This is a genomic window from Arcticibacterium sp., from assembly GCF_055134445.1.
The window spans coordinates 1-57,671 of the sequence record NZ_JBSRVI010000132.1; the positions used below are offsets into that span (position 1 = coordinate 1).

Genomic DNA, 57,671 nt, shown 5'->3' on the forward strand with positions numbered 1-57,671 from the left:
CTCCATGCTTAAATCACCTGAAAGAAAACCAGGAGCAGCGTTGAATTTCAGAATCAGGTAATAGGAAACCAACAGTCCCATAAACCAGTGTAAAAGCCACTTTTCTTTGACATATAAATAAATGATATTAGACAAAGTATAAGCAATGCCAATACGGCCTAATACACTCATAAACCGTATATCTGAAACTGGTCTTAATTCCAATCCATTATTATAAATCAATCCTAACAAAAACAAAATCAAGCCCCTTTTTAAAACTTTTATCAAAAGCGTTCGCCTACTTTTTCCGGCTTTTAAGGCTTTCGCAATAGAAAATGGGGTGGAAACCCCAGCCAAAAAAATAAACAAAGGGAAAATCAAATCGTAGGCAGTAAAACCATTCCAATAAGGATGCCCAAACTGAGCAGATAATGGTGTCCAAATGGACCCGTGGTTAATTTTTGCCATGACATGAATCAACTCTTCTCCACCAATTATCCAAAACATATCGAAGCCACGCAAAGCATCTAAGGAAAGTAGTCTGTTCTGGATAAAAACTTCTTTTTTAGCTGACATGTATTTTAAATCTTTGGCTCCCAACCTGGTTCGTAAGTACGTGACCAAAACTTTAAGGCATGCTCGTCATTCATAATATGCCCATTGCTAGCGTCAATATTCAAGGTACGGCCGGTTCGCTGAGATATATTTCCTAATTGAACTAGAAGTGTGCTTTTATACCCACCATTAATGTCTGATATTACTGGGGTACCTTTTCTAATACCATCAAAAAAGTTTTGAATGTGCAAAGCATCTAATTGTTGAGAGGGATTTTGCAAATTTCTAGGGTCAATCTCAAAATCGTTTTTTACTTCCTTTACTAGTCTATCTTGAAGATCAAATATCTTATAAGCATTTCCACTCCCAATAAGCATAGAACCATTATCTCCATAAAACATCACGCCCACACTGTTGCCTTCATCCAATTTCCCGTTACAGCTTCGACCTTCCCAGGTTATCATACTTTTATTCGCAAACTCTATAGAAATCATCTGAGTGTCTGGCGTTTCCCAATCATCTTGAAATCTAAATCGACCGCCAGAAGAATTAACTTTCACAGGAAAATCTACGCCCAAACCCCAACGTGCTAGGTCTACCATATGAGTGCCATTATTAAGAGCTTCGCCTGTTCCCCAATGCCAAAACCAATGCCAGTTATAGTGTATTAAATTATCCTTAAACGGTTTTCGTGGTGCAGGACCCTGCCAGAAATCATAATTTAGCCAGGAAGGAATTGCCGTATTTTTCCCAATACCAATGGTATCACGGTTATTTGTATACCATGTTTTAGCATAATATGGCCTACCGATAATACCATTATGTAGTTCCTTAATGGCCATGGCTACATTTGGCCAAGATCTACGCTGATTTCCCATTTGTAAAACCCGCTTGTACTTTTTGCCTGATTCCAAAAGCATTTCGCCTTCTTTTGGATTGTGACTGCATGGTTTTTCTAAGTAAACATGTTTGCCCGCCGAACATGCCAATAAGGTAGCTGGTGCATGCCAATGGTCTGGTGCGGTAACTATCAATACATCAACGTCTTTATCCTCTAAGGCTCTTCTGAAATCAGGTGTATTATGAGGTCTTTTCCCCTGCACTTTCTCCACCGCTTCGATACATATTTCGGATGCTCTAGCATCCACATCACAAATATGAATCACTTCACAATTATCCTGATTGGCGAAGTTTTTAGCCACTGCTAATCCGCGACTATTCACGCCCATACTGGCAGCTAATATCCTGTCATTAGCACCAAGAATATTAGCGTAAGTTTTTGCAGAAAAACCTGGCAAAATTCCACCTAAAGAAAGTAAGAAGGCACCTCCTGTACCTTCTTTCAAAAAGTCTCTACGCGATTTTTTCATTTTAAATCTATCTAGGGTAAATTATTTGTTCAAGATAGTCATTAAAATCAAAATAATTGCTGGGTCTCTTACTCGTACTGGCTAAAGGGTTTTTATAGGTATCTCCATGATAAATTCACTTCCTTGTCCAACCACAGAATCTACTTTCAAATCCCCACCATGAGCCTTCACAATATCGTAAGCTAAACTCAGCCCTAAACCAGTACCTTGCCCAGAAGGCTTGGTGGTGAAGAAGGGCTGGAAGATTTTGTCTTTGATGGAATCTGGGATGCCTGGGCCGTTGTCTTTGATGGCTATGAGCATTGAGCCATCAGCTTTGTGCTCTGTTTTTAAGGAGACCGTTGGTTTATAGCCTTCAATCCTTTTTTGAGCTTGTTCATCTACCGCCTGAAAAGAATTATTAATTAAATTCAACAGCACTCTTCCAATATCCTGCGGGATTACCTCAATCTTAGGCAGTTTTGGATCAAAGTCTGTGACCATTTCTGCATTAAATCGAGGCGTCGAACCGTTCTTGTCTTTGGCTCTTATGCCATGGTAGGACAGCCTCAAATATTCATCTGCCAAGGCATTGATATCTGTAAGCTCATTTTCGCCAGAACTGGTTCTGGAATGCTCCAACATGCCTTTTACAATGCTACTGGCACGGTTGCCGTGGTGGTAGATTTTAGAGAGATTTTCTTTTATGTCTCCTAATATTTCTTCTTCAAGATTCTCATCCCGTTCACCTTTAACCTTTAACCTTTCACCCAGAACCTCATCTATCAATTCCTCACTTACTTCCGAGAAGTTATTTACAAAGTTGAGTGGATTCTGAATCTCATGGGCTATGCCTGCCGTCAGTTCTCCTAAGCTCGCCATTTTTTCGGACTGTATCAGTTGGGCTTGGGTGGATTTGAGGTTTTCTAAGGACAGGTTTAAATCTCTTGTCCGTTCGCTTACTTGTTTTTCAAGAATTATATTTTGACTTTCTAAAAGTTCCTTTTTTTCTTCTGTAACCAGTAATAATTTATCGGCATTTTGACGGACTTCGATGATTATTTCTTTGAAACGCAGTGCAACATAAACTAACAAGGAAATAGGAAAAGAAAGAAATAAAGCCGTTACTAAAATAGACTCCGTTATTATATCTCTTTCCTGATTTGACCCAATAAGGAGGGCAATAAAAATCACCCAGATTATCATAAGCAAAAAACCTATAATTATTGCCCAATGGGTTACTTTTAATGATTTCCACGAAGAAATAATATAGTATAAAATAGTGGCAAGCGTAAACAATACAATCAGGATATCAATTACTTCATTTGACTGATAAAAAAGAGCAGAAAGATTGTAGACTATAAACGAAAGAAAAATAATGTTTAAGGTTTTTGTGATTTTCCTGTTAAAAACAATAACAAACAGAAGGATGCTTATTGCTTCAAAAAAAACTGATATAAATTGCATTAAAAATTTTGAAATAATCAAGCTATCGTATGATGCAAAAGGATTATGAATCATAAATCTACCAACTGAAAATATTGCCAACATGGTGGAATAAGCCGCAATGATTTTGAAGCTTTTTTCTTTTGGATTTAGAAATGCCAATAGCCAGAATAGCAAACTCAAAAATATACCAACTACGATTCTTAGTGTTGTGTAAATAGGTTCTTCGGTAATGTGTTTATCCCAAATTGCGTTTTCAGTCTCATTCATAAATCCTAAGGTTGAACTTCCTTTAAAAGCACTTTTGGGTAAAGCAGAAAGTTCATCCACATAATGAATTGCCAAGACATGTTCTGCTCCAGGAAGAACGCTAAGTACTATAGGGCGTTTATGATTTACCAGATTTTCTTTGAATGGTGTCCCATCACTGCCTGTGTTTCCGTAACGATGAATCAATTTTCCATCCATATACAAATCCATGGCAGCCCAGCCTAGAGTGAAAAAGTTGATGTGGTTATTGAGTAGGCTAGAATCTATCTTTATTTTTGTTCGGAACCAACCCTCAAATCGTCCATTGGAATCAGCAAAAGACTCCTTGATATCTGCAGGTTTTAATTTTTCCCAGCTGTCGGTATTCAGGTTGGGCTCAGCATAAAGACTGTCGTGGCCTTTTTTGAAAAACCAGACATTCATATCGGACAGATTAATTTTCTTTACTTCATTTAGTACAGATTGTGTAATTGTTAACACTTCCAATCGTGGCATATGGTCTTTCCAGGCCCTGATGTTATTTTGTATTAGGGTATCTTTTGTAATGGTAACAGATCGGCTCCAGCCCCCTATATCATTCTGTTCATACCCATAAAAGCTTGCTTCTTTTTTATCCTCGCTACCTCTGTAAAAGCAATACTGATAGGTTCCCGCTTTTAAGTTCAGCGTGATTGATTTTTTATTAGAGCCAATAGGTTTTAATCTGTAATCTTTGTTGGCAGAATAATCCCAATCGTTGAAATCCCCAGCAAGATAAATACTATCTTTATCAAGCCTGATTTCTTCATTAATATCAAACTTAACATTAAACTGTGCCTGTAAAACAGAGGGTACGAAAAGCAGTAAAATGAAGAATTGGATTATTTTCATATATTTTTTATTTACCATTTTCAATTTTAAACTAAGATTATCTTATCCATCTAAAACTATAATAAACACACTTCCACTCCCATCTTCTGTTTCCACTTTCAACTCCCCACCATGTGCCTTCACAATATCATAAGCCAAACTCAACCCTAAACCGGTGCCCTTTCCTGTAGGCTTGGTAGTGAAAAAAGGTTGGAAAATTTTGTCTTTGATGGCGTCTGGGATGCCTGGGCCGTTGTCTTTTATGGCAATGAGCAGTTGGCCGTGAGCCGTGAGCTCTGTTTTGATGGAGACTATTGGCTTATAGCTGTCCGAATTCCCCTCATTTCCGTTTAAATTTAACTTTCGCTTTAAGGCTTCTTCGGACACCGCCTGAAAAGCATTATTTATCAAATTTAACAACACACGGCCTATATCCTGAGGAATCACTTCAATCTTAGGTAGGGTAGGGTCGAAGTTTGTCAACATCTCGGCATTAAAGGTTTTGTCCTTCGCACGCAGTCCATGATACGAAAGCCTCAAATATTCATCGGCCAAAGCATTAATGTCTGTCAATTCCTTTTGACCAGTGCTGGTTCTGCTGTGCTCTAGCATGCCTTTTACTATGCTACTGGCACGGTTTCCGTGATGGTGAATTTTCGTAAGATTCTCTTTTATATCCTTTAAAATTTCCTCTTCCAAAGCTTCATCTCTTTCACCTTTAACCTTTAACCTTTCACCCAGAACCTCATCTATCAATTCCTCACTTACTTCAGAAAAGTTATTAACAAAGTTGAGAGGATTCTGAATCTCATGGGCTATTCCAGCTGTCAATTCACCAAGGCTGGCCATTTTTTCGGATTGGATGAGTTGGGCTTGGGTGGATTTTAAATCTTTTAGAGATTGTTCTAAGGCCACATTAGTTTCTTCTATTGCCTTTCTTTTTTGTTCGAGTTCTTCAATTGTTTCTTCGAGAAGGATTGAAGTGGTTCGTTTTACTTTCTCCGTTCGTTCTAATTTGAATTCGGCAATTTCTAAATCACTTTTTACCCTTTTGGCTGCTTTTATAAGTTCCTCTTTTATTTCTATCGATACATTATCGATTTGGTTTAAGTATTCTATTATGAATTGTAAGGATTGGTTCATTTTACATTTCTTTTAATGTAACCCAGCAACACATACCAGAATGAAAATTTTGTTTCCCCCCTTTTATTCTTCCAAACTCCCCATACGTATAAAAACCAGCCATAGGCACCTGCCAAACTTCTGCTAAACCTTCATTTTCATTAACGGTTAAGGGCCCTAAAACGGGTGGTCTGCCAGCACAAGAAAAAATAAGTAATGCATCAGCCTTGTTTTCTGTGTTGATTTTTAAAGCTTTAGCCTCTGAAATAATTTCTTCCGAAATCTCGAAATCGGGCGGAGTGGTAAAGTGAAATTCATCACCCTCCTCCATTTCTTTGTCCATTATTAGTGCATTGGATTTTGCATCTATTGATCGAGGTGATTTAAGAATTGTTTCTCCATTTTTACGTTTTGCAATAAATGGAAAATCGACGGATATGTCCCTGAAAACATCAAATTTTTCGTCAATACTTTTTTCAGACATTCCCAAATATTTTAAATACATTTCTACCGCGGGTTTACCATCAATACTATATACTTTATTCCCCGAACTTTTTGTCACTCGTCTGGTAATTCCTAATGGTTTCCATCCGTGAATGGCCATCCCTTTTAAAGAAATTTTATCGCCGTCAAAAACCAATGAAACTATGCCATTATGAGATTCTTTTTGATGTGTAAATACAAAGCTGTTTTGTAAGGCCCAATCATCACCGGCCGTACCACCAAAAAAGACGATATCCTCTCCTAATTCTATTACCATTGTTTTTACAAACTTGTCGCCATCAAAGAATTGTCCATCTGAAAATACACCACAACTAGATAATAACATTGTTGGGTTTTTAAAATGTGATAATGCATTTTTTGCTACTAATGAAGCTGCACTATCAATATTGTTATTTTCAACATCTTCAATACTTATTGCATAATATTCTCTTTTAACATCAAGTAAAAGAATAACAATTTCTCCATCACTATGATAACCATTAATAAACTCACCACAAGAAGTAGCACCAAACACATCTATTCCTTTTGTTTTTAATAACGCGACAACTGCTTTTCTGTCTTGCTTTATAGAAAGAAAAACGATAGCCAAAGTAGGCTTAAATCCATCATCCATTGACTTTTCTAAATTTGTTTGAATTTCTTCTGCCGATTTCCCTGTTATAGATTTTGCTTTCATTTCTTATTTCTCTTTTATAGCTACACAACAAGAAGTTAAATTATGCATTTCCAAGTTTCCTCCTGTGGCTCTGCCCAATTCTGCATTGCTAAACATACCCGCCATAGGTACATTCCATACATTTTTTACACCCTCTAACTCATGTGTCATTAACGGCCCTAAAGATATGATCCTGCCTAAACAACTAAATACAACTAATGCATCAGCTTGGGGCATTTCAGTTGCTTTTAAATTTTCTAAAGCTTTTACAACTTTGTCCACTACATCAAAATCAGGCGGTAATGAAAACCGTACTTTTGAACCTTGAGGGACGGAGCCACTGGTATAAAAAGAATGATCTGACCAATCAACTTGTAAACCTGGTCGCATGACGGGATCCCCTTTTTCACGTTGTAATTGCAATGGAAAGTTAGCTGCAATATCTAAAAGTAAATTAGTATTTCCTGGTGTTAAATTCTCTATTCCGCCATATTTAGCGGTAATATCTAAAACAGGAATATTATCTACTGTATATACATGATTGCCTTCGCTTTTGGTCACAATTTTATCTGTTCCTACTGCTTTCCATCCACAGGTAGCAATTCCTTTGATCTCAATTTTAGTTTCGTCTAAAGCAATACATACCATTGCATTGCCGCTATCTTGGCCATTGGTAAAAACAAAAGTCCCAGAAAAAGACTGATCATCTCCTGCGGCACCGCCAAAAGCATTTACATCCATACCAATTACATCTTCCAAGCCATGAAGAATTTCTTCGCCATCAACAGCGACATTGCTAATACCGAGTAAAAAAGCGGGTTTGGCAAATTTATTTTTGGCTTTTTGTGCAATATTTGTAGCAATCTCTCTATAATTTTTATTGGGATATTCTTCGAAATAGATTTCAAAATAATCTCTATTCATGTCGAGTAAAAGAATGGCGGCAGAAGACTTTTCGGTTTCTTCATCGGTAAATTCGCCATTGGTTGTACATCCAAAAACAGTAATATTTTCAGCATCCAAAATGGCAGTAATGGCTGTTCTATCGAGAGCAACCGATATAAAACAGATCGCTAGGGTTGGTTTAAAACCATCTACCATACTTTTTTCTAAAGCTAATTTAATTTCTTCTGTAGATTTTCCTTTAATTGATTTTCCTTTCATTTTTTTTAGTTTGGTAGGGAAATAATAAATTTTGTACTAATATTTTTTTGACCAGTTCGTCTGGCAGGCTGGCTCTCCACTTTCAACTCCCCATCGTGTGCCCTCACAATACCAGTCTGAACCACGCCTGTCCCGAAATATTCGGAGGATTTCAATAGATTATTGGATTTCACTGATTTTGATTTCATGCTATTGGTAGTTTTATAATGAACTCAGTACCTTCATTTTCTTTCGACTCCAATTCAATCTCCCCACCATGAGCCTTCACAATATCATAAGCCAAACTGAGCCCTAATCCAGTTCCTTTTCCTGTATCTTTAGTAGTGAAGAAAGGTTGGAAAATTTTGTCTTTGATGGCGTCTGGGATTCCTGGGCCGTTGTCTTTTATGGCTATGAGCAATGAGCTTTGGGCTATGAGCTCTGTAGAAACTGAAACTAATGGTTTATAATCTATATCATTTTGATCCTTTCTCTTTTCTGCTTCTTCCGAAACGGCTTGAAAAGCATTATTTATCAAATTCAGAAACACTCGTCCAATATCTTGCGGAATGACCTCTATTTTCGGCAAATCTGGGTCAAAGTTTGTGACCAATTCTGCATTAAAGCTTTTATCCTTTGCTCTTAATCCATGATAGGACAGTCTTAAATACTCCTCTGCAAGTGCATTAATATCTGTCAATTCTTTTTCACCAGTACTGGTTCTGGAATGCTCCAACATACCTTTTACAATGCTGCTGGCTCGGTTTCCGTGGTGGTGGATTTTTTGAAGGTTTTGAATCACATCATCAGAAATGGCTTTTGCTTCATTAATGTCTCCTTTATCTAATTCATCTTTTAATTCATGAACTAATTCAGAACTTACTTCTGAGAAGTTGTTTACAAAATTCAAGGGATTCTGTATCTCATGGGCAATGCCAGCAGTTAACTCTCCAAGGCTTGCCATTTTTTCTGATTGAATGAGTTGGGCTTGGGTGGACTCGAGTTGTTGCAAAGTTGTTTGAATCTCTTCTTTTTGTTCCCGAAGGAGTTTATTTGCTTTTTGCTTGTTTTTATTATTTCGGTATAGGATAAGAGCAAGTATTACTGCAGATAGCAAAGCACCGGCTATGCTAAAAATCCATACACGCTGAACTTTGCTTTCCTGAATCTTTTGTAATCTCTCTTTTTCCAGTTGGTCAATTTGTTTTTCACTTTTGTTGATAATGGATCGTATCTGAGCTTCAGCAACCCGGTTGGCATTTTCAGCTTTATTTGACTCCTTAATTATCTCCTGATACATTTTGATGTAATCAAAAGCTTTTTCAGGTTGCCCCATTTCAATATAGATCTCTGAGATTAAAAAGCTGATTTTATTTTTTATGATTGTTCTATTACTATTTAATTGATTTTCTCTTTCTAGACATTCTAAAGCATTTTTTAGGGCGTTTTTAAAGTCCCCTATTTTATAATAGGATTCGGATAGGTATAAGAGTGTAAAGGGTAATGTATACCTTGCCTCATTATTATTATCAATCTTTGAATACGTTTTGTAGGTCTTTTGCAGGTAAGAGATGGCTTCGTCATATGCTCTCTGGTCTAATGAAATTTGTCCTTCCAGGCTATTGCTTTTTGCCTCGAGTAAAGTCCTGACTTGTCCATTTGTACCCTTTAGGGCTAGGGCCATATAGTTTCTGGCTTCATCGTATCTTTTTAATTCATACAGGGGAAAAACAGGGCGGGTATAGACAGTATAAAGTCTGGTGTTTATATTCAGCTCTTTTGTTAATGAAATTAGCTTTTCATAAACTTCAAAAGCTTTATCCTGCATTTCAAGGGTTTCATAACCAAAGCCCAATTGATAGTAGATTTGTAGCAACATATTAAGGTCACCTACAGATTCATATGCATCGATACTTTTTAAATAATAATCAATTGCAATGGCATACTGACCCAAGATGCTATAATTATTACCCTGTATAAAGTTCAGAAGTGCTGTTCCATTATTATCCTTACTAATTAATAATAAATCAATTATCTCTTGTTCTATTTTTTCAGCCTCTTCAGTATTTCCTTCTGAATCGAATAATATTTTCAGATTCGAATAGGCCACAAATGAGGGGTAATATAGCCTTAGTTCTCGACTTAGATCAGCAAGTTTCCTAAGATTTATTTTCACTTCATCTGTCCTGCCCAACAAATAATAACTCACTATTATTGGAGACATAAGGGTGAGTTGTATTTCCTTATCGTCAAGGTCTTCAAAATATTGAAGTAAGGGGGTTAGTTTACGCAAAAGGAATTCATCATAATCTGGTGGGTATCCAATTGGAATATATAACTCAGTCGTTAACTCGGAAAATTGATTATTTGCTTTAGAATCCAGATTCCTGGCTTGATATAAATAAAAGCTGTACAGCTCACCGCTTCCTTGAAATGCTGAAAGCGTCATATTAAACATAATTTCTCCTCCCTTATAATCCAGTTTTTTTGATATTTCAAATGCCTCTCTCGCCGAAACAAGTCCTAGTTTAAATTCCTGGTTAAAAAAACAGAGCCGAGCGTATTCATTGAGGAGACGTACTTTTTCTTCATCGTTATTTTTTCGGTTGACGATCAATTGGTGTAGACTATCAATTTTAGTCGGGCTAATAAGCAATGTTTCTTGTGCCATGGTCACGCCTTGAAACAGGATAACAACTACGAGACAGGATAATATATCTTTTATTTTCATAACTAAATTGATAAGACTATAATAAACTCCGACCCTTCTCCTTCTTCCGTATCGACCTTCAATTCGCCACCATGAGCCTTCACTATATCATATGCCAAACTTAACCCTAAACCTGTTCCTTTTCCTGTGTCTTTAGTAGTGAAGAAAGGTTGGAAAATTTTATCTTTGATGGCGTCTGGGATGCCTGGGCCGTTGTCCTTTATAGCAATGAGCAGTTGGCCTTGGGCATTGAGCTCAGTGCTGACTGTAACTATTGGTTTATAAACTTCCGACTTCGTGGCATTCTCTTGGGTGGATAACGGCACTTCGACAAGCTCAGTGTTTGCATCAGAGCTTCGCTCGATACAAGCTTGAAACGCATTGTTAATCAAGTTCAAAAGCACCCTGCCAATATCCTGCGAAACGACTTCAATTTTTGGCAGATTAGGGTCAAATTCTGTCACCATTTCTGCATTGAAATCTTTATTCTTTGCCCTTAAACCATGAAAAGAAAGTCTTAAATATTCATCTGCCAAAGCATTAATATCTGTTAATTCCTTTTCACCTGAGCTAGTTCTGCTATGCTCTAGCATTCCTTTTACGATGCTGCTGGCTCTGGCTCCATGATGGTGTATTTTAGTTTGATTCTCAGCAATGTTTAACGCTAATTCAGCTATTAAATCTTTATCCATTTCTGCTTTTTTTGATTCCTCTTTCAGTTCTTCGGCTAGCTCTTTGGACACTTCTGAAAAATTATTAACAAAGTTTAGCGGATTTTGAATCTCATGGGCAATGCCTGCCGTTAACTCACCCAGGCTTGCCATTTTTTCGGATTGTATTAATTGGGCTTGGGTGGATTTGAGGTTTTCGAGAGACTGATTCAGTTCGGTGGTGCGTTCTTTTACCTTTTTTTCGAGGGTTTCATTTTGTAAATATAAAATGGACTCTTTTTCTTTTGAGAGTTTTTTAACCTTGTCTAGGTTAAGGCTTAATTCCTGACTTCGCTTGCCCAAGGCGTAACCTAAGTAAATAGCTAAAACAACGGGATTGAGCATTTGGGCAAAAGGAATATAGTCTCGTATATAAAAATCTGTTATACCAATATCGTTTTGTGTTAGACCAATTTCGGTTAAAATAATTATCGCCCAGAATAATATTGAAATAATACTAGAACTCAGTAATAAGATACTTGCCACTCTATTTTTGTTCCAGGATTTTACAGCTATTCGTATAATGGCCACCAATAAAAAAAGTCCCCAAGCGGTGATTAATATAAGAGGGGCGTATAAAAAGGAACAACCAATGGTTACAAGGCCTAAAAACATTACTGCTTTATACCCAAAATCTATGGGCTGCTCCATAATGCTGTACAGGCAAAACAGTAAGATTGAAAAGGAAAATACAGTATTGTTTGCCATTAGGAAGGAAATCCAAAACTGATCTCCAGTATAACCATTCGACCAGATTACTCCAGCGTAAAACAGACTCAACAAAAGATTAGAAATGGCGAAGTATCCATTGATTTTTTCACTGGGGAAAACCAAGTAAAAGGATATGAATATGATAAACATCAAGATCGCAATGCCTAAAGCGATGTGATAGTTTTTATCATACTGTTGAAAGCCAGCGATTCGTCTATTTTTTAATACATCGGTGGAGGTGGCATTGTTAAGGGTTGAAACCGAAAGTCTAATGTCCCCATTGGTATTCGTATATATGGGAAATTTATATTGTGCATTGACATAACGCACGGCCAACACCTGTACCTTTCCTCTTTCCAGGGGAAATTGAAGAATTTGTCCGTAAGGATGAAAATAAATGATTTCATCTTTATTTGTACTCACTTTTCCCAGTTGGAGAATCAGCTTACCATCTAAATAAATCTCTGAGGCTCCTAGCTGCCGGATATTTAAAACGATAGTCTGTGTTAAGCTGCTATCCGCTTTAATACGTTTTCTGAACCAAACAATTTCACCGCGGTCGGCGATGGCATTCTCACCATCGGGCATGTTTAAATTGACACTCGAGAATTGCGTCCAGGAAGCATCATCAAATTCCGGATTGGCCCAAGCCGCATCATCTCCTTTTTGATAATGCCAGTCATATGTTAAATCTTTCCAACCCTCTGAAAAAGTAGTGTCTGAGATTACAAAAACTTTTTCTGACTGACCAAAAAGTGTTAATGGCAGTAAGAGCCCAATGATGTAAAAAATAGTCTTCATACCTTATTTGTTTAATGTAAAGTAAATAACAAATTCACTTCCTTCCCCTTCTTTGCTTTCCATCATCAACTCCCCTCCATGGGCCTTCACAATATCATAAGCCAAACTCAGCCCTAAGCCAGTTCCTTTTCCAGTGTCTTTTGTTGTAAAAAAGGGTTGGAATATTTTGTCTTTGATGGCGTGGGGGATTCCTGGGCCGTTATCTTTTATTTTTATGGCTATTTGCTTTTGGCCTTTAGCCGTTAGCTCTTGACTAGTCGAAATGCTTACTGTTGGTTTGTAGCTGTCCGAATTCTTTTGGGTGGATAATGGCTCTTCGGCAAGCTCAGTGATTGTATCAGAGCTTCGCTCGATACAAGCCTGAAATGCATTGTTTATCAAATTCAAAAGTACTCTTCCTATGTCTTGTGAGATCACCTCTATTTTGGGGAGATTTGCGTCGAAATGGGTTTCGAAGTCGGCATTGAAGTCTCTGTCTTTCGCTCTTAGTCCGTGGTAAGCTAACCTTAAATATTCGTCGGCTAAGGCATTTATATCGGTCAGTTCCTTTTTGCCAGAACTGGTTCTGCTGTGCTCTAGCATTCCTTTTACGATGCTACTTGCTCGGTTTCCGTGGTGGTGGATTTTTTGAAGGTTTTGAATCACATCATCAGAAATGGCTTTTGCTTCATTAATGTCTCCTTTATCTAATTCCTCTTTTAATTCATGAACTAATTCAGAACTGACTTCTGAAAAGTTATTTACAAAGTTTAAGGGATTCTGAATTTCGTGGGCAATGCCAGCGGTTAGTTCTCCTAAGCTTGCCATTTTTTCGGATTGTATGAGTTGGGCTTGGGTGGATTTGAGGTTTTCGAGGGAATTATTTAATGCAAAAGTTCGCTCGGTTACTTGTTTTTCAAGCGTTTCGTTTTGGGTGGTGAGAATTTGTTGTTTTTCTTTTTCTTGATTAACCGCTTGTTCTTTTAAAATTTCATTTTCCGACAATTTTTCGGTCAATTCCTTATTGTTATCGCTTGATTTGAGGCCCATATAAATTGAAAGCCCAATCGGAAAAGCCATATAGCCAATATTATAAATTAAATCAAGCTGGTAAACTGAAATTTTGAGAACTTGCAAATAGTAGAACCCAATAGAAATAAAGGCTAACAAATTAAGAATTACGCCAACACTCAGAAACTTAAATCCTCTGATTTTTTTCTTTAATCCAATAATTGCTATTCTAAGCAGAAAAAATAAACAAAAGACACTAGCTAATAAAGCCCCCAAATTTCCATAGTTATAGCTTAAACTTGCTAAAAATGTCGCCATAAATGCAACTGCTATCATTACCCAATACAGAAAATCAATTTTGACTTTTGCGAAATAATACAAAACTGCGATTTGGAGACCAGAAGCAAGAAAAAATAAAAATTGTCCAAGATTTGCAAACCAAAACCAAACAGGAACGTTTGGATAGTAACGAAAGAAAATAAATAACAAACATACCAGAGCTGAGCTTAAAAAAGTGAATGCCAATAAAAGATGTGCCCTGTCATTTTTTTGATTAAAATAGAAAGCTGCGTGCAGTATAAAAAGTATCAAGAAGATTCCAAATTTGAATATATCTAAACCAATATTGTAAGATTTATTATTTAGTACTGAATTGAGTGCTGGCACTAATGGTACTAGGCTGGCTTTAAAAAAATTATTACGATAAATAAATAGTTTAGTATAATGAATGTTTGGTTGCAAAACGTACCTAATCGCTAAGGTATATTTTCCTGCCGAATCAACTGGTAAATAAAAAGGAATAGATAAGGGGGTATCAGCTATCACTTTGTTTAAATCCACATCAAAATGCCCGATTTGCTTTACCAAAAGGCCATTCAAATAAATTTCAGAAGCACCACTTTGATTGATTGATAAACCAATTGGCTCAGTAAATTTGTTTTTCACCACAAAATCAAGTCTTAGCCACTTTATTTTTGAATCAAAAATTTGCGGCAAATCCATAATATCTTGCGTAGGGTCAATACCCTCCCAAGCCGAATCATCAAAATCAGCTTTGGCGTATTTAGGATTATCTCCCACGTGCCATTTCCAGCCTTTATCTAATAAAATGCCTTTTTGAGGCAAGGAGTCTATTTTTATGACTTCGCTTTGCTGAGAAAAAATGGCTAAAGGTAAAAAAAATAGAAGTGTGCTTAAATACTTTTTCATCTTAATTGATTGGTAATAGAATTTGAAATTTACTTCCTTTTCCTTCTTCTGACTCTACTTTTAGTTCCCCTCCATGAGCCTTCACAATATCATAAGCCAAACTCAATCCTAAGCCTGTTCCTTTTCCAGTGTCTTTAGTGGTGAAAAATGGTTGGAAGATTTTGTTTTTGATGGCGTCTGGGATTCCTGGGCCGTTGTCGGATATTTTTATAGCTATTTGCTTTTGGCTATTAGCTGTTAGCTCTGTTTTTACTGAAACTTTGGGCTTATAGCCTTCAATCCCTTTCTTAGATTGCTCGTCAACGGCTTGAAAGGCGTTATTAATCAAATTCAAAAGCACCCGTCCGATATCCTGAGGAATGACATCTATTTTCGGCAAGTTTGGGTCAAAGTTTGTGACCAATTCAGCATTAAAGTCTTTATCCTTAGCTCTCAGTCCATGATACGATAATCTTAAATATTCATCTGCCAAAGCATTTATATCTGTCAATTCCTTTTTACCAGAACTGGTTCTGGAATGTTCTAGCATACCTTTTACGATGGAACTTGCCCGCTGACCATGGTGGTGTATTTTCTTTTGATTTTCAGCAATATCTGTCGCTATTTCAGCTATTAGACCTTTGTCAAAGTTTTCTTTATTTGCTTCTTCTTTTAACTCTTCTGCGAGTTCTTTTGAAACCTCTGAAAAATTATTAACAAAGTTTAGCGGATTCTGAATCTCATGAGCAATTCCTGCAGTAAGTTCGCCCAAAGAAGCCATTTTTTCTGATTGGATGAGTTGTTTTTGCGAAGCTCTTAAGTCGGAAGTTCTTTCTGCTACTTGCCTTTCCAGTGTCTCATTCTGTTTACTAAGTATTTGTTGTTTTTCTGTTGAGAGTTTCTCTAGCTCGACTAATTTTAATTGTAAAGTCCTATTAAAATAGGAGGACTCTCCAGCCAGAAAAATAGCAAAAGAAATAGGAATACTTATAGCACTCAGATTAAATGCGAGGTCCTTATAAATGTCATTCGGACCTGAAGGGAGTACTCCAGAAATCATAATAAAGAAAAGTATCAACAACAGAATAAAACTAAGACATCCCGCAAAAACGATTTTAGAACCACGTCGGCTGTCTTTTAAGGCGATAAAAGCCTGGCGTATCGCTTCTAAATTAACCAGTAAGGCAATTAATTGCATATTAATTAGATATGCGAAGTGGTAATCGAAAGCAGTTAATATTAATGGAACTATTGCCAGGACTGTAATTAGCCAAAATGTAATAGGCAATGATTTGTGAAAAGTCTTATAAAGTGCAACTAAGCAAAACAATAATCCTATAACTCCAAAAAAAAGGTAGAAATAACTTACGAACTCCTTATTATGTGCCACGTGGAGTTGGAATTTCGCAAGGCCTTCTCCAAGAGCGGCTAAAGCAATAAAAAAATTAAAAAGAAAGAAGTATAGATTTGCTTTCTGAGAGGTAGCATAAAAAAACAAAGCAAGATGAAAGATAGAAAGAAGAAGAAATACACCAAATCTGGCAAAAATGTAATAAGGAAGAACATTATTCTGTAACAAAGAGCTAACTGCATTAGCATCTATAATTTTTAAATTTAAAGCGTCATTACGAAGACCCATAAATGTTGTTTTGCCATAATATGGGATGTTTTTTTGAAGAGCAAACCTTACTGCCAGCGTTTGTTCCCCTGTTTCTTTTATAGGCAAAGCTAAATAGCTGCCAATTAAAGGTTCCTCGGCAATTATGTTTTCTGGATTTTTATTGAATTCACCAAACCCACCATTAGCCTCTCCATTTAGAAAGTATTCTGCCGCTCCAGTCTGCCTTACCAATAATACCAATGGCTTATATTGTAGCGAACGATCCACATTAAACTTTATACGAAACCAGCCAATATCCGAAGCCCAAAGTTGAGGTATATCTAATATGTTTTTCGTAGGGTCAATGCTCTCCCAAGATGCATCATCAAAGTCAGTTTTTACAAAATCAGGGTTATCGCCTGTGTGCCATTTCCAGCCTTTATCTAATAAAATGCCTTTTTGAGGCAAGGAGTCTATTTTTATGACTTCGCTTTGTTGAGCAAAAATGGCTAAAGGCAAAAAAAATAGAAGTGTGCTTAAATACTTTTTCATCTTAATTGATTGGTAATAGAATTTGAAATTTACTTCCTTTTCCTTCTTCTGACTCTACTTTTAATTCTCCACCATGTGCCTTAACTATATCATAAGCCAAACTTAGACCCAAACCTGTACCTTTTCCTGTTTCCTTCGTAGTGAAAAAGGGTTGAAAAATTTTGTCTTTGATTTCGTCTGGTATTCCTGAGCCGTTGTCTTTTATGGTTATGGCTATTTGCTTTTGGCTTTTAGCCGTTAGCTCTTGGCTCGTAGATATTGTTACAGTTGGTTTATATGGGGAGGTGACTGAGGAGTCCACTGAGCTAAGTCGAAGTGCTCTCGAAGTCACATTATCATTCTCTGAGGTAGATAACGGCACTTCGACAGGCTCAGTGCGTGTATCAGAGCTTCGCTCGATACAAGCTTGAAAAGCATTATTAATCAAATTCAAAAGTACACGCCCAATATCTTGTGGAACGACTTCAATCTTTGGCAAGTTTGGGTCAAAGTTTGTAAGCATTTCTGCATTGAAGTCATTATCTTTTGCACGGAGACCGTGATATGCCAATCTTAGATATTCATCCGCCAAAGCATTAATATCTGTCAATTCCTTTATGCCAGAACTACTTCTGGAATGCTCCAACATACCTTTTACGATGCTGCTGGCTCGGTTTCCGTGGTGGTGGATTTTCTTTAGGTTTTCTTTGATGTCAGAAATCAATTCTTTCTCTAATCCTTTATCCCTTTCTCCGTTCTCCTTGTTCCCTTCTTCTTCTAATTCCTCCACTAGTTCTTCTGTTACTTCTGAGAAGTTATTCACAAAATTTAATGGATTCTGTATTTCATGGGCTATTCCTGCAGTAAGCTCTCCGAGGCTTGCCATTTTTTCTGATTGGATGAGTTGGGCTTGGGTGGATTTTAGTTGATCATATGCTATTACAATTTTTTGTTTGGCTTTTTGCTTTTGTCTGTTATTTCTATATAAAAAGAAGGCGATCAGCATTAAGATTAAAGAGCTACCAAGAAATATATTTTGCCGCAATTTATTATTGTAATCAGCTTTGGCCGATTCCAGTTCGTATTGTCTTTCTTGATCATCATAGTCAACAAAAGCTTCCAACGCAGTCTTGGTTCTCAGCTTATCAAGAATTTCTTTCGCAGCAAATGCACTTTTATTATATTCTAATGCTTTTTTTAAATCTTTTTTCTCGAACAATTCAGAGAGTATTCTATACGAATTTATAATGTGCGAACTCAGCCCATTTTCTTTGGCTAATTCTAGTGAATTTTGAGCGTATAAAATAGAGGAATCAACCAAGCCCGTTTTTTGGAATACTTTAGCAATAGCATAATTAGCATTGCATTTACCATCATCACTTTTCGCTAAACCAAGCGACATGCGATAATTGGAAAGTGCTTGATTCAAATCACCTTTTTTGACATAAATTTCTCCCAAAGCAAGTTCTGAAAATGCAACTTCCCATTCTTCTGCTTTTCTATTTCCCGATTTTCCATAGTACAAAGCGGAGTCTAGCTGGTTGATTATAGAAAAGGTTCTTGCCAATCGAATTTCTGCAATAGTTGAAAATCTATCCGACCCACTTTTATCAAAGAGTTCTTTAGATTCTCGTAAAAATTTTATGGAACTCTGATAATCTTCTGAATTGCTCTTAATCGTGGCCAAATCCAATAATAGCCTTCCTTTATCATACAGAAAGGATTCACGGTCGGCAATTTTAATTCCATGAAGAGTCATTTGAAGTGCCCTAGAGTCATTACCAACCGTTATATAGGCTATACTTATATTATGCAGAATAACTACTTCATCCATTTTAGAGTTGATTTTTTCGGCCAATTCTAGGCCCATCTTCCCGTAAAAAATGGAAGAATCTGGTTTATTAAATTTATATCGATTGCATAATTCGCTTATTATTTTAATACGCGTAGTGTCTTTTTTTGATGATATTAACAGTCCCTTAAGGCTCTCTGTTGATACATCTGTAATGTTTTGAGCAGCAGAAATTCCGTAAAAAACCAACAATGAAAAGAGGATTACTACTTTGGTTTTCATGACTTAATATTAATTGGTAATGAAATAATAAACTCCGTTTCTTTTCCTACTTCACTTTCTACAGTCAATTCCCCACCATGGGCCTTCACAATATCAAAAGCCAAACTCAATCCCAAGCCAGTTCCTTTGCCTGTAGGTTTAGTAGTGAAAAATGGTTGGAATATTTTGTCTTTGATAGCGTCGGGAATGCCGGGGCCGTTGTCGGTGATGGCTATGAGCATTGAGCCATTAGCTTTGAGCTCTGTTTTTAAGGAGACGGTAGGTTTATAGCCTTCAATTCCCTTTTTTGCTTGTTCATCTACGGCTTGAAATGCGTTATTAATCAAGTTTAAAAGCACTCGTCCAATATCCTGAGGTATGACATCAATCTTCGGCAGGGTAGGGTCAAAGTTTGTGACCATTTCTGCATTAAAGTTCCTATCCTTCGCACGGAGACCCTGCCTGCCGGACAGGCTGGCATGATAAGAAAGCCTTAAATATTCATCCGCCAAAGCATTGATATCAGTCAGTTCCTTTTTGCCAGAGCTAGTTCGGCTGTGTTCTAACATACCTTTTACAATGCTACTGGCTCTGTTTCCGTGATGGTGAATTTTCGTAAGATTCTCTTTTATATCCTTTAAAATTTCCTCTTCCAAAGCTTCATCTCTTTCACCTTTCACCTTTAACCTTTCTCCCAAAACTTCCTCAATCATTTCCTCACTCACCTCACTAAAATTATTGACAAAGTTCAATGGATTCTGAATCTCATGGGCTATGCCTGCGGTTAGCTCTCCGAGGCTTGCCATTTTTTCGGATTGTATGAGCTGAGCTTGGGTGGATTTAAGGTTTGAAAGTGATTGGCTAAGTTCTGAAGTTCGCTCTGTAACCTGCTTTTCTAATTCTTCATTTTGAGAAGTTAGTATGTCTTCCTTTTCCAATGAAAGCTTTTCCACCTCGCCTATTTTTACTTTAAGGGATTTACTTTTTCTAGATGCCTCTAGAGCGAGGTAGAGTGAAATTCCAATTGGCAAACAAATTAATCCAAGATTAAAATAGAAATGACCGAACATAAAGTTATGCCCAGAGTTAAGAATACCATAAACACAAAGATAGAAGGCAAGGAAACTTAACAATAACACCAAACCAGATATTAGAATAATTAAGGCTCCTGAATGTTTGGCTTTATAGGCTTGCGAAGAAGTTCTAATAATATCCAAACTGACAATAATTGAGAGGATAAAAGCCGCGGAATTGCCAGTTTCATAAATAACAAAAGGTACAATGATTGTACCTAGAGTGAATAAAGAAATCATCCAGAATATTACAGTCTTTCTTTGACTATACACATCGTATATAGCGAGTAGAAGGACTAAATAGGCCAGATTTTGGAAAGGAAGTGCATAAGAAAGATGAAACAATTTTGTTTCTAATTCAGGAATGTACCAATATGCCATCCCGTCAATGAAATTACTGATTATCAATAGAAGTGAGAAAAGCGAGAAATAAAGATTTGATTTTTGGGTTTTGTCATGAAAATATAACCCTAAGTGGAGGATGGTCAAAATTAAAAAAATCCCAACTCTTAGAAAATGATAATACATTATGTTCCTGCTTGCAATCACACTATCGATGTTCGACACATCAATTATAGTAGCATTAAAAAGGGTATTTGGCCTTCCTGCAAATTGGGTATAATGAAAATCTTTTTGTAAAGAAAATCGAACCGTGAGTACATTTTCACCAGTGTTTTTTAAAGGAAATCCGATAAAGCTAGCTCGCAAGGGGGATACCGCGATGACCTTATTATCTCCATTTTTTACAGATCCATACTTCCCAATGAACTCACCATTTAAATAGATTTCAGAAGCAATACTTTGGTCAATTTTTAAAACTAATGACTTACTCAGCAAGCTACTGTCGGGTATAAAATGAAGCCTAATCCAACAAATATCCGATTGCCATACTTCTGAGACCAATTTAACATCCTGAGAAGGGTCAATAGTTTTCCAATTACTATCATTAAAACCCAATTGGCTCCAATTTACATTATCGCCATTCCGGAATTTCCATTCACCAGATAATTTCACACCTTCAATTGGAACATCTTTTATTGTGGCTATCCCGTCTTGAGCGTGTCCTTTTGTAAAAAGAAACAGCACAGAAAAGGCTATTAGGGCTTTAAGTGCAATGGTTTTCATAGCTTAATTTGAGTTAAAGGTAGGTGACAATAAAATTTGTAGCATCATTTTCTTTGCTTTTTACTGTTAACTCCCCACCATGAGCCTTCACTATATCATAAGCCAAACTCAGTCCTAAGCCAGTACCTTTTCCAGTGTCCTTAGTGGTAAAGAAAGGTTGGAAGACTTTGTCTTTGATGGAGTCTGGGATGCCTGGTCCGTTATCGGTAATGGCTATGAGCATTGAGGCATTAGCTTTGAGCTCCGTTTTTAAGGAGACGGTTGGTTTATAGCCTTTAATTCCCCTTTTCGCCTGTTCATCAACCGCTTGAAATGCGTTATTAATCAAGTTTAAAAGTACTCTTCCGATATCATGTGGAATAATTTCAATCTTGGGTAGGGTGGAGTCAAAGTTGGTTTCGAAATCTGCGTTGAAGCTTTTATCCTTCGCACGGAGACCATGATACGCAAGTCTTAAATATTCGTCTGCCAAGGCATTGATATCAGTCAGTTCTTTTTTACCTGAGCTCGTTCTGGAATGCTCTAACATACCTTTTACAATGCTACTGGCTCGATTTCCGTGGTGGTTTATCTTTTCTAAGTTTTGTTTTAAATCAGCGGAAATAGCTTTGGCTTCTTCTATTTCTCCTTTATTTAGCTCTTCATCCATTTCGTCCAGCATTTCAGAACTTACTTCGGAAAAATTATTAACAAAATTCAAAGGATTCTGAATCTCATGGGCAATGCCAGCAGTAAGCTCTCCAAGGCTTGCCATTTTTTCTGATTGGATGAGTTGGGCTTGCGTGGCTTTTAATTGGTCATAAGCAAGTTCTATATTCTTTTTCGCCTTTTGCTTCAATCTACTATTTCTAAAAAGGAAAAAAGCAATAACGCGTAAAGTGAAAATGCTTCCCAGCATTGCATAGGATCGAATACGATTAAGGTTTTCCTGTTTTGCAGCTTCAAATTCTTTTTGCCTTTCTTCTTCCCGGGTTATCATTGTTTGAACTGCCTGTATATTTCCCGCACCAAACAAATTGTCTTTTATGCTTGTAGCCATCTTATAATATCGGAGTGATTCTTTGGAATCTAAGGGTTCATAGAATTTTGAAAGCAGCGTGGCAGACTCCAGCATAGCTCCTTTTGTACTGTGTAATTTTGCTGTTTGAAGCCCTTTCTTTGCATAAAAAATGCTTGAGTCGGGTTTATTGGTCTCCTGATAATAAATGGAAAGCCTGTTATATAAATCGGCTGTCCAACTTGTTTCATTTCTTGTAAGAGAATTTTGTAGGCCTTTTTGAAAATAAGAGAATGCAAGGGGAAAATTTCCCTTTTTTAAGGCTATATCGCCTAAAATTCTAAATATTTCAGCGTCATCTTCCATGCCAAAATTATGAAGTGCCAGATCAGCATAATAAGATGCAGAGTCCAGCTGGTTCATGTCCAGAAACAGTGACCCAAGATGTGAACAAGCGTAGCCCTTGGACATTTCTACGGCAAGTTGTACCTGAAAATAATGTAAGGCTTTTGGGTAATCTTTTAATAACTGGTAAATAGTTCCTATGTTTCTTAATGCCGGACCAGTGAATGACTTCAAATCTTTATCTTTTGCTATTTGTAAAGCCCTGAATGATACTTCAAGAGCTTTTGACAGATCACCATAATTAACAAAAGCGAAAGCCTCAAAACCAAGAGCTACTACTTGTCCTTTGTAGAAATTAATGTCGGTAGCTAATGAATAGGCTTTTTCCCCATAATAAATGGCCGAGTCAATGTTTGAGTAGCGAAAGCTGGCACATAATTGTTGTAAAACTATTACCCTAATGGTATCATGTTTGGCATTGGCCAATTCAATCTTCAGGCTATCCACTTTTTCCACGGATTGGGCAATAGTAGCATTACAGATAAATGTCATTAGAATAAATAATGCAAAGGTTTTTATCATGGCTTTTATTTTTTATGCCTTTAAAAGGAGATTAATAATAAATGCTGAACCCTCTCTTTCAAATGATTCCACCTTCAACTCCCCACCATGAGCCTTCACAATATCATAGGCCAAACTCAGTCCTAAACCTGTTCCTTTTCCCGTGTCTTTGGTAGTGAAAAATGGTTGGAAGATTTTGTCTTTTATCGAGTCAGGGATTCCTGTGCCGTTGTCTTTTATGACTATGAGCATTTGGCTTTGAGCTGTGAGCCCCGTTTTTACGGTGACGGTGGGTTTATAGCCTTCAATGCCTTTTTTTGCTTGTTCATCTACGGCTTGAAATGCGTTATTAATCAAGTTTAAAAGTACTCGTCCAATATCTTGCGGAATGACTTCAATCTTTGGTAGGGTAGGGTCAAAGTTTGTTACCATCTCAGCATTAAAGTCTTTATCCTTCGCTCGGAGTCCATGATACGAAAGTCTCAGATATTCATCTGCCAAAGCATTAATATCGGTCAGTTCCTTTTTGCCAGAACTAGTTCTAGAATGCTCTAACATGCCTTTTACGATGCTGCTGGCACGGTTTCCGTGGTGGTGGATTTTAGAGAGATTTTCTTTTATGTCTCCTAATATTTCTTCTTCAAGATTCTCATCCCGTTCACCTTTAACCTTTAACCTTTCTCCCAAAACTTCCTCAATCATTTCTTCACTCACCTCACTAAAATTATTTACAAAATTCAAAGGATTCTGAATCTCATGGGCAATACCTGCAGTTAGTTCTCCTAGGCTCGCCATTTTTTCGGATTGGATAAGCTGGTCTTGGGTGGATTTTAATTGGTCAAAGGCACTTTCTATTTTAAGTTTTGCCTTCTGTTTCGTTAGATTATTCCTATATAAAAAGATGGCCGTAACTAGTAATAGTATGGCAAAGCTTAAAATCCCACCTATTATTAGGCGATTTTTACTAGCCTTTTCAGTAGCTTCTATTTCTGCTTGTTTTTTATCATTTTTTTCAATTATATCTCTCATTACCTGCATATTACCTGCACCATAAAATGAATTTCGAGTTTCATTGGCTAGTTTAATATAAGATAAGGCTTGAGCAGGATTTTTAGTGTCGTAATATTCCGCTAGAAATTCAGATGCCCTAATAATTTCAGGCTTAATCGTATTTTCCTGAGCCTCTAATAATCCCTTTTTAGCAAAAAATACCGCAGAATCAAGTTGATTATTTCCTTTATAAAAGAATGCAATATCATTGTAGCTTCCAGAAGAGAAAAAGTGTTCATTATTACGCAAGGTCATATTTAAAGTGTAGAAATAATCTGCCAGTGCCAGCTTTGGTTTTCCTTCTTTTAAATAAATTCTTGCTCTTAAGTTATACCATAGAGGATAAGCATCATAAACCTTTGGATAAAAGCTATAATTTAAAGCCCCAAAAACCTCATAGGATTCTTTCAAATAATGCTTCGCTAAATCCAGTTTGTTCTGCTTTTCATAAAGCGTGGCCAGATTAAAATAGCCAAAAGCTACTCCCACTAAGTCATTTTCACCGAGGGCAATTAATTTATTTAGGTATTTAAAGGCTCTATCATAATCTCCTATTTGTACATAAATTGTCCCAAGAATTGAATACGCAGGTCCAACACCTCCCCCAATGCGACCTGGAATATGCTTACCCAGCTCAATAGATTCCAATGCAATCTCCACGGCTTTGGGTAAATTTCCATCATAAAAATATGCAGTTGATATAAAACCCAATGCCCCCGCTTGAACAGGAATATTATTAATTTTTTTAGCTAAGTCATACGCTTGTTTACTAAAATAAATCGAGGTATCTGGGTTATAAATCTGGGTTAGCTCTGAAAGCTGTAATAAATACTCCGACTTTAGACTATCATTTTTAGTATTTTGAATTTCAAATATTAAACTATCAACCACTAGGCCCAAATCCTTTTTTATTTGCTGAGCAAAAACGGAGAAATTAAAAAAGCCAATACATAGTGTATAAAGTAGTATTCTCATGCTATTTTGACTTTAAAGGAATTTTAACAGTAAAACTGGAACCGCTACCTATGATTGATTGAACATTTAACTCCCCACCATGAGCCTTAACAATATCATAAGCTAAACTCAGCCCTAAACCCGTACCCTTTCCAGTGTCTTTAGTGGTGAAGAAGGGCTGGAAGATTTTGTCTTTGATGGAATCTGGGATGCCTGGGCCGTTGTCTTTTATGGCTATGAGCAGTTGGCCTTGGGCTGTGAGCTCTGTTTTGATGGAGACTGTTGGCTTATAGCTGTCCGCATTTTCATACGACTTTAACTTTCGTTTTAAGGCTTCTTCGGACACGGCCTGAAAGGCATTATTAATCAAATTCAAAAGCACTCGCCCAATATCTTGTGGAATGACTTCAATTTTGGGAAGGGTAGGGTCAAAGTTTGTGACCATTTCTGCATTAAAGTCTTTATCCTTCGCACGGAGACCATGATACGAAAGCCTTAAACATTCATCTGCCAAGACATTGATATCAGTTAGTTCCTTTTTACCAGAACTTGTTCTGGAATGCTCTAACATACCTTTTACAATGCTGCTGGCTCGGTTTCCGTGATGGTTAATCTTTTCTAAGTTTTCCTTAATATCGTGTATCAGTTCTTTCTCTAATTCCTTGTCCCTTTCTCCGTTCCCCTTTTCTCCCTCTTCTTCTAATTCTTCAGCTAGCTCTTTGGTCACTTCTGAAAAGTTATTGACAAAGTTTAGTGGATTCTGAATCTCATGAGCAATGCCAGCGGTGAGTTCACCTAGACTAGCCATTTTTTCGGATTGAATGAGTTGTTTTTGAGTGGATTTTAACTCTGAAAGCGTTATTTCAATACTTTCTTTGGCCTTTTCTAGCTGTATAAAATCGTCATACCTGGCATAGGCTATGGCAAATGAATCAGCTAAAGATTTCACTAGGTCTATTTCATTTTTTCCTAAAGCATCAACAGAACCAACATAAAGCATCCCTTGAGTAAAAGGAATAAAATGAAGGTCTAGAGATTCAGGAGCATTCTCCATGCCCTGGTATGTTTTCTTACTTTTGACTTGCCCAGCTTTTATCATCAATTTTGTCCAATTAAGAAACTCTTCTTGATTCCAGTGTTGATGATAAACTTCATCTAATCGCCAGCTCCGAATTGCTTTTGTAGTAAGTTCGTTGGATTCAAATGCTAGGTCTAAAACACCAAGTGCTTGTCCTTCTGAAGACGATAAATGAACTACCACATGCTCCATTTGTTCATTTACAATAAAAACCCCACATCGTATAAACGGCACACCGAGAGTTTTCAGCTCGTTCCAAATCAAAGGCGTTATTCTCTCCAAATCTGTAGTAGATCGCATACTTGCTATTTCTCCTCTAACTCTTTCTAAGGATGCCTGTTTTGTAGCCTCTTTTGCTTGTGCTTCCGCTTTTTGAAGATCTAGGAAACGAGTGTAAGTCTGCTCGAATACTTTAGCAAATCGTTTAAAAATATCGTGAGCTTCAGGCACCGGCTCTATTGTTATAAACAATAAATAACCATATTTGAAATAGGCCACATGGTCAATCTGATATTCTGGATAGGACCCATTTGATACTTTTAATTGTTTAAGAACTTCTCCTATAATGGGAAGGTTACTCATAAATTCATAATGAGCCACACATTCTTTACCAGCTATTTCTTGTACATAAAATGAATTTTCTTTTTTACCATGGTCATAATATTTCTTAAAAATACCTACCCGTGGTACAATGTATTTAGGTAATACGCCCGCTTCATTACCAAACCATTCCATGGAATCATTTTCTTGATAAATATTAAATGCACATCCCCAAGTTTTGATGCCTAATGCTCTTACTTGGCTGTCTAATAAAAAGGAGGTTTCGGACAGTTCCTCACTTTTCTGCATGGCCATAGTACGGCTTCGCACTCTTTCAAGTGCCGCTTCTATCTGTGCTTCTCTCGCCTGAGCTTCGGCTTTTTGAAGGTCAAGAAAACGAGTATATGTTTGTTCGAATACTTTTGCAAAACGTATTAATATTTCAATTCGAGCCTCCAATAATGGTTCAGCTCCTACAATTAATAAGTACCCTTGTTTAAAGTTGAATGTCTGAAGGGCTAACCTTTTAGGAGTGGCTGCAATTAATTCCTCAGCTGTTAGATTAAAATTAATGGTGCGTTCAGCAATAAAAGTTTGATGGGTTATGGTTTCCTTTTCATTCAGCTGGATGAGACAAAAGGGCTCTTGCCTTTTCCAGCTTTTTGTAATCGAACGCATTACTTCAGTCTCCTGATGAGGTATGCCCATTGGTTTTGGTAATACAGTACCATCCATTTGATTAGATATATAACTCCAGCCAATTTTTTCTTCTGCATCCATTAAAACATATCCACTTGTATGATTTGTTATACCAAATTTTAAAAGCTCTTTATAGAATAGCGATGCAGCGTCTAATAGTTCTTCACTTTTTTGCATGGCCATAGTTCTGCTTCTTAACCTCTCCAAAGCAGCCTCTATCTCTGCCTCTCTGGCCTGCGTTTCTGCTTTTTGGAGGTCAAGGAAACGGGTGTAAGTCTGTTCGAAGACTCTGGTAAAACGTTTAAGGATGTCATTGTCCTCCTCTGAGAACTTTCTCCCCGTTTGATTAATGATAAAAATACTCGTATGATTCAAAACGCAACATGACCTGGTATATCCTCCTTTACTTTCAAGAACTTCTTTTTTCTGTTCGGTTGTTAATTCCGACCAGGGTTCGAGTTCAAACAACGCTTTGAAGTATTCAATTTTTTCCTGATTTGTAAATTCTTCAGTAAAAAAACCTGGACCTTGTTGAATACCCTTTAGCAAGTTGGTAGTAAACGGTTTTCCAAAATTTGGTATAAAAACTTCTGTTGAAGTATCAGCTGTACCTCCTGCCCCCCATGCACTCAGCTCTAGGTCAATATCGTTATTGATAACTACAAAAGAGCCCCCAACAATGGAAATGTTCAATTTGAGCAACTCTTCATGTACAGTGTGGATAACCGCTTGAATTTCTGAGGTGTGGTGCATTGCCAAACTTCTGCTTCGCACTCTTTCCAATGCAGCCTCTATCTGTGCTTCCTTGGTCTGTGCTTCTGCTTTTTGGAGGTCAAGAAAACGGGTGTAGGTTTGTTCGAAGACTTGACCAAAGCGAGTCAAAAGAATTGAATTGGCTACAGAAAGAGGTTCTATTGTAGATGTAGTTAATAATCCAAAATTATTGCAGTATCCCGAAACATACATTTGCTTAGCAGCAGACATCGCTATTCTAACTTCTTCAGGCAGTTTTGATAGTTCTGATGAAGTAAAAAGAAACTTATCATACGTTTTTTTATCTTTTCCAACTAATTGATAGCTCCATTCACTTGTTTTATTTTCCCAAGCCTTAATCATTGACAACGTCATTGGTAGCCCATTTGATGGCACTAAAAACCCATGTGTCTTTATTTCTTTTTCAGGACTTGCCATCCACCAAAGCATTCCTAAAGTTTCGGGATTCACAGTTAATAATACAACCCTTGCAAGCTCAACATCTAATTGAGACAATTCGGCATAGAGTAAATCCACTATTTCTAATAATTCATTAGAACTATGCATACCCATTGTCTTTGCTCTGACTCTTTCAAGGCCTACTTCTATTTGTGCTTCTCTTGCCTGTGTTTCTGCTTTTTGAAGGTCTAAAAAACGAGTGTAGGTTTGTTCAAAGACTTTGGCGAAGCGAGGTAAAAGCTTTGTTAATTCTGGTGACATTGGAACATGGCTAACAGCTTCTAGAAGACCATATTTCATTGCACCCGAAGAAAACATTACGTAGGGCTGAGATAATATTTCTGTTTTATCATCTTCCGACATAGTTCCTAAATTAGTGTTTTCAAAAAGCCACTGTGTATATAGTGTCTTCTGTTCGTGCTCTAATTCAATAATCTGAAGATCATTTTGATTCTCATATGTCATCCAGAGCGTATTGGCTACTTCGTGTCCGTGATTTGGGTAAAAGTATCGTTCTGGTGAAACGGGGTTGTAGGGTGTAGAAAACCAAACATCAAAACCATGATTGGTTTCATCTGCCAATGCTATGGCGGCACCCCATTCTGCAAAACCTGTACTATTCATTTGAGTGAATAACTCATAAACTACTTCCCCTAATTCATCGCTTTTCTGCATAGCCATGGTTCTGGCTCGAACTCTTTCTAATGCCAATTGTATTTCGGCTTCTCTTACTTGGGCTTCCGACTTTTGCAGATCTAAAAAACGAGTATAAGTTTGTTCGAAGACTTTGGCGAATCTGCTGAAGACATATTCCTCCTCAAATTCTTTTTCAGTAACAATTAATAAGTAACCATATTTATAAGAAACAACATGATTTTTCTGCCATACAGGCAGTGGTCTTCCAGCATCAATTACTTTCTGAAAACTTGCCTTGAAACTTGGAATGGTCATAAGATGATCATAGATATCCTTAAGCTCCTTTCCTTCTTGTATATAGGAGTAGAGTTCTACTTTGTTTTTCCATGTGTCATACATGCTCTGTTCTCCATGGTCAGCATTGTATGGAATAAATACAGGGTCAAAAAACTGATCTGCTATTGGGCTACCTGCCCATTTTTCAACCAACAACTCATCTTCTTTGCAAAAAGCTATTACTACGGACCAGAGGTCAGCACCTAGCATCTTTAATTGTTTAAAGAGTAGTGCAGCAACCTCAGACAGCTCATCACTTTTTTGCATGGCCATAGTTCTAGCTCTAACTCTCTCCAATGCTAGTTCTAATTCAGCTTCTCTGGCCTGTGCTTCTGCTTTTTGGATGTCTTGAAACCTTGTATAGGCTTGGTTAAATACATTGCCAAATTTTTCAAGAATCGACAATATCTCATCATCCTGTGGCACTTCGCTTGATACCAATAGCACTCCAAAGTCATTACATGTGTTGTAGAGATGAATCTGATGGGGTTTCTTCATTCCTTCCTTTACTTCCATTGGCATATTTGCCATTTCGGTATGGTTAAAAAGATAATCATCCATACCTATTTTCAATTTTCCAGATAAGTTATAATACAACCTTGACAAACGGTTTTCCCAAGCTTCCCAATAATCACTTATCACTTTATAATTATTATATGGGATGTGATAGATATCAATTTCAGCTTCCGGATTGGCAGAATACCATTTAAAGGATTTATCTTCTTCATTAAATATCCAAATCACGCACCTTGCAAGGGCAAAATCAAGATGGGTCAACTCTGAGAACATGGTAGATAATACTGAATTAAGCTCCTCAGATTGGTGCATGGCCATAGACCTGCTTCTCACTCTTTCTAATGCTGCTTCTATTTGAGATTCTCTTGCCTGCTTTTCAGCTTTTTGAAGGTCTAAGAAACGAGTGTAGGTTTGAGCAAAGACTTGGGTAAACCGAATCAGAATTGACTCTCCTTCGTCATCTAAATACGTTCCCGTATTTAGATGGAGGTATCCGTGTTTGAAATTAGCGTTATAAAAGATCGTTGGATTGGGAAATCGCTTTACAATCGCATCAGCTTCCTTGCTATTGTATTGAGGACTGATAAATGCGATGTGTTTTTTCAATTGTACCGAATTCAATTCTTGATAAAAAAGGGACTTCTGCATTTTCCAGGCACCGTACCGGGCATTTAAAATCTGATCTCCCTTGAGCGGAAGTTCGAGTTTACCTAAAAAGGTACCATCATCCCGTGTTAGCCAGGCGTACTGAACTTTCTCTTTTTCGAGAAGCTCTACATAGCCACAGTTGAAAAAATCACTAACACTCAAAGCCATCAGTTCTTTGTAAAGCAGAACGGAAACTTCATTTAATTCAGAACTTTTGTGCATCGCCATAGTTCTGGATCGCACTCGCTCCAATGCCAATTCAATTTCAGCTTCTTTTGCCTGAGCTTCCGCTTTTTGAAGGTCAAGGAAACGAGTGTAAGTTTGTTCGAAGACTTTGGCGAATCTGGTGAAGACATATTCCTCCTCGAATTCCTCTTCAGTAACTATCAATAAGTAACCATACTTATAAGAAGCAACATGATTTTTCTGCCACACAGGAAGTGGTCTACCGGCATCAATAACTTTCTGAAAACTTGCCTTGAAACTAGGTATAGTCATAAGATGATCATAGATATCCTTAAGTTCCTTTCCATCTTGTATATAAGAGTAGAGTTCAATTTTGTTTTTCCATGTGTCATACATGCTTTGTTCACCATGATCAGCATTGTATGGAATAAACAGAGGGTCAAACATCTGATCTGTTATAGGGCTACCTCCCCATTTTTCAACCAATAACTCATCTTCTTTGCAAAAAGCTATAACTGCGGTCCAGAGGTCAGCTCCGAGTATCTTTAATTGTCTAAAGAGAAGTGCCGCTACTTCAGACAACTCATCACTTTTTTGCATGGCCATAGTTCTAGCCCGAACTCTCTCTAGTGCTAGTTCTATTTCTGCCTCTTTCGCTTGTGTCTCTGCTTTTTGGAGATCGAGAAAACGGGTGTAGGTTTGTTCGAAGACCTTTGCAATTCGCTGAAGAATAGCCACCTTTTCATCAGTGATTGGTTTCAAGTCAATAGTTTCTACGATGCCGTGGCTCATAAATGCATCGTGAACAACAGTATATTTGAGAGACTTCAATAATTTCTTTCTGGATTCCGGAAAATTCTTAAAACCTGTTTTGGTAAAGACGTGATCGTCAAATCTTTTCTTTAGGTCTCCCTCGAATATAATCGCCTTGTATTTTTCTCCGTTTTTCCAGCCCTTGATCTGGCTCTGATAATAGGGGTGTTCATGGTAGGGGACAAGGTAGGACATGGGGTCGCTTCCCTTTTCAAATCCTGCAAACCAGTAGTGAGCATCTAACTTTTCCCTATCGTAAATTATAATGTCACAGCCTTCCGAAGTGAATCCCATTGCGGTGAGTTGTTCGAATACAACAGCAATAACCTCACTCAGTTCCTCAGTTTTTTGCATCGCCATCGTTCTTGCCCGAATTCTCTCAAGTGCTAGTTCTATTTCTGCCTCTTTCGCTTGTGCCTCTGCTTTTTGAAGGTCAAGAAATCTAGTGTAGGTTTGTTCGAATACTTTGGCGAATCTTCCTAAAATAGTCCTATGTTCTTCGGATAATTCTTGTTCTGAAATAACATGTAAATAACCCTTTGAGAAATTTCCGAAATGAAAGTGGACTGGATCTGGGAATCCATATTTTTCAATCCATGAAGAAGCCTTGCCTAATTTTATTTCCTTTGACGTAATATATTCTAGATTATCATTCAGCTGCTGGCCTCCTACTTTTTGATGAAATAACTTTTCACTCTTTTTCCATGCCTGATACCTGATTTCTAAAATATCATTACCCTTTAAAGGCATTTGAAATCGGGTTAGTTGCTTATGGTCAATATGAAAATTCCAAACCTCCTGGATTTCATTTGGCTCATCAATGATATGAAATCCGCAAGACTGGAAATTGGTAATTCCTAGTCTATTTAATTCTATATAAACCACTGAGGATACGCTTGCCAATTCTTCAGCGGAGTGCATGGCCATGGAACTTGATCTGACACGTTCCAAAGAAACTTCTATCTCAGCCTCTCTGGCTTGTGTTTCCGCTTTTTGGAGGTCAAGAAAACGGGTGTAGGTTTGTGAAAATATTTTTGTAAACCTAGAAAGAATGGTTTCGGCTTCTGTCAACAATTCATCTTTTGCTATTATATGCAAGTAACCTTCATCGAAGTTTCCACAGTAAAAGTGGCAGGGATCTGGCATGAAAGGAATAATACTTTTCATTGCATTTTTAGAAAGAGACCGGTCTTTCACGTATTGCTGATGCACTTTAAGTACCTTACCTTCTACTTTTTGATGAAAAACTGGGATTCTTTCCTTCCAAGCCTTTAACCTTTTTTTAAGTATTGTATCACCTGGATATGGTAGGTTTAACTCTTCAATAAAAGTTCCCTCAGGCTGAGTCAACCATCCATTTTGTACTTTTTCATCTTCATTTACTATGACAAAACCACAGTTGAAAAACTTGCCAATTCCAAGGGAATTGAATTCTTTGTAAAGTAGAATTGCCACTTCTCCTAGTTCCTCACTTTTGTGCATAGCCATAGTTCTGGCCCTAACTCTTTCTAAAGCCAATTCAATTTCAGCTTCTTTTGCCTGTGCTTCTGCTTTTTGGAGATCTAAAAAGCGGGTGTAGGTTTGTTCAAAAACTTTGGCGAAGCGAAGCAATATTTGGGCATTCTCTTCACTAAGCATTGTTAAATCAACGGATTCGAAATATCCATACCTAAAATAGCTGAAGGTAAAACATACCGTATTATGAGCGTGAATATTTTGTTTTAATTCTTCGGGTAGTTTCCTAAAATCGGTCTCTTCCAAAACATAATTGTCATAATCCTTTTTGTCCTCTCCTTCCAGATATACTATTCTTTGGGGATTTTTATTTTTCCAATCTTCCCAAATTTGATTAAAAACCTTATTTTTTCGACCTACAACTTTATAACTCTGCAATAAGTCGGAATGGAGATTGTCGGCAAACCAGCACTCTATTGCGTTTTCTTCCTCTCGAAACAATGATATCGTGATTCCAGAAGTAGAAACTCCAAAAGGTTCAATTTCCTTATATAATTTTTTGACCAAGTCTAGCAGTTCCTCACTTTTGAGCATGGCCATACTTCGACTCCTTACCCTTTCCAGAGCCGCTTCTATTTCCAATTCTTTTTTTAGATGACCTATTTCTATTGACTTTTCGCGGAGGAGATACTCTAAATCTGATTTAGCATCCATGGCTATGGTTAGTTTTTTTATAAGCTATAACACTCAATTTAACCATTACTCATAATAACTAAATGCTGATTTTCAAATATTTATGGAGTGGTAAATCAAAAAAGTCTCTTTTCTGTTTTGAGTTTAAATCGTCGTAGTTTTCTAATCATCTTTTTTGAATGTTGGGGGATGCGGTTTTGATTTGAGTCTCCCATGGCCGAATTAAGGGAGTGGGAGTTAAGTTCATCTAGTGATCCTAACTTTTATTAGTTGGTCATCGAACCTTTTAAAACAAAAAAAGCTCTTCGGCCTAAACCAAAGAGCTTTTTCTATCTATTTAATGCTTCTCACTTACTTGAGAGTAGTAATCTCAAATTTTAGTTTAGCTGGCGTATTTCTTGGAATAACCTGTTGGTTTCTAAGGTATTCAAGGCTATAAACATTGGAGATTACTTTTGAGAATTTCTCAAAAACTCCTTTAGCTTGTGAAATTGTTTTAGGGAAACTGGCAGTTCCTCCGTTACCAGCTAGTTTAGTTAAAATCGTTTGGTCTACTCCACCATCTCCGTTAAGACCAATCGCAAAACTTGTTATTTTGTAGGCATTTTTGTCAGATTTAATTCTGTTTAACAAGTAATCTACTGTTACCGTAGGAGAAGAGTTATTGTCTGATCCATCTGTAAAGACGAATAATACTTTGCTTTGAGATTTAGAATCTTGAAGCATGTCTATTCCTATATCTACGGCGTTATAAAGTGTCGTAAATTTCCCTTGAACTAGGCTGCTAACATAAGATTTAAGGTCATCTCTGTTGGTAGTAAGTGGATGTGCCTTTACATCATCCGCAAAGTCTACAACGCCCATTTTAACCACTTTTCTGTCGTTAAAAACTTGATCTATGAAGTTATTGGCATAAGATTTAATCGTAGTAAAATCTTGTCCTAAAGACTCAGAACGGTCTAAGACCAGTACGACAGAAATGTCTTCAGATTGGTCAAAGTCCATCGTGAACTCGATATCTTTTTTCCATGCACCATCTCTAAGCTCATAAGCGGTGATGTTTTCAATGTTATAATTGTTAGAATTGTCATCTATAATTCTGAAGTTGTCAATCTCTACCTTTGTAAAAGAAGAACCTTGAGAGCTTCCCTGAAAAGTTTTACTGAAATCGATTTTAATTTCTCTAGATGTGTTTAATTCGTCGAAACGAACCTCTGGCGTTTTTCCTGTGGTATTCCAGAAATCAAGGTAAATCTCAAATACTTTACCTTTAGGATCTGGTCCCTTACCCCCGCATGATATTAGAAAAAAGGAAATGGCAACAGTAGCCAACCGCAATAATGCGGATCTTTTGAAGATCTTCATGTTAAATTTTATTTTGTTAGCACGTAATTCCAAACGACAAGAAGTCTATAATCATTATATGACCGTGAGAATTTCTTGTAATTTTGTGTAAAGATATAAATATGAAAGTAGGAATCATAATTTTAGCTGCGGGTGAATCCAAAAGAATGGGTGTTCCAAAGCAATTACTAGACGTTCAAGGTGATTTACTAGTCGTAAAGCTTATTAAGGAAGCTTTAAGTGTTGATAACGTATTGGTTACGGTAGTTTTAGGAGCACATAAAGACCTTATTATGCCAAAACTTTCTGGCCTTCCAATTAATATTGTTGAGAATCCCCTCTGGGAAACAGGCATCGCAAGTTCCATCATTAGAGGTTTAGCAGGAACTTATATGCTCAATAAGAACATTGACGCCGTATTGGTGATGACTTCTGATATGCCTGAAGTAAATTCGGAATACCTGAAACATATGATATTGGAGGCGAAAAAGACCGATAAATTTATTGTTGCTTCTCAATATAAAAAGACCGTTGGGGTACCCGTCCTTTTCAAAAAAGAGACTTTTACCATTTTGTTGAATTTAAAAGGTGATTCTGGAGCGAGACAGATATTAAAGGAAAACCAGTCTCATACTAAGAAAATAAGTTTTTTAGGGACTGGTATTGATTTAGATACGAAAGAGGATTATTTAAACTATTTAGATGCCCAAAATTAATTTTTCTGCCTTAGCGTATTATTTGGCACTTCCATTCATTTACTTTATTTCTATTTTACCTTTTTGGGTACTTTATCTTATCTCAGATATTATACTTTATCCTATCATCTATCTCTTGCTAGGTTACAGGGAAAAGGTGGTTAGTGAAAACTTGGCAAATGCGTTTCCTGAAAAGTCATTAGCGGAGCGGAAATCCATAGAAAAACGCTTTTATCATTACCTCTGCGATTTGTTTCTGGAAACTTTGAAATGTATTACCATCTCAGAAAAAGAACTGAATAAAAGGTTTGTATGCCAATATGATAAAGTATTGATGCATAAATGGTACGAAGAAAATAGAAGTGTTGTACTTACTACGGGGCACCATGGAAATTACGAATTCTTGGCACAAAGACTAGGTAACGGTTTTGAGCACAATGGCAATGGACCATACCATGAGTTATCAAATCCGTATTTCGACAGACTGTTTTACAAAATGAGAATAAGGTTTGGCACAGAAATGTATCCTACCTCAAAAACCTTTAAACGAATAATGCAAGGGTTCGAAACGCCATCTATTATTGGCCTTGCGAATGACCAATCGGCTCCACCCAAAAGCTCCTATTGGACGACTTTTTTAAACCAAGAAACTTCTTTTTTTAATGGGACAGAAAGTATAGCAAAGAAATTTGACATGCCAGTGATTTTTTGTTCGATAGCACGCGTTAAAAGAGGTTATTATGTGTCTACATTCGAGTTAATAACGGAATTTCCCAAGCAGGAACCAGAAGGATACATACTAGAAAAGCATGCCCGTATTTTAGAACAAAACATAAAAGATACACCAGAATACTGGTTGTGGAGTCATAGAAGATGGAAGCATAAAAGACCCACCTAAGTTCGTTTATCAAAGGCATCCAAATAGCCATAAAATGCCTCCAGAAGGCAAAAGAATCCCGTCATAAAAAAACCTTTCATTAAAATTTCACTTTCTACGTTTGGTTCTATTTGATATATCAAGAGACCTAAAGAAAACGCAATGAAATTAAAGAACAGACCAAAACATAAAACAACATATCTGTTTTTTGATAATGGCGTATTTAATCCTAAAACAATAAAAAAGGAAATGAACGTACTTAGCAGAACAAGAATGGGCTCGTATCTGGCTTGAATTTTCGCGTTAAAGAAATATTGAAAACTTAGGAAAGATACAAATCCAATCGGGAAGCTAATTAGCCAGTCTTTTTTTCTTTTGGTATACAAACCCGCCCCCCTTTTCTTAAAAAGGAAAACAAAGGTTAAATAAAATACAAAGGCATAAAGAGCATCAATGGTAACAGTGATATTATTATTTAGAAATTTACTCTCAAAAAAAGACTTTAAATCTAAAATGAAATGAGTAATGATTAAACCTGCAAAAATGTGTTTGAAGGTTTGTTCATATTGGTGCTTATGTGAATAAATCAGGAATAAAAGAATTACAAAAGGAAGACTACCGAGCCCGTTAGCCAAAAAATAATTTGCGACGTAAATTTTAATCGCAAATGAAAAAAAACAAATTCCAGCAAAAAGAGAAATCAGTAAAAACTTCCTCATAGCATATCAAAATCTCCAATACCTTGCCTTATTACTTCAAATTCGTCATCAGTGGCATCTACAACCGTAGACGGATTTATGCCACTCCAGCCTCCATCTATGATTAAATCTGCATTGTGTTCGTTTTGTGCAATGATGATTTCAATTTCGTTTGGGTATTCTAACATATCGTCCACGTCGTCTTTAACAGAAGTGGTGATGATGGGATTTCCTAATGCTTCCACAATAGCCTTCGGTATGGGATGATCAGGCACTCTTATACCAATATTCTTTCTGTTGGTTTGTAAAAGCTTTGGCAGCTTTCCAGTGGCGGGTAAAATAAAAGTGAATGGCCCTGGAAAAGCTTTTTTCATGATTTTGAAAGCCTTGTTAGAAACCCTGGCGTAATCCGCAATATTACTTAAGTCACTACAAACAATAGAAAAGTTATTCTTTTTAACCTTTAGCCCTTTCAATGCACTCAGCTTTTCAACCGCCCTATTCTGATAAATATCGCATCCCATGGCGTAAACCGTATCTGTGGGATATATAATGATACCGCCATCCTTAAGGCACCTTACCACCTCATCTATCTTTTGAGGATCGGGATCGTGTTCATATATTTTTAAAATTTTAGCTATCATTATTTTGTGTTTGAATAGTCCATTACAAGATTACAAAATGCCTGAACGCCCACCTTAAAGCCACTTTCATCTAAATAAAAATCAGGCGTATGATGTGGTGCCACGTCTTCAGGGTTTTTACCTTTTTCCATCGCTCCCAGAAAGAAGAATAAACCAGGAACTTCCCTCGCAAAATAGGAGAAATCTTCTGCACCCATAACAGCGGCTTTCTCATTTACATGACCAATACCAGCGGCTGAAACCAGAGAGGGAAGCATTTTTAAAGTAAGTTCGGGGTCATTATAAGTTACAGGATAGCCATCTTCTATCAATACTTCCGCTTCTGCACCAGCACTTGCCGCTATATTGGTGGCAATGGTTTTAATTCTTTGATGAATCATCTTCCGCTGCTCTAGATCCAAAGTTCTGATGGTACCAATTAGCTCTACTTTTTCAGGAATAATATTATGCCTATTCCCGCCATGAATGGCTCCTACACTCACTACAGCAGGATTATTAATCAGATTGACGTTTCTACTTACAATGGTATTTAAACCCATAATGATTTGTGAAGAAACCATAATGGGATCAATACCAGACCATGGATAAGCCCCATGCGTTTGCTTGCCCTTGACGGTGATGTAAAACTGATCTACACCTGCCATGACAGAGCCAGGTTTGTAGAGAATAGTGCCCGCAGGTGTTTGGGAGTTTATATGCAATCCAAAAGCCACATCTACATCTGGATTTTTCAATACGCCTTCCTTGACCATGAGGTCAGCTCCAAAAGCTATTCCTTCACCAAAAACACCCTCTTCGGCGGGTTGAAAAATAAACTTAACAGTACCCTTTAACTCGCTTTTATGCTTTGAGAGCACTTCGGCTGTAGCCATTAAGATAGCGATATGACTGTCATGGCCACAGGCATGCATAACGCCCGTTTTCTGACCGGCATATTCCACCATAACCACTGACTTGAAAGGCACATCCACCCTTTCAGTCACTGGAAGAGCATCCATATCTGCTCTTAAGGCTATTACTGGCCCGGGTTTATCACCTTTGAGAATACCTACAACACCCGTTTTTGCTACATTTCTAGTTACTGCAATGCCTAAAGATTCTAGATGTTTAGCCACAATTTCGGAAGTTCTAAACTCTTGATTTCCTAATTCAGGATGAGTATGAAAGTCTCTTCGCCATTCAATGATTTTAGATTCTATGGCAGCAATATCCTTTGTAAAATAAGATGGTGTCGTCTTTTGTGCAGATAGACCTAAACAGCTGACCGTTATAAGTAGGTAGATTTTTTTTAACATGGCATCATATTTTTTGCTGAACGCAATATAAAAATTCACTAGCATCAATCTAAGAATTGACCTCGAAATTAAGCGGTACAATTTCAAATCTGTTTGAGATATTCATAATTAATGTGGTATTTGAATCGTTGGATTCATTAAATCGGTAACCCTAAAAGGTTTTTAGCTCAAACTTATCGTTTGAAATTCTAATTATATGAGGAAATTATTCTTTTGTTTGATGCTTAGTTGCATCGCAAATTGGACCTATGGTCAGGCAAGTGCAGACTCCGAAAATCCTCCCAGTATACGCTGGATGCAAATCAAAAATGAAAATTCAACGATAATTTATCCTAAAGGTTTAGAAAGCTATGCCAATAAATTCGCGGCCACGATTGACCATCTTGATAAAAACAATAAAACCACCATCGGGCCAAAGGTTACTCCTATTCCAATAATACTTCATGGCAAGAGTATGGAGGGAAATGGTTTTGTGGCTAGTGTGCCATTTAGAAGCGAAATATATACGACACCAATTGCTAATTGGAATATTCTGGGTCAAAATAACTGGTTAGACGCACTCGCAATTCATGAATACAGGCATGTGCTTCAAAATAGTAACGCAGATGTGGGATTCTCAAAATTAGCAAGGTTTATTACAGGAAGAGGGGGATGGTCTGCTGTTTTAAGATTTACGGACCCCGCTTGGTTTGCCGAGGGAGATGCGGTTATGACAGAATCTTTATTGACGGAGGCCGGAAGAGGGAGGATGGCATCTTTTACCGCTGATTTAAGAGCCAACCTCTATGCAGGAAAGCATTTCTCTTATAACAAATCGAGGAACGGTTCTTATAAGACTAAAATGCCTAATCATTATCCTTTTGGATATGTTTTGAACCTTTATGCTAGAAAGACTTACGGGGATGACGTTTGGTCAAAGGTTATTCATGATGCTAATTTTTTGAAACCTCCTTTTTACCCTTTTTCTGGAGCTATTAAAAGACATACTGGATTGAGTGCCAAAAAGCTTTATAAGGCCGCTTATGCAGATTTTGAAATGAAGACAGAGGCACTTATCCATGATTTAGATGTAATAAGTTTTGATTCACTGAGTACCGCGAAAACAAAAAGCGTCGTAAATTATATTTATCCAAAAACCTTAGCCGATGGCAGTTTGATTGCTAGGAAATCTGGATTTTCTGTGACACCAAAGTTGATTAAATGGGATATAAATGGAAAGGAAAGTACGCTTTCTAGTATAGGTATTTCTAATAACCCATACATTTCCTATGCCGAAAAAGGAGCACTATGGTTAGAAAATCAAACCAATCCAAGGTGGGCGAATGTCGATTTTGCAAGAGTTGTTTATTACGACTTCGCTACAGATACCAAAAGGATGTTAAAAGACGCTGACCGTTATTTTTATGCCGCTCTCAGTCCGTCTGCTGAGGAGTTTATGACCATTATATTGAATGAGGATTTGGTTTATGAATTAACCGCTTTCAATACCCAAACGGGTGAGAAAAAGAATGATTTCAGTAATGAAGAGAACTGGGATTTAGCGTATCCTATTTACAGTAATGATGGTATGAAGTTGTTTTATGTGGCAAGAAAAGATGGGAAATTGGCCATCGTAAAGCACGATTTGGCTAATGACCAAAAAGAGCTTCTTACCAACTGGATGAATGCCATTATGGTGGAATTAAGTGAATCCGTAGATGACATCTACTTCAGGGGGAATTTTACGGGAATAGATAATATTTACAAGGTGTCAAAATCAGGTGATAAACGTCTTTATAAAGTCTCTTCTGTTCCCGTGGGAGCTGGCTATCCTTCCTTTAACAACAGGAGTAACACAATTTTATTTAGTAATCTGACCGATAAAGGGTACCATTTGGCAAGTATGGATTTAACGGATGTTAATTTTCAAGAAGTAACCACTAATCTTAAAGAAAATACAGACTTTTTTAATGACCTCAATAACCTACCTGAAAATGGGAGTATACTGGACAATATAAAAGAACAGAACTATCAAGCCGAGCCTTACAAAGGCTTTTTAAGAGGTTGGAACTTTCATTCTTGGGGAGTTTTGCCAGCATTTGGTTCATCAGAAAACAGTGCTTTACCCAGTTTGGCATCTTCCAACTTTTTTCTGAATATGGATGATATTCTGGGAGCCAATAGCTTAGTCTTAAACTATACCCGTTATATCACAGAAGGAGAAAACGCCTATGGAATAGACTACGTGATGGCAAAGTATTTTGCCAAATTTAATGTGGCTTACGAGTATAGAGGAAGAAAAGTAGAAGCCGCCAAAGGAAATAGAATTTTGGAATTTGACGAGCAGGAAGCTACAATAGGGCTCAATGTTCCATTAGAAATGATAAAAGGAAACTATGTTTGGAATACAAATGTGGTGGCCAATTGGAAAGGCATTCAGCAGTTTAGGTCTGATAATTTCTTTGAGTTCGTTAACTCTAAATTTGGACTCTATGAGCTAAAAGGTGGTGTTTCTGTGAATCGTCAAAAGGCTTACAAAAACCTGCAGAGTAAACTAGGGGGGAGTGTTAGCCTGAGTTATGCAGAATCCTTTCAAACTGGAATAGCCAAAATGTTTAGGGCTGGAGCCAATATCTTGTTACCTGGAATTGGTGTCAATCATGGTTTGGAGATTCAGCAAGCCTATTATGATGAAAGCAACAAGAACCTTTACCGATTCCCAAATACGTTTTCGCTAGGTCGTGGACATAGCATTTTTGGTATTCAGAATGCTTATAGGACATCCATTAACTATAAAATGCCGCTATTATATCCTGATTTAGGGATCAATGGCATTACCTATGTAAAGCGTTTAAGAATGAACCTTTATTTTGACACGACGCATGCAAAAGATTCAGGAGGGGAAACCGATTTAAGAACAGCTGGTGCCGAGTTTCTGTTTGACCAAACCGTTTTCAATTTGTTTGACTTACCTATTGGGCTAAGGGTAGGATACAGGTTCCCAAACAAGTTTTTGCCTAATTTAAAGTCAACTTATATCAATTTGATCATTGGTGGCTAGTTCAAACTCATTGTTCCAAAAACGAGGCTTTCTAGGAATTTCTTTAAATCTTTTCTGTCCTTATTCTCAGAAAAATCACATAGTCGGGGTAAATGCTCCATGAAAAAGTGCTGAAAATGAGCGGTTTCCACCAAAGTACTTGCCAGTGAATGACTGTATTTGAAATGAGGGTTATACGTTCGGAAAGTTTCAGCTATCATACCACATAAGTCCTTATATGGCTTAAAAAGCATTTCTTGATTATTGACATCCACTTCTTTGGATAGGTAGGTCTTGCTGCCTTCGGCTATAACCAAATTGTAAAGAGATTTTGGATCCAAAGTACTGAAAAAGGCATTCTCTTGGTCTTCCCATACCAGTAGGTCAATAATCTTCTTGATTTTTTCCTTTGGATCTTTCATATTGTTCAAGTGAAACATCACTTGAAATTCAATAAAAGCCCAATACCAATCCACCAGATAAATGAGTAATTTGTGTTTGTTTTCAAAATAGCGGTAGATGGTGGCTTCTGTAGTTGGAATCTCCTTAGATAATTTTTTGAAGGTAAAATGCTCATAACCTTTCACTGAAAGCATTTTCAAACCTTCTTGTACTATCTTTTCACCTATAGAAGTACTGTTAGGATCCTTAAGATAGAGTTTCTCGTTTAATTTAATGTTGAAATTTCCCTGCATTGATGTATTTATCTTGAATCAAAAATAATAGTAATTATGCTAATAATCAAAGTAAACTTACTATTTGTAATAGTATTGCTATCGTTATGTAAAGTTTTACTACATTTGTGCAAATTATGATAAAAATGGAAAAAGAAAAGTACTTAGAAACCACTATCAGTCAGGCTATAAGTAAAATATTCAAACTACTTTGGTTGGATAAGAAAGACATCTCTGCCATTTATATTTATTCCGTTTTTGCAGGTTTAGTTGCCCTTTCTCTTCCTTTAGGTATTCAGAGTATCATCACTTTTGTGATGGCCGCACAGATGTCAACTTCTATAGGTATTTTAATAGCGATGGTGCTCACGGGTACTTTCTTAACTGGTTGGCTGCAGGTTAAACAACTAGAGATTATTGAGAAAATTGAGCAGAAAATATTTGTGAGATATGCCATGGAATATGCACATAGGCTTCCAAAATTAGATATTTCCAAATTGGATGCTTATCATTTGCCAGAACTGGTCAATCGTTTTATGGATGTGGGCAGTTTACAGAAAAGCTTACACAAGCTTCTTGTGGATATTCCGGCTTCCATTATTCAGATTCTTTTGGGTACCATTTTACTGGCCTTTTATCACCCTCTTTTTATAGCTTTTGGTTTGGTTTTACTATTGATCGTCATTCTGATTATCAGATTTACTTCAGCTAAAGGCTTTAAAACTTCTATGGAAACTTCCAACTATAAGTATATGACCTTGGGTTGGTTTGAAGAAATGGCCAGAAGTATAAAATCTTTTAAATATGCCAGAGAGACCCGGCTACATCTGGATAAAACAGATGGAATCATTACAAAATATGTAAGAGCCAGAACAGACCACTTTGCGACGCTAAAAGTGCAATACTGGAGCATGATATCCTTCAAACTGCTTATTACCGCAGCTATGCTTATACTGGGTGTAAGCCTACTTACCAGACAACAAATTAACATTGGCCAGTTTATAGCATCAGACATTGTCATCATTGCCATCATAGCTTCCGTAGAGAAATTGATCGTAAATATGGATCAAGTCTACGAGTCTCTAACAGCTGTAGAAAAGTTAGATAAAGTTGCTAAAGCAGATATTGAACCTACAGGAACAGTAAAATTAGATCCTAATAAGGAGTCTGTAACTATCAAATTTGAAGATGTTTCATTTGGATATTACCCTTCTGATTTAAAGCTAAAAGATATTAATATAGACATCAAAAAAGGAGAATGGCTTTTGATAAAAGGAGAAAGTGGTGCAGGAAAAACAACTCTTTTAAGGCTTTTGACGGGGGCTTTTCAAAATTTTGAAGGAAAGCTTTTAATAGATGGCATACCCATAAGAAATTATGATGTGCAATCCATTAGAAATCAAACGAGCTTTTTGCTTGGACAGCAAAATATTTTTGAAGGAACCCTTTTACAGAATTTAAATCTGGACAATAAGGGTGTCAGCTTGACCGATGTTAAATCCATTGCGGAAATTACAGGCTTACAAGGCTATATTGAAGGTTTACCTCATGGTTATGACAGTGTTCTAGACCCTGTAGGGAAAAGAATTCCTGCCGTTATTAGGCAGCAGATTCTGCTTACCAGAGCATTGCTATGTAAGCATAGACTTGTTCTGATGGAAGAGCCGTTTAGATATTTAAATCAAATGCAAAAAGAAGCATTAACAGCCAAACTTAAAGCGGATGGAAGTACGGTAATTCTTACATCAAAAGACAGTTACTGTGAAAAATTAGTAAATCAGATCGTAACCCTCGAAAACGGAAAATTGACTTATGGATAATCATTTTGAAGGAAACACCTACTTGAAGAAGGATTTAAGGGGAAGTGTAAAGGCATTTTCAGAGATTTACAAAATAGACCAGAAAAATTCAGTGTTCAAGTGGTTTATGGGTATGGCAGTATTGTTTGCCTTGATTTTGTTTCTGCCATGGACACAGAATATCAGAGCTACGGGTAAAGTCAGTACTCTAAGGCAGGAAGATAGACCTCAGGAACTGAACACCATTATACCCGGTAAAATAGAAAAATGGTATGTGAAAGAAGGCGATTTTGTGTCAAAAGGAGATACCATTTTAAAGTTAGGCGAAGTTAAAGTGGATTATTTTGACCCTATTCTAATAGACAGAACCCAAAAGCAAATAACTGCCAAACAGGGGAGCATTAATGCCTACGAGGGAAAAGCTCAAACAGCAGGAAAACAGATGGCGGCTATAGAATCTGCCATGAAATTCAAACTTCAATCCATAGAAAATAAGTTAGGACAGCAAAAAATGAAAATTGCGAGTGATAGTGTTTCACTGATAGCAGCGAATAATGCTTTCTTGGCTTACAACCGACAGTTTAAAGCTGCTCAAACGATGTTAGACAGTGGAGCCATTTCAACAACCGATTTTGAAAAACGTAGAATTGCTTTTCAAGACGGACTGGCAAAACTGAATACGTCAGAAAATAAGTTTACGCAAAGCAAACAGGAATTTCTTAATCTTCAAATTGAGAAAAACACCGTGGTTCAGGATTACCTTGAAAAACTGTCAAAGACGGAAGGAGAACGATACAGCAGTATTTCTTTGGCGGCAAATGGTGAAGCAGAAATAGCTAAACTAGAAAATCAGTTGGCTAATTATGATGCCAGACGTGAGCTCTATTATATTTTGGCTCCGCAAAGTGGTCAAATTACGAAGGCTAGAAAATCAGGAATAGGAGAGATGTTAAAAGAGGGCGAGAATATCGTGGAGATAGTTCCTGTGAATCCTAGCTATGCCGTAGAGATGTTTATTGAACCCATGGACTTGCCATTAATTCAAATAGGTCAGAAAGTCAGATTAGTTTTTGATGGCTTTCCTGTGATTGTTTTTAGTGGTTGGCCAAATAGCAGCTATGGTACTTTTGGAGGTGTAATAACCATGGTAGAAACCTCCAGCAGCCTTAATGGGAAATTTAGAGTTTTGGTGGCGGAGGATGCTGAAGAAAGAAAATGGCCCACTACGTTAAGAATGGGAGGTGGAGCTAAAGGCATCTCTCTGCTCAAAGATGTGCCAATCTATTATGAGCTATGGCGGAATATTAATGGCTTCCCACCAGAATATTATCAGGCAGAAAGCTCTATCGCTAAAACGAAAGCAAAATGACATTAAGAATAATATACCTATGGCTTTTCTTCCCGATTCTCTCGATGGGACAGGATATGCTGTTCTTTGAGACCTTTTTAACAACTTTCGAAGAAAATCATCCTGCTTTTAAGATCTCGGAGGCAAACGTCAATCAATCTAGAGCTCATTTATTGGCTACAAAAGGTGTCTTTGACCCCGTTTTAGCTTACCAATCGGATAATAAGACTTTAGCAGGAGACCAATACTATAATACACAGAATCCAGAATTAAAGGTTCAAACTCCTTATGCCTTGCGGCTTAAAGCAGGAAATGAATATACTTCTGGCAAATACTTAAATCCACGTGAGACCTCAGGTAACCTCACCTATTTTGGTTTAGAACTGCCTGTTTTGAAGGGTTTGCTGATGGATGGCCAGAGGGCAGCCAGAAAACAGGCGGAATTGATGATTTCTCAAAGTGCCGAAGAGCAGCGTCAAATGCTCAATGACATGTATTTGGATGCCATTGAAGCTTATTGGCTATGGGCAGCATCTTTTCAAAACTATGAGCTATTAAATGAACAAGGTATGAATGCCCAGAAGCGATTGGAAATGACAAAACTTGGATTTAATAATGGAGCTGAGGCACGAGTTGATACGGTTGAGGCTTTTTTACAGGTTCAAAATATCAAATTACTCAGCCAAGAGGCCTATATAGATTTAAGGAAAAACACCATAGCCTTGTCGGCTTTCCTTTGGGATACTGATGGAAGCCCATATTTATTAAATGAAACAGAAAGGCCACAACCAATGCCGACCAACCTAGAAGCGGTGCCTATAGATGAGATGGTATATTTAGCCAAATTAAACCATCCGGAGCTTAAAACGTATCAATTCAAATTGGATGGGCTAGATGTGGAACGCCAACTAAACAGGCAGGCTATGCTGCCGACTTTGGACTTAAAATATAATCTTTTGGGGAAGGATTATTTCTCTTCGGAATATGCTGTTAATCCATATTTGGCTAACAATTACAAATTTGGTATCGATTTTAAAATTCCCTTATTTTTGAGAGAAGGAAGAGGTAAGTTTGCGAAAACGAACTTCAAAATTCAAGAGACTACCTTTCTTCAAGAGCAGAAAACCTGGAATATTGAAAATAAAGTTAGGCAGTATGCCGTTGAAACAGACTTACTAGCGAATCAGCTAGGTACAGCGAGTCAACTGGCCGATAGTTACAGATTTCTGCTACGCAATGAAGAACTTAAATTCTCACAAGGGGAGAGTTCTCTTTTTCTGATTATTTCTAGAGAAAACAAACTCATTGATGCTCGAAAAAAGATATTAGAAGTTAATCTGAAATATTTGAAAGCGTATTTTAAACAAAGATGGGCGGCTGGATTATTAGCACCCACTAATTAAATTTATAATTATGGTTCTCGTACATTTATTAATCAATAATAAGGAGTATTTAAGCCAAATTTCTGAATGGCTCTTAAGAGATAATTTTGCTTTTTCAGTGGAAATAGACTACACCCGAGAGCATTATATTCTTGATAACGAAAAGCTAATAAAAGAAACCGTACATAAACTTTCCTTTATCTCTGAGGCCTCCAAGTTTAGCCAGATTCAAAGTGCCCTAGAAGAAAAATACAGAGACGCCTTGAAAGAAATTTATTCGGTACCTATTGTATATCAAAACTGGGCTTCTTTATAGCTTTTTATAGAAAATAAGGTATAAGAAAAGGCGGCATTTGGATTTCCAAAATGCCGCCTTACTTTTTAATGCTAAGATTTGTATAAAGTGGGTTAAACCACCACATTTACAATCTTCTTCGGCACTACTATGATTTTCTTTAAGGGTTTGCCATCCATCCATTTGATAACGTCTGCATGAGCTAATACCACTTTTTCAATCTCTTCTTTACCCGTTTCTGCAGGGAAACTCAATTTAACGCGAACTTTTCCGCCTATTTGTATAGGATATTCTATTTCATCCTCTTTTAAGAACTCCTCAGAAAAATCTGGGTATTCTTGAGAAGTGATGCTGCCTTCTTCGTTTCCTATTTTAGCCCAAAGCTCCTCTGCGATATGCGGTGCATACGGAGAAATAATGACTAGTAAGAGTTCTAAAATTTCCTTTTTATGGCATTTTAAATCAGTCAGTTCATTCACGCAAATCATGAATGTACTTACGGAAGTATTGAAAGAGAATGTTTCAATATCTGAACCTACTTTTTTGATGGCTTTATGCAAAGCTTTTAACTCTTCTGGCGTAGCTTTTTCATCTACTAAAAGCGACACGCCATTCTGGTCAAAGAACAAACGCCAAAGTTTTTTCAAGAATCTTGAAGTACCTTCAATTCCTTTTGTGTCCCATGGTTTAGCTTCTGTCAATGGTCCTAAGAACATCTCGTAAAGACGAAGGGTATCTGCACCATAACGGTCTACTAAAATATCAGGATTTACGACGTTGTATTTAGACTTCGACATCTTTTCTACTTCGCTTCCGCAAAAATATTTACTGTTTTCCAGAATGAATATGGCATTGGCATCCACATCATTTCTGGTCGACTTAAAAGCCTCAACATCTAAAATATCATTGTCGACAATATTGACATCGACATAAAGCTTTTGCGTATCGTAATCTTTTCTTAAACCATAGGAAACGAAAGTTGGTACTTCGGTATTCTTCACTCTGTAAACAAAGCTAGAACGCCCCTGAATCATACCTTGATTGATCAGTTTCTTGGCAAACTCCTCTTGTTTTACAAAGCCTTTGTCTTTTAAGAATTTGTTCCAAAAGCGGCTATACAGTAAGTGACCTGTAGCGTGTTCTGTACCTCCTACATATAAGTCAACATCTTGCCAGTAATCCAACGCTTCTTTTGATGCGAAAGCATCCTCGTTTTTGGCATCCATATAACGGTACCAATACCAGCTACTACCTGCCCAACCTGGCATAGTAGATAATTCGTAGTCATAACTAACAATCTCCCCTTCTCCCTCTGGGGAAGGGGTTGGGGGTTGGGGTACATATTTCCAGTCTTTTGCTCGTCCTAAAGGTGGCTCACCGGTTTCTGTAGGTTTGTACTCGTCAATTTCAGGAAGAACTATTGGCAAGTCAGACTCGTCCACCAAATAGGGTAGCCCATTCTCCTTGAAATAGACAGGAACAGGCTCTCCCCAGTAACGCTGACGAGCAAAAACAGCATCTCTTAGTCTGTAATTGATTTTACCTTTTCCTACTTTATTTGCCTCAATCCAGTTTATTAATGTGTCAACGGCTTCTTGGTATTCCATGCCGTTAATCATGCCCGAATTGATGTATTTTCCTTCTTTCGATGCGTCAGCAGCTTCTTCTAAATTTAGCTGAGCGTCAGAAATAGCAGGAATTGGCAAATTGAAATGCTTTGCAAAATTCCAATCTCTTTGGTCGCCACTTGGCACAGCCATCACAGCTCCTGTACCATAACCTGCCAACACGTAATCAGCAATCCAGATAGGAACTTGCTCGCCATTGACAGGATTTACGCAGTAAGAACCCGTAAATGCTCCAGAAACCGTTTTAACGTCTGACATACGGTCTAATTCAGAACGTTTCTGCGTTTCTAGTTTATAGGCCTCAATGGCTTCTTTTTGCTCTGGCGTAGTCAATGTGTCTACCCATTCGTGCTCAGGAGCCAAAACCATAAAACTCACGCCATAAATGGTGTCAATTCTAGTGGTAAACACTTCTACTTTGCCTTCAAAACCTCTTTCTTTTAATAAAGCTGTCTCAGCTACTGGAAATTTGACAGAAGCTCCTTGTGAGCGACCAATCCAGTTTTTTTGTTGCTCTTTGAGCGAATGCGACCAATCTACGTTTTCTAAGCCATCAATCAATCTGTCGCAATAGGCCGTGATACGCATCATCCACTGACGCATTTTTTTCTGAATCACAGGATAACCACCACGCTCCGATACACCATCTTTTACCTCGTCATTTGATAGCACCATGCCCAGTTCAGGGCAAAAGTTTACCATAGACTCTGATAAATAGGTCAATCTGTAATTTAAAGTGGTTTTGTATTTTTCATCTTCCGAAAGGGCATTCCATTCGGCAGCCGTAAATTCTGGTAATTCATCATCACAAACGGCATTGGCCGCAGCAGAACCACCTTTGGCAAATAATGCTTCTAATGTTTCAATGTCCTCAGCTTTATCCGTGTCTTTATTATACCAGCTATTAAAAAGCTGCATAAAAATCCACTGCGTCCATTTGTAATATTCTGGTGAAGAAGTACGAATTTCTCTGCTCCAGTCGTAACCAAAGCCAATATTCTTCATTTGACCTATGTAGGTTTCAATGTTTTTTTCTGTTGTAATGGCAGGGTGCTGCCCAGTTTGAATGGCGTATTGCTCCGCAGGAAGACCAAAAGAGTCAAAACCCATAGGGTGCAAAACGTTAAAACCTTTCAGTTTTTTATAGCGGCTATAGATGTCAGAAGCGATGTAACCCAGCGGATGCCCCACATGCAAACCTGCCCCAGAAGGGTAAGGGAACATGTCTAGTACATAAAATTTAGGTTTTGAGTGGTCAATATCGACTTTATAGGTCTCATTGCTTTCCCAATATGCCTGCCACTTTTTCTCTATTTCCGAAGGATTATAAACTGCCATTTCTGCCTTTTAAACTTAAAATTTTGGCAAAAATAGGGAATTGGTGGGAGAGTGTCTAGAAAGGGTTTGTCTATTGAGGTTTTATTGTTGTGTCTGATGTTAAATGTCGGTTGCTAGATGCTTGTTGTTTAATGTTTAAATGTCAGTCGAGCGAAGTCCCTGCCCGTCCGGAAGGCGGGGAGTACCAATCATCATGGTATATTTACAAAAGGTGGTCAAGTGTTTAAAACAAATAAGTTTTTAGGGCAGTTAATTATTTGTTATTCTTTTAAAAGGTCAAAAAAGAAATTGACCTTTTACCAGTAAATAAATCTAAAAAAAAACGGCTCCACCTATTTATAAGGCAAAGCCGTTTTGTCATTTGAAATGCTACTTTTAAGAAAGAGCCGCCTTCGCAAATTGAAAGCATTTACCCACTTCCGTTACAGGGTCAGAGTTTTCTGGTACTTTGTATTCTAACTCAATGGTGCAAGGGATGTCGTATTTTTTGTCTCTTACCAGTCTCAGTATCTCTTTTATTGGTGTGTCACCTTCTCCCCACGACAAGTTTTCAGCTCCGTTGGCTTTTGACTGGCGGTCTTTGATGTGCATACTCGTGATTCTGTCGTGACGGGCTTCTATCAGCTTCAATAGGCTCTCCTTTGTATTATCTCCACCGGCGGCTATATAATGACCGCAGTCTAAGTTCATGGAGTTATAAGGAGATTGTGCCAGAGCTTCGTCCCAAATAGTATCTGTAGCCGTGGTATGAAGATGATAACCCACGTACATTTTGTTTTTTTCTCCTAGTTTTCCAAGTCTTGAAGACTGTGCCGAATCTCTAGGTAGCTCTAACGTAACAGATTTAGCTCCCAATGCTTTAGCAGCTCGCATAGCGTATTCTATCTCCGCATCGGTATTATCTGCTCCGAAGGCATTTGGTTTAAAAGCATAAATGCTCACACCTGCTTTCTTGTACATTTTAGCAAACTCTTTGAAAGGTTTCATAGAGACGGTTTCACGCCATTTAGCCACATCCATTTTATGCTGGTCCATTTTGCCTTGCTCTTCATCCGTTGGTTTTCTTCTTTTGCCATTGACATAAAATGTGCTGTTATCAATTGGGCTTTTAGGTTTTCCTGCGTATTCTTCGGCAGGGTCGCCCATCAGTTCAATGGCAGAAATGCCTGCATCCACACAGTATTGAAGCACTTGTTCCGCACTTCCTGGCAAACTTCTGAAAGAATAGGTGATGGTGCCAATCTGCACTCCATTGATAAGGGAATTTGGTTTAAGAACACCCGCATAGGCTTTTGAGCCCAATACTAATCCACCAAGTATGGCGGCAGACGAACTGTATATAAAATCTCTACGATTCATGTAATTATTTTTTAGGGTTGGTATAAAGAATAAATGTAGGGATTTTGAGATAGATTAGAACAAATATTAGACTAAGTGGTGGATTTTCTTGACCAGTTAGTTTCCTTACCTGATACTTCAGAAAATAAACTTAGTTCTTAGTGAAACGCCTTTATTACAACGGCATACGGAGAAGGGTTTATTTTTTAAACGGGAAGGATTGGTAAGGGTTAGAATCACATAGATAATTGACAACTTTCATGTAGTATTTGCCAACTGGCACAATTATCACGGATTAAACACTAATGAATTGTGGGGGATTTTGCGTTTGATAGATTGCAAATCGCTTATTTGAGTCTATTTCAATCCTTTCATCTACTACTTTTGGGCTTTACTTAAAACCCTCGTAATTTTCGGGAATACAACCCATAAAAAATGAAATTTCTCAAGTTGCCTTATCTCTTTTTTTTCGTCATTTCCGGTGCTTTTGCACAAAATCCAATAGTCTCTTCCGACGACTCCGAATGGTGGAAACGAAATAACCTTCGCTTGATTCAAATGAATTTGCCTGACTATGAGGCGGCCAATATTGATGCCGATGAAATCGTGGAAGACTTAAAGGCATTTTCTGCCAATACTTTAATCATCAATGGGGCAGGCATTATGTCCTTTTACCAGTCGGACTTAGATTTTGAATACACCAATCCTTATATGAAGCCCGGTGAAATGGGAAGAATAGTAGAAAAATGTCACGAAAACGGCATTCGCGTCATCATTCGTTTTGATTTTAGTAGGGCACATGAAACCATTTTTAAAGCTCATCCAGACTGGTTTTATATTTCAGCCAAAGGAGAAAGAATCATTAATACGGATAAATATGTGGTGAGTATCAATGCCCCATATGTACAAGATAAGGCCTTCAGGATAGTCGAAGAGGTGATTTCTAAATTTGATATTGACGGTATTTTCTTAAACATGCCGGGCTATCAAACCAGAAATCCTTATGAAAACATATATGTAGGCATAGACCAAAACGAATATGATAAAAAAGCCTTTTCTGAATGGAGTGGTGGACTGGTATTACCACTCAAGGAAGACCGAAACGACCCCGTTTTTAATCAATATTTAGCGTTTAAAACGGCGAGCATCGAGCAGTGGTCTAGAAACCTACATAAAATAGTTAAGTCTTCCTCTGAAAAGCGTTTGTCCAATGGAAAAGTATTACGTGCTTCTGGAAAGAAGATAGCCATTTGCACCTATTTAGAAGAGTCTGTAGACATTATCAGGCATGAAAGTCAAACGCATGGCTTGCCATATTGGCCGTACACGGCTTCAGATAACACCAACCATATAGAGCAAACTTTTCCTGATAAAATTGTAAGCAATGCCAGTATTCAACAGATTTCGTTTCAAAGCAGATATAATGCCATAGAACCAGAGGAAATAAGCATCAGACTTTATGAAAATATAGCCAATGGAAGCGGTACAGATGTAAGTTTGATGGGCGACTTAAGAGACTATGAGGACGAAAGGAACTTCGGAACCATGAAGAAGATTTATGCTCATCAGAAGAAGTTTGAACCCTATTTTGGAAAATATGAGAGTATGGCCCATGTGGCAGTAGTGGCTCCAGGGTATTGGCCAGGAGGGGATAAAATGGAGGAATACCGTGGCCTATCGCTCATGCTGAAAGAAGCACATGTGCAGTTTGATATTATTCAGGATAATCATTTGGCAAACCTTTCAGACAAAATAAAGCATAAATACAAGGTATTGATTCTCCCAGATATCAATTATCTAAGTGAAATTGATATTAGGGCTCTAAAAGAAATTTCTAAATCGGGAGTAAAGCTTATCGCGACCAACACCAGCCTTTTTGATAATCCTGAGGCTTTAAAGGAGCTTTTTGGAGCTACTATAGTCCAATCAGAGAATGATGGAGCAGGGAATTATTTGACGCCAAATAGAAAAGACATTTTCAAAAGTTTTGAAGGTCAAAGTATGGTGCATTTCAAGTTTAACCTAGGGCTTTATAATTTCGATGACGGGGTAGAGACTTTCTTGCCCATTTTAAGCAAGGGCCGACCAGGACCACCAGAAATGATTGGTGGACATGAACCAACAGGTTATTTTGGCATGGGAATGAAAAATAAGGTCAACGTTTTGATGCCAATGAACATTGGTAAAATCTATTATCAACATGGCTATGAACAGCATAAAAACATTGTTTTAGATGTTTTACAAAATATCTACCCAAACGCTTTTAAGGAAGCTATCAGTTCAGCTCATCCACGGGTAGAGATTATCTTACAGGATTTTATGATGAATACCGAAAAGGTGACCATTCATACACCGTTTAAGTCAAATGGGCATATTCTTCATTTGGTGAATTTGACAGGATTTAGTGGGAATACTTACTTTGAACCCCATGTACAACAGAACATTAAATTTGAAATCAGAATGGATTTTAAACCCAGTAAAATTTGGACCATGCAAGGAGGAGAGAAGCTAGACTTCACTTACACCAACGGTTATTTGAAAATGACATTACCTGCCTTGACAGATTTTGAAGGTATCGTTATTGAAAGATAAATCGTAATGCTCTATATGCAGAAAGCCGTCTCCTAATTTATTAAGAGACGGCTTTTCTATTGTTAAAATGGTTTTACCTTTTTTTTTCTTGTATCCTGAGATAGAGAAATATAGAATAAACATATATAAAGGAATTAGCGTAAGGAAAGCCATTTGCGTATCCCATATATCAGCCAGTTGACCATAAATTAAAGGTAATATAGCTCCTCCAGCAATCATCATAATTAGCCAAGCTGATGTGAGAGGGCAGAGCAAGTCTCATAAGTAAAAAGTAAGCTCTGTGAATTACTTATTTGAAAATTTTCTCAGAGGAGTCCAAATAAAAAGAGGCTGTCTCACATTTTTGAGACGGCCTCTTCTAACTCGATTAAACTTATGATTTTATTTCTTAAACCCAACTTTATGACCCCAAATAGCATAATATAGAATAATAATATAGCACGGCAATAATATCCAATAACTGTTATTAGCAGAAGTAGCCAATGCTTGTGCTTCGGCTATGCCGTTGGTCATTAAGTCGTGTTTACCTGCGTCTACTATTCTGCCATACAAAGGCGGAATAATGGCACCACCCGAAATTGCCATTACCAATAAAGCGGATCCTGTTTTGGTGAATTTACCTAAGCCATGAAGCGTTAAAGGCCAAATGGCAGGCCAAACCAACGCATTAGCAATACCTAATGCTGCAACAAAAAGTACAGAGGTGAAGCCTGTTGTAATTAAAATACATATGGAAAAAACAATTCCTAAAGCCGCACTAATTTTTAATGCCAAACCTTGACTTAGGTATTTTGGTATTAATAATACACCTAAAGCATAGGTGAACACCATAGCCATAAGGGTATACGAGGTAAAGTGACTAGCTTGGTCTGCGGGTAATCCTAAAGATAAACCATAGGCAATAATAGAATCACCGGCAATAACTTCAGCACCTACATAAACAAACAATGCTAATACCCCTAACCATAAATGAGGAAATTGGAATATACTAGTTTTGGCTGTTGTACCATCTGCAACTTGTTCATCCACATCGCCTTCTAATTCTGGCAGTGGTGCTTTTAAAATTAACAAACCGAATAAAAACAAAACAGTTGCCATTATAATATAGGGTGTTACCACACTATTTGCCATGGTGTCAAGCAATTGTGATTTTTCATCGGGCGAAACAAAACTTAATTTATCTTTTACATCATCTATGCCAGACAATAATAAGGTTCCAAAAACGATGGAACCAATAGAGCCTGCCAGCTTATTAGCAATGCCCATCATTGCTATTCTTTTTGCCCCACTTTCTATGGGTCCTAAGATGGTAATGTACGGATTAGCGGCAGTTTGCATAAGCGTCATACCGGTGCCTTGAATAAATATACCAGCTAAAAACATCCAATACGTTCTGGCTTCTGCGGCAGGTATAAATACCAATGCCCCAACAGCCATAATCATTAAGCCTATTGACATTCCTTTTTTATACCCTACTTTTTTTAATAAATAAGAAGCGGGCAATGCCATCACCACAAAAGCAACATAGGAAGCGGTAGCTACTAAATAGGCTTGGGTGTCGGTTAATTCATTTATTGTTTTCATAAACGGAATTAGAACCCCGTTTATCCAAGTTACAAATCCAAAAATGAAGAACATAGCTCCAATAATGAGCATTGGAACCAGATTGTTGTTAGAACGATTATCTGTCATACAAATAGGTTAGTTATTAAATTATTTTAAAAATATATAAAAGGTCCTACATATTTCTTAATAACTACTAATTATTTTCAATTTAATCGAACATTTCGTATGAAGATTGTCTAATATTTCTGAGCTAAAACGAGAGCCCCCAGCGGCTTGCTGGTAGGCGTGAAGTCGCCCATCATCACAAAATCTGTGAGCAGCATATCTGCATAGGTCATGAGATTAGCAAGGTAAACTTTTGGAGCCGCGGTCATCTCAATTCCGAATTTAAGCTTCTGCCCATTTAGTTTTATCATTAGCCTATCTTTAATTCTGAATGATTTTTGACGACTTTCATCAAAATCTTTAGAATAAAAGTCGAAGGCCAATTGGCTTCCTTTAGAACAAATTTTAGAAATCTCTTTTAAGGTTTGTTTCAGCTCGTTTTCGTCAACATTTACAGTAAATCCCTCTAAAAGAAAGAAGGTTTTCTTCTTGATATCAAAACCATTTAAGGTCAGTTTTTGAACCCAATCCTGCGTTTTAAAGTCTGTGGAGATGGTATTAATCCATGATTGATCCATTTCTGCTCTTTGGGACACCACACGTTTTTGACTTAATACGGCTTCATTGTCGAGCTCATAAGCCGATATGTTTTTATGATGACAATACTTTACTAAACGTGTATCAAAACCAGCACCTATAAGTACGACTTGCTCTATGCCATCAAATTTTTCTTCATATAATTTATCAAAAAACAGTGTTCTAGAAGCCAAAAGTGTATAAATGGATTCTTTTTCGGGCATAGAAATGCGTGCAATACTTGGTAAATAACCCGTCAACCTATTGGCCAGTATGGCGGGTAAAAACATATACCATACTCCAGCCATGGACATTTCTGGTAGGTTGCTTAGCATCTCTACCGCATCCGTATCTTTCCGCTGTCCAAAAGTATGA

The 57,671-nt window shown here is 37.4% G+C and carries 34 protein-coding genes (1 of these 34 running past the window's edge); 8 read left to right on the forward strand and 26 right to left on the reverse strand.

The features are described from left to right. From ACTBZY_RS16905 to ACTBZY_RS16985, 17 genes are all read right to left on the reverse strand, one after another. Positions 1–555: heparan-alpha-glucosaminide N-acetyltransferase domain-containing protein (locus tag ACTBZY_RS16905; RefSeq protein ID WP_463047528.1), on the reverse strand; the 555-nt coding region annotated here is incomplete at its 3' end. Between the two features lie 5 nt (positions 556–560). Beyond that, on the reverse strand, positions 561–1,904 hold the full coding sequence (locus ACTBZY_RS16910; protein ID WP_463047529.1) for a Gfo/Idh/MocA family protein: 1,344 nt from the start codon (positions 1,902–1,904) through the stop codon (positions 561–563). Positions 1,905–1,985: 81 nt separating this feature from the next. Further along, complete coding sequence (locus ACTBZY_RS16915) at positions 1,986–4,469, reverse strand: ATP-binding protein (protein ID WP_463047530.1); 2,484 nt, start codon at positions 4,467–4,469, stop codon at positions 1,986–1,988. Positions 4,470–4,511: 42 nt separating this feature from the next. Beyond that, on the reverse strand, positions 4,512–5,591 hold the full coding sequence (locus ACTBZY_RS16920) for a sensor histidine kinase (protein WP_463047531.1): 1,080 nt from the start codon (positions 5,589–5,591) through the stop codon (positions 4,512–4,514). Between the two features lies 1 nt (position 5,592). Next, positions 5,593–6,750, reverse strand: coding sequence for an FIST signal transduction protein (locus tag ACTBZY_RS16925; RefSeq protein ID WP_463047532.1), 1,158 nt, complete (start codon positions 6,748–6,750; stop codon positions 5,593–5,595). A 3-nt stretch (positions 6,751–6,753) separates the two neighbouring features. Further along, positions 6,754–7,893 (reverse strand): FIST signal transduction protein, encoded by a 1,140-nt coding sequence (locus ACTBZY_RS16930; RefSeq protein WP_463047533.1) that lies wholly within the window; start codon positions 7,891–7,893, stop codon positions 6,754–6,756. Positions 7,894–7,898: 5 nt separating this feature from the next. Next, positions 7,899–8,081 carry a hypothetical protein gene (locus tag ACTBZY_RS16935; RefSeq protein WP_463047534.1) on the reverse strand — a complete coding sequence of 61 codons (183 nt, stop codon included), beginning with the start codon at positions 8,079–8,081 and terminating at the stop codon, positions 7,899–7,901. Continuing rightward, positions 8,078–10,603 carry an ATP-binding protein gene (locus ACTBZY_RS16940; protein WP_463047535.1) on the reverse strand — a complete coding sequence of 842 codons (2,526 nt, stop codon included), beginning with the start codon at positions 10,601–10,603 and terminating at the stop codon, positions 8,078–8,080. Before ACTBZY_RS16940 ends, ACTBZY_RS16935 begins: the two co-directional genes overlap by 4 nt. A 2-nt stretch (positions 10,604–10,605) precedes the next feature. Then, entirely contained in the window at positions 10,606–12,804 is a 2,199-nt protein-coding gene (locus ACTBZY_RS16945; RefSeq protein ID WP_463047536.1) for an ATP-binding protein, read from the reverse strand. Positions 12,805–12,807: 3 nt separating this feature from the next. Next, positions 12,808–15,003, reverse strand: a complete 2,196-nt coding sequence (locus ACTBZY_RS16950) for an ATP-binding protein (protein ID WP_463047537.1) — start codon at positions 15,001–15,003, stop codon at positions 12,808–12,810. Position 15,004: 1 nt separating this feature from the next. After that, complete coding sequence (locus ACTBZY_RS16955) at positions 15,005–17,134, reverse strand: ATP-binding protein (protein ID WP_463047538.1); 2,130 nt, start codon at positions 17,132–17,134, stop codon at positions 15,005–15,007. A 1-nt stretch (position 17,135) separates the two neighbouring features. Further along, positions 17,136–19,187, reverse strand: a complete 2,052-nt coding sequence (locus tag ACTBZY_RS16960; protein WP_463047539.1) for an ATP-binding protein — start codon at positions 19,185–19,187, stop codon at positions 17,136–17,138. Continuing rightward, entirely contained in the window at positions 19,184–21,364 is a 2,181-nt protein-coding gene (locus ACTBZY_RS16965) for an ATP-binding protein (RefSeq protein WP_463047540.1), read from the reverse strand. Before ACTBZY_RS16965 ends, ACTBZY_RS16960 begins: the two co-directional genes overlap by 4 nt. A gap of 13 nt (positions 21,365–21,377) precedes the next feature. Next, a complete protein-coding gene (locus ACTBZY_RS16970; protein ID WP_463047541.1) occupies positions 21,378–23,288 on the reverse strand; it encodes a tetratricopeptide repeat-containing sensor histidine kinase in 1,911 nt (636 codons plus the stop codon). Between the two features lie 12 nt (positions 23,289–23,300). Continuing rightward, a complete protein-coding gene (locus ACTBZY_RS16975) occupies positions 23,301–25,292 on the reverse strand; it encodes an ATP-binding protein (RefSeq protein WP_463047542.1) in 1,992 nt (663 codons plus the stop codon). Position 25,293: 1 nt separating this feature from the next. Then, on the reverse strand, positions 25,294–34,104 hold the full coding sequence (locus ACTBZY_RS16980; protein ID WP_463047543.1) for a sensor histidine kinase: 8,811 nt from the start codon (positions 34,102–34,104) through the stop codon (positions 25,294–25,296). Positions 34,105–34,434: 330 nt separating this feature from the next. Further along, complete coding sequence (locus tag ACTBZY_RS16985) at positions 34,435–35,448, reverse strand: vWA domain-containing protein (RefSeq protein ID WP_463047544.1); 1,014 nt, start codon at positions 35,446–35,448, stop codon at positions 34,435–34,437. 101 nt (positions 35,449–35,549) lie between these two features. Between ACTBZY_RS16985 and ACTBZY_RS16990 the strand changes: the two genes are divergently transcribed. Both ACTBZY_RS16990 and ACTBZY_RS16995 read left to right on the forward strand, forming a co-directional pair. Next, entirely contained in the window at positions 35,550–36,143 is a 594-nt protein-coding gene (locus ACTBZY_RS16990; RefSeq protein WP_463047545.1) for a nucleotidyltransferase family protein, read from the forward strand. Then, complete coding sequence (locus ACTBZY_RS16995) at positions 36,130–37,020, forward strand: lysophospholipid acyltransferase family protein (RefSeq protein ID WP_463047546.1); 891 nt, start codon at positions 36,130–36,132, stop codon at positions 37,018–37,020. Before ACTBZY_RS16990 ends, ACTBZY_RS16995 begins: the two co-directional genes overlap by 14 nt. On the opposite strand, the gene ACTBZY_RS17000 is transcribed toward ACTBZY_RS16995, so the two are convergent. The 3 genes from ACTBZY_RS17000 to ACTBZY_RS17010 form a co-directional block, all read right to left on the reverse strand. After that, on the reverse strand, positions 37,017–37,634 hold the full coding sequence (locus ACTBZY_RS17000) for a hypothetical protein (RefSeq protein ID WP_463047547.1): 618 nt from the start codon (positions 37,632–37,634) through the stop codon (positions 37,017–37,019). The two genes, ACTBZY_RS16995 and ACTBZY_RS17000, sit on opposite strands and share 4 nt — an antisense overlap. A gap of 80 nt (positions 37,635–37,714) precedes the next feature. Further along, the gene (locus ACTBZY_RS17005) at positions 37,715–38,341 is read right to left on the reverse strand and encodes an L-threonylcarbamoyladenylate synthase (protein ID WP_463047548.1); all 627 of its coding nucleotides are present in this window, start codon (positions 38,339–38,341) and stop codon (positions 37,715–37,717) included. Beyond that, positions 38,341–39,636 (reverse strand): amidohydrolase, encoded by a 1,296-nt coding sequence (locus ACTBZY_RS17010; RefSeq protein ID WP_463047549.1) that lies wholly within the window; start codon positions 39,634–39,636, stop codon positions 38,341–38,343. Before ACTBZY_RS17010 ends, ACTBZY_RS17005 begins: the two co-directional genes overlap by 1 nt. A gap of 196 nt (positions 39,637–39,832) precedes the next feature. Here ACTBZY_RS17010 and ACTBZY_RS17015 point away from each other — a divergent pair, with 196 nt between their 5' ends. Further along, positions 39,833–42,676, forward strand: a complete 2,844-nt coding sequence (locus ACTBZY_RS17015) for a TolB family protein (RefSeq protein ID WP_463047550.1) — start codon at positions 39,833–39,835, stop codon at positions 42,674–42,676. Here the strand turns inward: ACTBZY_RS17015 and ACTBZY_RS17020 are convergent. Next, positions 42,673–43,350: a TetR/AcrR family transcriptional regulator gene (locus tag ACTBZY_RS17020; protein ID WP_463047551.1), complete on the reverse strand. Its 678-nt coding sequence runs from the start codon at positions 43,348–43,350 to the stop codon at positions 42,673–42,675. The genes ACTBZY_RS17015 and ACTBZY_RS17020 overlap by 4 nt on opposite strands. A 125-nt stretch (positions 43,351–43,475) precedes the next feature. On the opposite strand from ACTBZY_RS17020, the gene ACTBZY_RS17025 reads away from it, so the two are divergent. From ACTBZY_RS17025 to ACTBZY_RS17040, 4 genes are read left to right on the forward strand one after another with little or no spacing between them, the layout of a single operon-like run. Then, the gene (locus tag ACTBZY_RS17025; RefSeq protein WP_463047552.1) at positions 43,476–45,149 is read left to right on the forward strand and encodes a peptidase domain-containing ABC transporter; all 1,674 of its coding nucleotides are present in this window, start codon (positions 43,476–43,478) and stop codon (positions 45,147–45,149) included. Further along, on the forward strand, positions 45,142–46,497 hold the full coding sequence (locus ACTBZY_RS17030; protein WP_463047553.1) for an HlyD family secretion protein: 1,356 nt from the start codon (positions 45,142–45,144) through the stop codon (positions 46,495–46,497). Before ACTBZY_RS17025 ends, ACTBZY_RS17030 begins: the two co-directional genes overlap by 8 nt. Next, on the forward strand, positions 46,494–47,879 hold the full coding sequence (locus ACTBZY_RS17035; protein ID WP_463047554.1) for a TolC family protein: 1,386 nt from the start codon (positions 46,494–46,496) through the stop codon (positions 47,877–47,879). Before ACTBZY_RS17030 ends, ACTBZY_RS17035 begins: the two co-directional genes overlap by 4 nt. Positions 47,880–47,889: 10 nt before the next feature. Continuing rightward, entirely contained in the window at positions 47,890–48,174 is a 285-nt protein-coding gene (locus ACTBZY_RS17040) for a hypothetical protein (protein ID WP_463047555.1), read from the forward strand. Positions 48,175–48,266: 92 nt separating this feature from the next. Here ACTBZY_RS17040 and leuS read toward each other — a convergent pair whose 3' ends face one another. Further along, positions 48,267–51,119, reverse strand: a complete 2,853-nt coding sequence (leuS, locus tag ACTBZY_RS17045; RefSeq protein ID WP_463047556.1) for a leucine--tRNA ligase — start codon at positions 51,117–51,119, stop codon at positions 48,267–48,269. A gap of 375 nt (positions 51,120–51,494) precedes the next feature. Next, positions 51,495–52,478 (reverse strand): sugar phosphate isomerase/epimerase family protein, encoded by a 984-nt coding sequence (locus ACTBZY_RS17050; protein WP_463047557.1) that lies wholly within the window; start codon positions 52,476–52,478, stop codon positions 51,495–51,497. Positions 52,479–52,892: 414 nt separating this feature from the next. Here ACTBZY_RS17050 and ACTBZY_RS17055 point away from each other — a divergent pair, with 414 nt between their 5' ends. After that, on the forward strand, positions 52,893–55,049 hold the full coding sequence (locus tag ACTBZY_RS17055; RefSeq protein ID WP_463047558.1) for an alpha-amylase family protein: 2,157 nt from the start codon (positions 52,893–52,895) through the stop codon (positions 55,047–55,049). Here the strand turns inward: ACTBZY_RS17055 and ACTBZY_RS17060 are convergent. From ACTBZY_RS17060 to ACTBZY_RS17070, 3 genes are all read right to left on the reverse strand, one after another. Continuing rightward, positions 55,005–55,271, reverse strand: a complete 267-nt coding sequence (locus tag ACTBZY_RS17060; protein ID WP_463047559.1) for a hypothetical protein — start codon at positions 55,269–55,271, stop codon at positions 55,005–55,007. The two genes, ACTBZY_RS17055 and ACTBZY_RS17060, sit on opposite strands and share 45 nt — an antisense overlap. Positions 55,272–55,430: 159 nt before the next feature. After that, on the reverse strand, positions 55,431–56,741 hold the full coding sequence (locus tag ACTBZY_RS17065) for a sugar MFS transporter (protein ID WP_463047560.1): 1,311 nt from the start codon (positions 56,739–56,741) through the stop codon (positions 55,431–55,433). A 110-nt stretch (positions 56,742–56,851) separates the two neighbouring features. Continuing rightward, positions 56,852–57,671: the 3' portion of a class I SAM-dependent methyltransferase gene (locus tag ACTBZY_RS17070; RefSeq protein WP_463047561.1), read on the reverse strand. It continues 161 nt past the right edge of the window; only the last 820 of its 981 coding nucleotides appear in the window; its start codon lies off the right edge, out of view; it ends in the stop codon at positions 56,852–56,854.

Excerpts from the sequence above, each read along its gene's own strand:
- ACTBZY_RS16910 (WP_463047529.1), bottom strand. The coding sequence starts at position 1,904 with ATGAAAAAATCGCGTAGAGACTTTTTGAAAGAAGGTACAGGAGGTGCC.
- ACTBZY_RS16915 (WP_463047530.1), bottom strand. The coding sequence starts at position 4,469 with ATGAAAATAATCCAATTCTTCATTTTACTGCTTTTCGTACCCTCTGTT.
- ACTBZY_RS16920 (WP_463047531.1), bottom strand. The coding sequence starts at position 5,591 with ATGAACCAATCCTTACAATTCATAATAGAATACTTAAACCAAATCGAT.
- ACTBZY_RS16925 (WP_463047532.1), bottom strand. The coding sequence starts at position 6,750 with ATGAAAGCAAAATCTATAACAGGGAAATCGGCAGAAGAAATTCAAACA.
- ACTBZY_RS16930 (WP_463047533.1), bottom strand. The coding sequence starts at position 7,893 with ATGAAAGGAAAATCAATTAAAGGAAAATCTACAGAAGAAATTAAATTA.
- ACTBZY_RS16935 (WP_463047534.1), bottom strand. The coding sequence starts at position 8,081 with ATGAAATCAAAATCAGTGAAATCCAATAATCTATTGAAATCCTCCGAA.
- ACTBZY_RS16940 (WP_463047535.1), bottom strand. The coding sequence starts at position 10,603 with ATGAAAATAAAAGATATATTATCCTGTCTCGTAGTTGTTATCCTGTTT.
- ACTBZY_RS16945 (WP_463047536.1), bottom strand. The coding sequence starts at position 12,804 with ATGAAGACTATTTTTTACATCATTGGGCTCTTACTGCCATTAACACTT.
- ACTBZY_RS16950 (WP_463047537.1), bottom strand. The coding sequence starts at position 15,003 with ATGAAAAAGTATTTAAGCACACTTCTATTTTTTTTACCTTTAGCCATT.
- ACTBZY_RS16955 (WP_463047538.1), bottom strand. The coding sequence starts at position 17,134 with ATGAAAAAGTATTTAAGCACACTTCTATTTTTTTTGCCTTTAGCCATT.
- ACTBZY_RS16960 (WP_463047539.1), bottom strand. The coding sequence starts at position 19,187 with ATGAAAACCAAAGTAGTAATCCTCTTTTCATTGTTGGTTTTTTACGGA.
- ACTBZY_RS16965 (WP_463047540.1), bottom strand. The coding sequence starts at position 21,364 with ATGAAAACCATTGCACTTAAAGCCCTAATAGCCTTTTCTGTGCTGTTT.
- ACTBZY_RS16970 (WP_463047541.1), bottom strand. The coding sequence starts at position 23,288 with ATGATAAAAACCTTTGCATTATTTATTCTAATGACATTTATCTGTAAT.
- ACTBZY_RS16975 (WP_463047542.1), bottom strand. The coding sequence starts at position 25,292 with ATGAGAATACTACTTTATACACTATGTATTGGCTTTTTTAATTTCTCC.
- ACTBZY_RS16980 (WP_463047543.1), bottom strand. The coding sequence starts at position 34,104 with ATGGATGCTAAATCAGATTTAGAGTATCTCCTCCGCGAAAAGTCAATA.
- ACTBZY_RS16985 (WP_463047544.1), bottom strand. The coding sequence starts at position 35,448 with ATGAAGATCTTCAAAAGATCCGCATTATTGCGGTTGGCTACTGTTGCC.
- ACTBZY_RS16990 (WP_463047545.1), top strand. The coding sequence starts at position 35,550 with ATGAAAGTAGGAATCATAATTTTAGCTGCGGGTGAATCCAAAAGAATG.
- ACTBZY_RS16995 (WP_463047546.1), top strand. The coding sequence starts at position 36,130 with ATGCCCAAAATTAATTTTTCTGCCTTAGCGTATTATTTGGCACTTCCA.
- ACTBZY_RS17005 (WP_463047548.1), bottom strand. The coding sequence starts at position 38,341 with ATGATAGCTAAAATTTTAAAAATATATGAACACGATCCCGATCCTCAA.
- ACTBZY_RS17010 (WP_463047549.1), bottom strand. The coding sequence starts at position 39,636 with ATGTTAAAAAAAATCTACCTACTTATAACGGTCAGCTGTTTAGGTCTA.
- ACTBZY_RS17015 (WP_463047550.1), top strand. The coding sequence starts at position 39,833 with ATGAGGAAATTATTCTTTTGTTTGATGCTTAGTTGCATCGCAAATTGG.
- ACTBZY_RS17020 (WP_463047551.1), bottom strand. The coding sequence starts at position 43,350 with ATGCAGGGAAATTTCAACATTAAATTAAACGAGAAACTCTATCTTAAG.
- ACTBZY_RS17025 (WP_463047552.1), top strand. The coding sequence starts at position 43,476 with ATGGAAAAAGAAAAGTACTTAGAAACCACTATCAGTCAGGCTATAAGT.
- ACTBZY_RS17030 (WP_463047553.1), top strand. The coding sequence starts at position 45,142 with ATGGATAATCATTTTGAAGGAAACACCTACTTGAAGAAGGATTTAAGG.
- ACTBZY_RS17035 (WP_463047554.1), top strand. The coding sequence starts at position 46,494 with ATGACATTAAGAATAATATACCTATGGCTTTTCTTCCCGATTCTCTCG.
- ACTBZY_RS17040 (WP_463047555.1), top strand. The coding sequence starts at position 47,890 with ATGGTTCTCGTACATTTATTAATCAATAATAAGGAGTATTTAAGCCAA.
- leuS (WP_463047556.1), bottom strand. The coding sequence starts at position 51,119 with ATGGCAGTTTATAATCCTTCGGAAATAGAGAAAAAGTGGCAGGCATAT.
- ACTBZY_RS17050 (WP_463047557.1), bottom strand. The coding sequence starts at position 52,478 with ATGAATCGTAGAGATTTTATATACAGTTCGTCTGCCGCCATACTTGGT.
- ACTBZY_RS17055 (WP_463047558.1), top strand. The coding sequence starts at position 52,893 with ATGAAATTTCTCAAGTTGCCTTATCTCTTTTTTTTCGTCATTTCCGGT.
- ACTBZY_RS17060 (WP_463047559.1), bottom strand. The coding sequence starts at position 55,271 with ATGATGATTGCTGGAGGAGCTATATTACCTTTAATTTATGGTCAACTG.
- ACTBZY_RS17065 (WP_463047560.1), bottom strand. The coding sequence starts at position 56,741 with ATGACAGATAATCGTTCTAACAACAATCTGGTTCCAATGCTCATTATT.